58 protein-coding genes and 5 pseudogenes (1 of these 63 cut by a window edge) are annotated in these 54,382 nt (G+C 65.0%); 29 read left to right on the top strand and 34 right to left on the bottom strand.

What is annotated here, in order from left to right; genetic code table 11:
• Positions 1–56 precede the first annotated feature (56 nt).
• The gene (locus AE618_RS21530; protein WP_156330407.1) at positions 57–701 is read left to right on the top strand and encodes an ATP-binding protein; all 645 of its coding nucleotides are present in this window, start codon (positions 57–59) and stop codon (positions 699–701) included.
• Between the two features lie 286 nt (positions 702–987).
• Here the strand turns inward: AE618_RS21530 and AE618_RS21535 are convergent, their stop codons facing one another.
• The 3 genes from AE618_RS21535 to AE618_RS21545 are packed head-to-tail and all read right to left on the bottom strand — an operon-like array spanning position 988 to position 4,381.
• Positions 988–1,917, bottom strand: a complete 930-nt coding sequence (locus AE618_RS21535; protein ID WP_054211138.1) for a plasmid partitioning protein RepB C-terminal domain-containing protein — start codon at positions 1,915–1,917, stop codon at positions 988–990.
• Positions 1,914–2,816, bottom strand: a complete 903-nt coding sequence (locus tag AE618_RS21540; RefSeq protein WP_054211139.1) for a plasmid partitioning protein RepB C-terminal domain-containing protein — start codon at positions 2,814–2,816, stop codon at positions 1,914–1,916. Before AE618_RS21540 ends, AE618_RS21535 begins: the two co-directional genes overlap by 4 nt.
• The gene (locus AE618_RS21545) at positions 2,813–4,381 is read right to left on the bottom strand and encodes a recombinase family protein (RefSeq protein WP_054211140.1); all 1,569 of its coding nucleotides are present in this window, start codon (positions 4,379–4,381) and stop codon (positions 2,813–2,815) included. Before AE618_RS21545 ends, AE618_RS21540 begins: the two co-directional genes overlap by 4 nt.
• 74 nt (positions 4,382–4,455) lie before the next feature.
• Between AE618_RS21545 and AE618_RS21550 the strand changes: the two genes are divergently transcribed.
• From AE618_RS21550 to AE618_RS29180, 8 genes and pseudogenes are all read left to right on the top strand, one after another.
• Positions 4,456–4,833 carry a hypothetical protein gene (locus AE618_RS21550; protein ID WP_054211141.1) on the top strand — a complete coding sequence of 126 codons (378 nt, stop codon included), beginning with the start codon at positions 4,456–4,458 and terminating at the stop codon, positions 4,831–4,833.
• Between the two features lie 265 nt (positions 4,834–5,098).
• Complete coding sequence (locus tag AE618_RS21555; RefSeq protein WP_082365458.1) at positions 5,099–6,187, top strand: alpha/beta hydrolase; 1,089 nt, start codon at positions 5,099–5,101, stop codon at positions 6,185–6,187.
• Positions 6,188–6,240: 53 nt separating this feature from the next.
• Entirely contained in the window at positions 6,241–7,314 is a 1,074-nt protein-coding gene (locus AE618_RS21560; RefSeq protein ID WP_054211142.1) for an alpha/beta hydrolase, read from the top strand.
• Positions 7,315–7,401: 87 nt separating this feature from the next.
• The gene (locus AE618_RS21565; RefSeq protein ID WP_054211143.1) at positions 7,402–7,770 is read left to right on the top strand and encodes a carboxymuconolactone decarboxylase family protein; all 369 of its coding nucleotides are present in this window, start codon (positions 7,402–7,404) and stop codon (positions 7,768–7,770) included.
• An 8-nt stretch (positions 7,771–7,778) separates the two neighbouring features.
• Positions 7,779–8,249, top strand: a complete 471-nt coding sequence (locus AE618_RS21570) for a (R)-mandelonitrile lyase (protein ID WP_054211144.1) — start codon at positions 7,779–7,781, stop codon at positions 8,247–8,249.
• Between the two features lie 13 nt (positions 8,250–8,262).
• Entirely contained in the window at positions 8,263–8,745 is a 483-nt protein-coding gene (locus AE618_RS21575; protein WP_054211145.1) for a cytochrome P460 family protein, read from the top strand.
• Between the two features lie 17 nt (positions 8,746–8,762).
• Positions 8,763–9,488 (top strand): DUF4405 domain-containing protein, encoded by a 726-nt coding sequence (locus AE618_RS21580; protein ID WP_054211146.1) that lies wholly within the window; start codon positions 8,763–8,765, stop codon positions 9,486–9,488.
• 6 nt (positions 9,489–9,494) lie between these two features.
• Positions 9,495–10,151, top strand: a pseudogene (locus tag AE618_RS29180) (alpha/beta hydrolase); the annotation flags it as partial.
• Between the two features lie 352 nt (positions 10,152–10,503).
• Here the strand turns inward: AE618_RS29180 and AE618_RS21590 are convergent.
• Positions 10,504–11,397: a LysR family transcriptional regulator gene (locus AE618_RS21590; protein WP_054211147.1), complete on the bottom strand. Its 894-nt coding sequence runs from the start codon at positions 11,395–11,397 to the stop codon at positions 10,504–10,506.
• Between the two features lie 107 nt (positions 11,398–11,504).
• On the opposite strand from AE618_RS21590, the gene AE618_RS21595 reads away from it, so the two are divergent.
• The 5 genes and pseudogenes from AE618_RS21595 to AE618_RS21615 all read left to right on the top strand — a co-directional run bounded on the left by AE618_RS21595 (position 11,505) and on the right by AE618_RS21615 (position 17,272).
• Positions 11,505–12,095 carry a flavodoxin gene (locus AE618_RS21595; RefSeq protein WP_054211148.1) on the top strand — a complete coding sequence of 197 codons (591 nt, stop codon included), beginning with the start codon at positions 11,505–11,507 and terminating at the stop codon, positions 12,093–12,095.
• Positions 12,096–12,152: 57 nt separating this feature from the next.
• Complete coding sequence (locus AE618_RS21600) at positions 12,153–13,148, top strand: aldo/keto reductase (RefSeq protein WP_054211187.1); 996 nt, start codon at positions 12,153–12,155, stop codon at positions 13,146–13,148.
• A gap of 447 nt (positions 13,149–13,595) precedes the next feature.
• Positions 13,596–15,491 (top strand): sensor domain-containing diguanylate cyclase, encoded by a 1,896-nt coding sequence (locus tag AE618_RS21605; protein ID WP_054211149.1) that lies wholly within the window; start codon positions 13,596–13,598, stop codon positions 15,489–15,491.
• Between the two features lie 151 nt (positions 15,492–15,642).
• Positions 15,643–15,849 carry a transposase gene (locus AE618_RS28580; protein ID WP_054211150.1) on the top strand — a complete coding sequence of 69 codons (207 nt, stop codon included), beginning with the start codon at positions 15,643–15,645 and terminating at the stop codon, positions 15,847–15,849.
• A gap of 428 nt (positions 15,850–16,277) precedes the next feature.
• Positions 16,278–17,272, top strand: a pseudogene (locus AE618_RS21615) (sensor histidine kinase).
• Here AE618_RS21615 and AE618_RS21620 read toward each other — a convergent pair.
• Complete coding sequence (locus AE618_RS21620) at positions 17,269–17,628, bottom strand: response regulator (RefSeq protein ID WP_054211151.1); 360 nt, start codon at positions 17,626–17,628, stop codon at positions 17,269–17,271. The pseudogene AE618_RS21615 and the gene AE618_RS21620 overlap by 4 nt on opposite strands.
• Before the next feature lie 318 nt (positions 17,629–17,946).
• On the opposite strand from AE618_RS21620, the gene AE618_RS21625 reads away from it, so the two are divergent.
• Positions 17,947–18,204 (top strand): hypothetical protein, encoded by a 258-nt coding sequence (locus AE618_RS21625; protein WP_054211152.1) that lies wholly within the window; start codon positions 17,947–17,949, stop codon positions 18,202–18,204.
• Between the two features lie 363 nt (positions 18,205–18,567).
• Here the strand turns inward: AE618_RS21625 and AE618_RS21630 are convergent, their stop codons facing one another.
• The 5 genes from AE618_RS21630 to AE618_RS21640 all read right to left on the bottom strand — a co-directional run bounded on the left by AE618_RS21630 (position 18,568) and on the right by AE618_RS21640 (position 20,995).
• On the bottom strand, positions 18,568–18,765 hold the full coding sequence (locus AE618_RS21630) for a hypothetical protein (protein ID WP_054211153.1): 198 nt from the start codon (positions 18,763–18,765) through the stop codon (positions 18,568–18,570).
• A gap of 58 nt (positions 18,766–18,823) precedes the next feature.
• Positions 18,824–19,189 carry a YkvA family protein gene (locus AE618_RS21635; protein WP_054211154.1) on the bottom strand — a complete coding sequence of 122 codons (366 nt, stop codon included), beginning with the start codon at positions 19,187–19,189 and terminating at the stop codon, positions 18,824–18,826.
• 22 nt (positions 19,190–19,211) lie between these two features.
• The gene (locus AE618_RS29085; protein ID WP_082365468.1) at positions 19,212–19,337 is read right to left on the bottom strand and encodes a hypothetical protein; all 126 of its coding nucleotides are present in this window, start codon (positions 19,335–19,337) and stop codon (positions 19,212–19,214) included.
• Between the two features lie 73 nt (positions 19,338–19,410).
• The gene (locus tag AE618_RS29090) at positions 19,411–19,536 is read right to left on the bottom strand and encodes a hypothetical protein (RefSeq protein WP_282568524.1); all 126 of its coding nucleotides are present in this window, start codon (positions 19,534–19,536) and stop codon (positions 19,411–19,413) included.
• Between the two features lie 7 nt (positions 19,537–19,543).
• Positions 19,544–20,995 (bottom strand): metal-dependent hydrolase family protein, encoded by a 1,452-nt coding sequence (locus AE618_RS21640; protein ID WP_082365461.1) that lies wholly within the window; start codon positions 20,993–20,995, stop codon positions 19,544–19,546.
• Between the two features lie 167 nt (positions 20,996–21,162).
• Here AE618_RS21640 and AE618_RS21645 point away from each other — a divergent pair, with 167 nt between their 5' ends.
• Together AE618_RS21645 and AE618_RS27520 are read left to right on the top strand one after the other, a co-directional pair.
• On the top strand, positions 21,163–21,939 hold the full coding sequence (locus tag AE618_RS21645; protein WP_082365462.1) for a TniB family NTP-binding protein: 777 nt from the start codon (positions 21,163–21,165) through the stop codon (positions 21,937–21,939).
• Positions 21,920–22,165, top strand: a pseudogene (locus AE618_RS27520) (transposase); the annotation flags it as partial. The gene AE618_RS21645 and the pseudogene AE618_RS27520, both read left to right, overlap by 20 nt.
• Before the next feature lie 10 nt (positions 22,166–22,175).
• Here the strand turns inward: AE618_RS27520 and AE618_RS21650 are convergent.
• The 3 genes from AE618_RS21650 to AE618_RS21660 all read right to left on the bottom strand — a co-directional run bounded on the left by AE618_RS21650 (position 22,176) and on the right by AE618_RS21660 (position 23,869).
• Positions 22,176–22,844 carry an NADAR family protein gene (locus AE618_RS21650; protein ID WP_054211155.1) on the bottom strand — a complete coding sequence of 223 codons (669 nt, stop codon included), beginning with the start codon at positions 22,842–22,844 and terminating at the stop codon, positions 22,176–22,178.
• A gap of 139 nt (positions 22,845–22,983) precedes the next feature.
• The gene (locus AE618_RS21655) at positions 22,984–23,496 is read right to left on the bottom strand and encodes an NADAR family protein (protein ID WP_054211156.1); all 513 of its coding nucleotides are present in this window, start codon (positions 23,494–23,496) and stop codon (positions 22,984–22,986) included.
• A gap of 34 nt (positions 23,497–23,530) precedes the next feature.
• The gene (locus tag AE618_RS21660; protein ID WP_054211157.1) at positions 23,531–23,869 is read right to left on the bottom strand and encodes a hypothetical protein; all 339 of its coding nucleotides are present in this window, start codon (positions 23,867–23,869) and stop codon (positions 23,531–23,533) included.
• 247 nt (positions 23,870–24,116) lie between these two features.
• Between AE618_RS21660 and AE618_RS21665 the strand changes: the two genes are divergently transcribed.
• Positions 24,117–24,509, top strand: coding sequence for a hypothetical protein (locus tag AE618_RS21665; protein ID WP_156330411.1), 393 nt, complete (start codon positions 24,117–24,119; stop codon positions 24,507–24,509).
• A gap of 126 nt (positions 24,510–24,635) precedes the next feature.
• Here AE618_RS21665 and AE618_RS21670 read toward each other — a convergent pair whose 3' ends face one another.
• The 3 genes from AE618_RS21670 to AE618_RS21680 all read right to left on the bottom strand — a co-directional run bounded on the left by AE618_RS21670 (position 24,636) and on the right by AE618_RS21680 (position 27,647).
• Complete coding sequence (locus AE618_RS21670; protein ID WP_156330412.1) at positions 24,636–25,721, bottom strand: hypothetical protein; 1,086 nt, start codon at positions 25,719–25,721, stop codon at positions 24,636–24,638.
• 174 nt (positions 25,722–25,895) lie between these two features.
• A complete protein-coding gene (locus tag AE618_RS21675; protein WP_054211160.1) occupies positions 25,896–26,660 on the bottom strand; it encodes a hypothetical protein in 765 nt (254 codons plus the stop codon).
• Positions 26,661–26,747: 87 nt separating this feature from the next.
• Complete coding sequence (locus AE618_RS21680) at positions 26,748–27,647, bottom strand: hypothetical protein (protein WP_054211161.1); 900 nt, start codon at positions 27,645–27,647, stop codon at positions 26,748–26,750.
• Between the two features lie 270 nt (positions 27,648–27,917).
• Between AE618_RS21680 and AE618_RS21685 the strand changes: the two genes are divergently transcribed.
• Entirely contained in the window at positions 27,918–28,367 is a 450-nt protein-coding gene (locus tag AE618_RS21685) for a hypothetical protein (protein WP_156330413.1), read from the top strand.
• A 31-nt stretch (positions 28,368–28,398) separates the two neighbouring features.
• Here the strand turns inward: AE618_RS21685 and AE618_RS21690 are convergent, their stop codons facing one another.
• From AE618_RS21690 to AE618_RS21700, 3 genes are all read right to left on the bottom strand, one after another.
• On the bottom strand, positions 28,399–31,218 hold the full coding sequence (locus AE618_RS21690; protein ID WP_054211163.1) for a caspase family protein: 2,820 nt from the start codon (positions 31,216–31,218) through the stop codon (positions 28,399–28,401).
• 75 nt (positions 31,219–31,293) lie between these two features.
• A complete protein-coding gene (locus AE618_RS21695; protein WP_054211164.1) occupies positions 31,294–31,635 on the bottom strand; it encodes a hypothetical protein in 342 nt (113 codons plus the stop codon).
• 242 nt (positions 31,636–31,877) lie between these two features.
• On the bottom strand, positions 31,878–32,543 hold the full coding sequence (locus AE618_RS21700; RefSeq protein ID WP_156330414.1) for a hypothetical protein: 666 nt from the start codon (positions 32,541–32,543) through the stop codon (positions 31,878–31,880).
• A 146-nt stretch (positions 32,544–32,689) separates the two neighbouring features.
• On the opposite strand from AE618_RS21700, the gene AE618_RS21705 reads away from it, so the two are divergent.
• Positions 32,690–33,223: a M23 family metallopeptidase gene (locus AE618_RS21705; protein WP_082365464.1), complete on the top strand. Its 534-nt coding sequence runs from the start codon at positions 32,690–32,692 to the stop codon at positions 33,221–33,223.
• 65 nt (positions 33,224–33,288) lie between these two features.
• Entirely contained in the window at positions 33,289–33,738 is a 450-nt protein-coding gene (locus tag AE618_RS21710) for a hypothetical protein (RefSeq protein WP_054211167.1), read from the top strand.
• 15 nt (positions 33,739–33,753) lie between these two features.
• On the opposite strand, the gene AE618_RS21715 is transcribed toward AE618_RS21710, so the two are convergent.
• From AE618_RS21715 to AE618_RS21730, 4 genes are all read right to left on the bottom strand, one after another.
• The gene (locus tag AE618_RS21715) at positions 33,754–35,319 is read right to left on the bottom strand and encodes a hypothetical protein (RefSeq protein ID WP_054211168.1); all 1,566 of its coding nucleotides are present in this window, start codon (positions 35,317–35,319) and stop codon (positions 33,754–33,756) included.
• A 257-nt stretch (positions 35,320–35,576) separates the two neighbouring features.
• On the bottom strand, positions 35,577–36,269 hold the full coding sequence (locus AE618_RS21720) for a thioredoxin family protein (RefSeq protein ID WP_054211169.1): 693 nt from the start codon (positions 36,267–36,269) through the stop codon (positions 35,577–35,579).
• 111 nt (positions 36,270–36,380) lie between these two features.
• Entirely contained in the window at positions 36,381–36,938 is a 558-nt protein-coding gene (locus tag AE618_RS21725; RefSeq protein ID WP_156330415.1) for a hypothetical protein, read from the bottom strand.
• Between the two features lie 248 nt (positions 36,939–37,186).
• A complete protein-coding gene (locus AE618_RS21730; protein WP_156330416.1) occupies positions 37,187–37,492 on the bottom strand; it encodes a hypothetical protein in 306 nt (101 codons plus the stop codon).
• 634 nt (positions 37,493–38,126) lie between these two features.
• Here AE618_RS21730 and AE618_RS21735 point away from each other — a divergent pair.
• Positions 38,127–38,474: pseudogene (locus tag AE618_RS21735) on the top strand (IS110 family transposase); the annotation flags it as partial.
• Positions 38,475–38,717: 243 nt separating this feature from the next.
• On the opposite strand, the gene AE618_RS21740 reads toward AE618_RS21735, so the two are convergent.
• From AE618_RS21740 to AE618_RS21760, 5 genes are all read right to left on the bottom strand, one after another.
• Positions 38,718–41,903 (bottom strand): efflux RND transporter permease subunit, encoded by a 3,186-nt coding sequence (locus AE618_RS21740; protein ID WP_054211173.1) that lies wholly within the window; start codon positions 41,901–41,903, stop codon positions 38,718–38,720.
• Positions 41,900–43,348 carry an efflux RND transporter periplasmic adaptor subunit gene (locus AE618_RS21745; RefSeq protein WP_082365465.1) on the bottom strand — a complete coding sequence of 483 codons (1,449 nt, stop codon included), beginning with the start codon at positions 43,346–43,348 and terminating at the stop codon, positions 41,900–41,902. The genes AE618_RS21740 and AE618_RS21745 overlap by 4 nt, the downstream gene beginning before the upstream one ends.
• On the bottom strand, positions 43,345–44,613 hold the full coding sequence (locus tag AE618_RS21750) for a TolC family protein (protein ID WP_054211175.1): 1,269 nt from the start codon (positions 44,611–44,613) through the stop codon (positions 43,345–43,347). The genes AE618_RS21745 and AE618_RS21750 overlap by 4 nt, the downstream gene beginning before the upstream one ends.
• Positions 44,610–45,014: a FixH family protein gene (locus AE618_RS21755; RefSeq protein WP_054211176.1), complete on the bottom strand. Its 405-nt coding sequence runs from the start codon at positions 45,012–45,014 to the stop codon at positions 44,610–44,612. The genes AE618_RS21750 and AE618_RS21755 overlap by 4 nt, the downstream gene beginning before the upstream one ends.
• A 123-nt stretch (positions 45,015–45,137) precedes the next feature.
• Positions 45,138–45,518: a hypothetical protein gene (locus tag AE618_RS21760; protein ID WP_054211177.1), complete on the bottom strand. Its 381-nt coding sequence runs from the start codon at positions 45,516–45,518 to the stop codon at positions 45,138–45,140.
• 199 nt (positions 45,519–45,717) lie between these two features.
• Between AE618_RS21760 and AE618_RS29290 the strand changes: the two genes are divergently transcribed.
• Entirely contained in the window at positions 45,718–45,831 is a 114-nt protein-coding gene (locus AE618_RS29290) for a metal-sensing transcriptional repressor (protein ID WP_372690613.1), read from the top strand.
• A 288-nt stretch (positions 45,832–46,119) separates the two neighbouring features.
• Positions 46,120–46,284, top strand: coding sequence for a YkvA family protein (locus tag AE618_RS21765; protein WP_248310973.1), 165 nt, complete (start codon positions 46,120–46,122; stop codon positions 46,282–46,284).
• 183 nt (positions 46,285–46,467) lie between these two features.
• On the opposite strand, the gene AE618_RS21770 is transcribed toward AE618_RS21765, so the two are convergent.
• Positions 46,468–46,875 (bottom strand): MerR family transcriptional regulator, encoded by a 408-nt coding sequence (locus tag AE618_RS21770; RefSeq protein WP_054211178.1) that lies wholly within the window; start codon positions 46,873–46,875, stop codon positions 46,468–46,470.
• A gap of 65 nt (positions 46,876–46,940) precedes the next feature.
• Here AE618_RS21770 and AE618_RS21775 point away from each other — a divergent pair, with 65 nt between their 5' ends.
• Positions 46,941–47,357, top strand: a complete 417-nt coding sequence (locus AE618_RS21775; RefSeq protein ID WP_054211179.1) for a mercuric transporter MerT family protein — start codon at positions 46,941–46,943, stop codon at positions 47,355–47,357.
• A 5-nt stretch (positions 47,358–47,362) separates the two neighbouring features.
• Positions 47,363–47,590, top strand: a complete 228-nt coding sequence (locus tag AE618_RS28900) for a GDCCVxC domain-containing (seleno)protein (RefSeq protein WP_082365470.1) — start codon at positions 47,363–47,365, stop codon at positions 47,588–47,590.
• A 25-nt stretch (positions 47,591–47,615) separates the two neighbouring features.
• Here the strand turns inward: AE618_RS28900 and AE618_RS29295 are convergent, their stop codons facing one another.
• Positions 47,616–47,972: a Crp/Fnr family transcriptional regulator gene (locus AE618_RS29295; RefSeq protein ID WP_082365466.1), complete on the bottom strand. Its 357-nt coding sequence runs from the start codon at positions 47,970–47,972 to the stop codon at positions 47,616–47,618.
• 116 nt (positions 47,973–48,088) lie between these two features.
• On the opposite strand from AE618_RS29295, the gene AE618_RS21785 reads away from it, so the two are divergent.
• Entirely contained in the window at positions 48,089–48,580 is a 492-nt protein-coding gene (locus AE618_RS21785) for a hypothetical protein (RefSeq protein ID WP_156330417.1), read from the top strand.
• A gap of 79 nt (positions 48,581–48,659) precedes the next feature.
• On the opposite strand, the gene copM is transcribed toward AE618_RS21785, so the two are convergent.
• From copM to AE618_RS21805, 4 genes are read right to left on the bottom strand one after another with little or no spacing between them, the layout of a single operon-like run.
• Positions 48,660–49,154, bottom strand: a complete 495-nt coding sequence (gene copM, locus AE618_RS21790) for a CopM family metallochaperone (RefSeq protein WP_248310976.1) — start codon at positions 49,152–49,154, stop codon at positions 48,660–48,662.
• Positions 49,117–49,491 carry a hypothetical protein gene (locus AE618_RS21795; protein ID WP_054211183.1) on the bottom strand — a complete coding sequence of 125 codons (375 nt, stop codon included), beginning with the start codon at positions 49,489–49,491 and terminating at the stop codon, positions 49,117–49,119. The genes copM and AE618_RS21795 overlap by 38 nt, the downstream gene beginning before the upstream one ends.
• 18 nt (positions 49,492–49,509) lie before the next feature.
• Positions 49,510–52,635 (bottom strand): efflux RND transporter permease subunit, encoded by a 3,126-nt coding sequence (locus tag AE618_RS21800; protein WP_054211184.1) that lies wholly within the window; start codon positions 52,633–52,635, stop codon positions 49,510–49,512.
• Between the two features lie 11 nt (positions 52,636–52,646).
• Positions 52,647–53,006 carry a hypothetical protein gene (locus AE618_RS21805; protein ID WP_156330418.1) on the bottom strand — a complete coding sequence of 120 codons (360 nt, stop codon included), beginning with the start codon at positions 53,004–53,006 and terminating at the stop codon, positions 52,647–52,649.
• On the opposite strand from AE618_RS21805, the pseudogene AE618_RS21810 reads away from it, so the two are divergent.
• Both AE618_RS21810 and AE618_RS28585 read left to right on the top strand, forming a co-directional pair.
• Positions 52,996–53,571 (top strand): annotated as a pseudogene (locus tag AE618_RS21810) (transposase); the annotation flags it as partial. The gene AE618_RS21805 and the pseudogene AE618_RS21810 overlap by 11 nt on opposite strands.
• A 68-nt stretch (positions 53,572–53,639) precedes the next feature.
• Positions 53,640–54,382: part of an RHS repeat-associated core domain-containing protein coding region (locus tag AE618_RS28585; RefSeq protein WP_282568525.1), annotated on the top strand (this coding region is incomplete at its 3' end). Its footprint extends 857 nt past the window's final position; the window shows 743 of its 1,600 annotated nt.

Consider the following 54,382-nt stretch of genomic DNA (forward strand, 5'->3'; position numbering starts at 1 on the left):
CTCGCTCGAGCGAGCGGCGGCGACGCGATTGGCACCGCGCCTATCTGCGGTCGGTGATGGAACGGGATGCGCGCGAGATATCCTCGGCCGAGCGGCTCGACCGCCTTCCCGACCTTTTCGGGCTGCTCGCGGCGCGGGCTGGCCAGCTCCTCAACTGGTCGGCGTTGGGCAACGATGCGCGGCTCGACGGAAAGACCGTCGAGCGATATGTCCGTCTGCTCGAGCAGCTCTATCTTGTGCGCCGCGTCCCGGCATGGTCCGGCAATCAGACGCAGCGACTCGTCTCGACGCCAAAGCTTCACTTTGTCGATTCCGGCCTGCTTGCGACGACGCTGAACCTCGCGACCGCTCAGCTCGCGTTGGATCGCTCGCCATTGGGCTCAGCCCTCGAAAGCTTTGTCTTCGGCGAATTGGCGAAGGCTACCGCAGTGGCCGACGACGAGCTGATGATGTCTCACTATCGCGACAAGGATCAGGTCGAGGTCGATTTCGTCATCGAGAACGGCGCCGGTCTTGTCCTGGGGATCGAAGTGAAAGCGTCGTCGAGCGTGCAGGCGTCGGATTTTCGAGGGCTGCGGCGATTGAAGGACCGTGTCGGATCGCGTTTTGCGCAAGGGATTGTGCTCTACGATGGAAAGCATGTGCTGCCTTTCGGGGAAAAACTCAGCGCGGCACCGATATCGGTGCTTTGGGCCGAATGAGACGCTCATGCCGACGCCTCTCCCGTCCCGCGTCAGGGATGGACGCCCGGATGGGTGAAGACCCGCAGGGGCTTCAGCTTCGCCGACAGCCCGGCCCGCAGGGAGACGCCTTGTGAGCTACTCAATTCAGCAGGGTAGCCGCCCGCCTACTTTGAAAATGAACCTGTTTGTCAATTTTGGTTTGACATCAGGGCGACGGCCAAAAGCGGCTCTCGCAATCACTTTTTAATTCATGGCACAACATCAACGACGATGTTCAAAGAAAATTGAAGCTGAAGCAGCTGTTTCAAGCAATATTGTCAGATTTTATGGGAGATTTGGCCTGAACCAGCGTGGACGTTGCCTCGGCGATTGCCTCGAACTCCTGGAGAAACGACGGCCGATGCTGCGTCAGATAGCGCACCACCCGCGCGTTCCCAAGCAGCCTGGCGACATAGGCCTTGACGACCGTGAGCTGAAGGTGTTCGCGGCCGTAGGTATCCTGGATCGAGGTGATCGCCTCTTGCAAGTTGGCGAGCTCCCGCTCCATGCGGGCCATGGCCTCTGGGGTCACGCCCTTGACCTTCTTCGCCTTATCGCCATCCAGGAGCTGGGCCTGCGGCGTTCCCGCTAGGATGGCCGAAACATAGCTCACCGTGTAGTTGTTGGCGTTCACCAGCAGCTCCGCAGCCTCGATCTGGCGCAGCGGCCGCATCTTCTTCAAGATTTCGAAGACGGCCATCGGGCACTGTTTGTCCTTCAGCAGCGACACCGCCTCCGCGCAAATGCCGTGCAGCAGGTTCGTGCGGCGCCGCAGGCTCGACAGGTTGATGCTGAGGGCCTTTGCAAGCTTCTGCTCCGGCACGCCGCGGCCTATGGCGCGCACGACCATGTTGTGCTCCTGCACCGCTGAGAGCTTGCTGATACGCTTGTTGTAGGTGAAGGCCTCGTCGTCCGTGGAGACGAGGCACTCGACCTCCGAGACGCCCATGTCTTTCAGAATCTCGATGCGGATGTGGCCGTCGAGGATCAGGTACAGCCCGTCGCCGGTCCGGCACACCACCGGCGGCTCCACGAGGCCGACCTCGTGGATGGAGGCGGCGATCTGCTGGTACTTCGTGCTCGCCTTTACGTTGTGACGGAGCGCCTTGACAGGCAAGAGCGTGACGGTGGGCAGCCTGACGCACTCGTCCTCAAAGCCCTGGACCAGGTCGAAGGCGATCGCTCCCGCGCTCATTGCATCGTCCTCACGTGGGATAGCCGGTCGGCCAGCTCGCGCGGCATGTCGGCGAGTCCCTCCGCCCTGAGCAGGTTCACGAAGTTCTCGTCGTCGCTGAGCGACCGCATCGCCTCCACGATGAACAGGAGTCGCGTCTGCGTGATGTCGGCCTTCTTGACCAGCAAGCGCTGACGGTCGGCCTCCTGGCGGTAGACGCGGATCAGCGCCTCCGTTGAGGTCGGCTTCCTCGGCGGCAGCGCACGCCCATATGGCGTCTCGCCCATCTTGGGACCCATCCGCCGACGCTGGTCCAATAGTCGACGCAGCTTGAACAGCTTGACGCCCGTGATCTTCCCCTCGGTGTAGGCCTGGGCAAGCAGGTCCTGCAGCCCGCCGTCGTCGGCGCGCGATATCTCCACGGCGACGCTGATCGGGATCGTGCCGTTCTCGACCGCGACGAGAAGGCGCTGCTCGCCCTTCGCCAGGAGGCTCGAGATCATGTTGACCCACTCGTAGCTAACGCCGATCTTCGCCGCGATCTGGTGGTCCGTGTACCCGCGCTTCGCCATGCCGCGGACGTCCTCCAAGAGATCGATCGCGCGATGCTGCCTTCTCGCGCAGTTCTCGACGAGGCTCATGACCAGGCAATCCGTCTCCGGGGCGTCGATGACGATCGCCGGAATGTGCGTCTGCCCGAGCTTGGCGCAGGCCTCCAGACGGCCCTGGCCGCAGACGAGCCCGTATGCAGGCAGGCCATCCTCTCCGATCGCTTGGTTCACGGTGACCGGACGCTTCAGCCCGACGCGGCGGATGCTCTCGACCATCTCCTCGAAGTTGCGCTTGTTGCGCACCCTCGGGTTCAGCACCGTGATGCGGTCTATCGGGATCATCTCGACGTTCTTCGCGTCTTCGCTCATGCCGCCTCCATGATGCTGGCGCGCGCCGACAGCGCGTAGAGGAAATCAAGGCTCTCGAACCGGTAGCCGTCGAGCGAGAGCCCGTTGCTCTCGGCGAGGCGCAGGCGAGGCTCTGTCATGTCGATCCGCGGTAGCAGGTAGTAATCACGCGTTGCGCGGTTGCCCTGCGCCATGCGGACGGCGACCGTGATGTCGGGGACGAGGTCTGCGTCGAAGCGGATTTTCCAGCGCGGATGCCCGGCCTGCGTCTCGACGCAGCGCGCGATCACGACCGAGGCCGTGAATTCCTCGTTGACGGCCAGCAGGTCGGTTTCCCCGTCGATGGCGACCCTGCCACCGGACGCGCGGATCCCGGCGACGACTTCGGCGACGACCTCCGGGTGCCGGCGGCGCAGCTCGCGGTTGTCCTCGATGTAGCGATAGTCGCGTTCCGGCCTATAGCCGACGAGTTCGTAGGCGCGCAGCAGGCTGCCGAAGCGGGTGGCGAAGACGCTGCTGGACGGCATCGCCTCCCGCTCGTCGATGACCAGGCTCGACAGGGCTCCGACCTCGGAGAGAAGATCTCGCAAAAGCGCCAGGAGCTCGTCGTCGCTGAGCTTGCGCGAGCGCTCCTCGATGATGGCAAGCGCAGCCGCTTGCATCTGCATCTCGACGATCGGCGCGAACGCGCCCGGCGCCCGGACCCATTGCCCGGGCGCGTTGACCACCCGCCGCTGCTTCAGCCGGAAGGAAACCCGATTGAAGACGTTGTCGCCGACGTATTTCGCATTCGTCAGGACCTCGTGCACCGTCGCCCTGTTCCAGGGCCTGCCAAGGTCGGTGACGACGCCTTCGGCGTTCAAGACGTCGGCGATCCCACGCTCGCTGAGCCCCTCGATCACGAACATCCTGTACATACGCCGGACGGCCTCAACCTCGTCCGACGGGCCCGGGACAAGGATGACCCGATCGGTCTGCAGGCTCTTGCGGTCGCCGAGCGACAGCTCGAACTTCCGGTTGCCGCGCTCGTCCAACAGCATCCGGCGCAGGCCGAAGCCGGCCATGCCGCCCTGCCTGAAGCCCTTCTTGATCAGGCGGGACTGACCGGCATGGACCTTGTCGGACAGCTCGCGGCTATACTCGCCGGCCATCATGCGCTTCATCGACTTGACAACGTTCGAGATCGTGCTGCCGTCGTTCTCGAACTGCTCCGCGCAGTAATGAACGCTGACGCCCGCCCGCGCGCAGAGGTACTCGTAGAACGCCGCCTCGTCGGCGTTCTGGAACCGGCCCCATCGGCTGACGTCGTAGGCGATGACGACCTCGAAGTCGGCCCGACCGGATTGGATGTCGATCATCAGGCTCTGATGACCAGGCCGATTATCGGCCCTCAGGCCGCTCTTGCCGGCATCCTCGTAGGTCCGCACGACCTCGAAGCCGCGACGCTCGGCGTAGGCCCTGATCGCCGCAAGCTGGTTCTCCGGAGAGAACTCCTGGAGGTCGGTCGACATCCGGACGTAGGCCACGGCGCGCACCCGCCCCTGGAGCCCGACGCCTGCAATGCGATCACCGACGCGATCCCCCATAAGACCTCAACCATCGCTCCCGCAAACTCTGCCGCCCGCGAGCGGCGGGCGCATTCAAGGGGCTGGAGGTCGGAATGTCTTTTCCCGAGACGGGCAAGGTTTTTCCAAATGGCAGAGCAGGCGACGAGAAGTTCGCCAAGCTCGTCGCGAACGTCCTATGTCGCGCACTCGGCGAGAGGTCATCCGCCATCAAGGTGGTGGCACGCTGGACGGGCGCCGGAGAGCGCACCGTCAAGAACTGGTTCGTCGCCAAGAACGCGCCGTCCGGCGATCATTTCCTGGAACTCGTCCGACACTGCCCGGACATGCTCGACGAGTTCCTCGCGGCGGCAGGTCAGAAGGAGCGGCTGGCTGGCGTCAGCGTGCGGGCGGCGCGCCTTGCCCTCGTCACGTCGATCCTTGCGCTCGACAAGCTTATGGAGACTGAGGACGGGGACGCCAAGTTGCGCTGAACCAATCTCAGATAAGACAGCGCGTTAGGTGTTTCATCCCGAGAGCACGTCCGACCATCTCATCCTCATGCAGTCTACCCGAAACCGCACACGCAATATGCGCCAATAGCCGCCGTTGAGCGAGTTGCGTTAAGCCGACGTTCGTTTGAACTGCGGAACGAGCTATTTATTAGATCCGCTAATTGGTCCTAGTGGATCAGGACGCCTAATCGAAGATTGCCTCAGCCGCTAGGTTGTTCGGACGCTGATAGCGACCGAGGGACCGATGCCTGTAACCACCAACCGCACCCCACGACTGGCGCTGATAATCGGCGCTGCCTTGCTGGCCTCTCTACCGGCGCTGGCGCAGCAGGCCAGCCGTGCCGAGCCCCTCGCGATTCAGGATCAGGGCAGCTTCGCCGTCGGCGGGACCGTGGTGCGCACCCCCGGGACCTACGAGAACAACAAGCCGACCGCTGCGGGACAGTCGCTTCACGGCGATCACCTCTACGCCTTCTATCAGGTTCCCCGCAGCCCCAAGGCACTCCCCATCGTCATGTTGCACGGCGCCTTCCAGTCGGCGCGGAGTTGGGAGACCACCTCGGACGGGCGCGAGGGCTTCCAGACCCTGTTCCTGCGCCGCGGTTTCCCGGTTTATCTCGTCGACCAGCCGCGTCGCGGGCGTGCCGGCAACAGTACGGTCGGGATGGCGGTCGAACCCACCCCCTATGACCAGCTCTTTTTCGATCAGTTCCGGCTCGGCAAATGGCCGAACTACTTCGACGGCGTCCAGTTCGATCGCAAGCCTGAGACGCTGGACCAGTTCTTCCGCTCAGTGACGCCAAACACCGGGCCATACGATGCCGGCGTCATTTCCAACGCGATGGCGGCGCTGTTCGCCAGGACTGGTCCGGCGATCCTGTTCACGCATTCCCAGGGCGGCGGCCCCGGCTGGTTAACGGCGATCAAGAACGAAAACGTCAAGGCGATCGTGGCCTTTGAACCGGGCAGCGGCTTTATCTTCCCGGAAGGCGAACTGCCGCCGGCGATGCCGAGCGCAGCCGGCACCCTGTCGCCCGAGGCCGTGCCGTCGGCGGATTTCCAGAAGCTCACCCGCATTCCGATCGTCATCTATTACGGCGACAATTTTCCTGTCGAGCCGACGACGGAGCGTGGGCAGGACAACTGGCGGGTGCGGCTGGCGATGGCCAAGCTCTGGGTCGCCGCCATCAACAAGCATGGCGGTGACGCGCGCCTCGTGCATCTCCCCCAGATCGGCATCAAGGGCAACACGCACTTCCCGTTCTCGGACCTGAACAATGTCGAGATCGCCAACCTGGTCTCGAAATTCCTGGCCGAGAAGAAGCTGGACTGACGCTGGCCCGTGGCGCCCGGCAGTCCCGATTCTCGATTTGAAAGGCGATCACCATGAACCGCAGAACCATCCTCAAGGCCGCCGCCGTAACGGCAGCGGCAGGGTTCTTTGCACGCAAGGCCAATGCCGCAGACTACAAGCAGAACGCGTTTGGCCTCGCCTATGAGGGCGCCATCACCAAAAACGAGCCCGGCAAGGTCAACATCCACCCGGTGGACTACAAGCTGGGCGGGCTGGATATCGCCGCCAACGTTTACACCCCGGCCGGCTACGCCGCAGACAAGAGCTATCCGGCGATCGTCGTCGCCCACCCGAACGGCGGCGTGAAGGAACAGGTCGCGGGGCTCTATGCCCAGCGGCTGGCCGGCGATGGCTATATCGCGATCACGGCTGATGCCGCCTATCAGGGCGGCAGCGGCGGCCAGCCCCGCAACGTCGACAAGCCTCAGTTCCGGACCGAAGACGTCCATGGTATGGCCGACTTCATCACCCGCTTCGCAGGCGTCGATGCCGGGCGCGTCGGCCTGCTCGGCATCTGCGGCGGCGGTGGCTATGCCCTCGCCGCAGCGAAGGTCGACAAGCGGTTCAGGTCGATCGCGACGCTCAGCATGTTCAATTCGGGACGTGTCCGCCGCAACGGCTTCGCCGATTCGCAGCTGAAGACCGTTCAGGAGCGCCTGCAGCAGGTGTCGCAGGCTCGTGCCCAGGAGGCGGCCGGTGGCGCGATCCTCTACTCGGGCGACGCCAACCTGAGCGATGCCCAGATCGCGAAGCTGCCCTTCGAGATGTACCGGCAGGGTTACGAGTACTACTGGAAGTCGCACGCGCACCCGAACTCGACGTTCAAATATACGACCAGCAGCCTGCTGGATCTGATGCGCTGGGATGCGACCGAGCAGATGGAGCTGATCGACCAGCCGCTCCTGATGATTGCCGGTAGCAAGGCCGACAGCCTCTACATGACCAGGGACGCCTTCCCCAAGGCGCCCGGCACCAGGGACAAGGAGCTCTTCGAGATCGAAGGCGCCACCCACATCGAGACCTATTGGGTGCCCCAATACGTCGATGTCGCCATGGCCAAGCTGGCTCCGTTCTTCGCCCGCACCCTCGTCGCCGGTCGCACCTGACCTGTCAGCCACGATCCAGAATCGAAGGAGTCTCTCATGCGATCAATCCGCAATGCATCTGTCGCTGTCCTGCTGCTAGGAGCCCCCATGCCGGCGTTCGCCCAAGCCCAGACGCCCACCGCGGCTCAGCCGGCAACGGCGAAGCCGCCGTCCCGCGCCCAGCAGCTCATGGGCGACATTGCCCCCAAGATGGCGGAGCTGACCGACAACGTCCTGTTCGGCGACATCTGGGAGCGTCCCGGCCTTGCCAAGCGCGACCGCAGCCTGATCACGGTCGCGGCCCTGATCGCCTTGAACCGCCCCGAGCAGCTGCGCTCGCACATGGCGCTCGCGCGCACCAATGGCGTCAAGGAGGAGGAGATCGTCGAGGCGATCACGCAGCTCGCTTTCTACGCCGGCTGGCCCAACGCCATCGCCGCGATCAACGTTGCCCGCGACGTCTTCAAACCGAAGTGAGAATCGTGATGTCAGCCAAGATCCTCGCCGTCGTCGCAGGGCTGATGCCGGCGGCGGAAGCTATCGCCCAGACGTCGCAGCCCGTCACGGTCCAGCGTGCCGGCTCCCAGCCGCCAAGCGTGGGCGCAGCGCAGAACTTCACCGGCGCGGTCCGTGTCGACGGCCGTTTCCAGGGCAGCGCGCCGGCACGGATCAGCGGCGGCACCGTCACCTTCGAGCCTGGCGCGCGGACGGCCTGGCACACCCATCCGCTCGGCCAGACCCTGATCGTTACCGCCGGCGTCGGTCTCGTGCAGCACTGGGGCGGGCCGATCCAGGAGATCAAGCCGGGCGACACTGTCTGGATTCCGCCGGGCGTAAAGCACTGGCATGGCGCCTCAGTGGCGAGCGGCATGACCCATGTCGCGATCTCCGAGGCGCTCGACGGCAAGACCGTGGACTGGCTGGAGCATGTCTCCGACGAACAGTACAAGCGCTAGGAACGACGCGTTCATGAGAATCCCCAAGCTCCCGCTCGCCGTGGCAGGCCTGTCGATGGCCGCAGTCCTCACGGTGGGCTGGCAGGTCCATGCCGAGGCGACGCGGGCGACGTTCCCCGCGCTCGACAAGCTGGTGCATTACACCACCGTCAAGCGCGGCGACGTCACCGAGCACATCATGACCACGCCGGCGGCGATCGATGCAGTGAAGAACCGCCAGCCGATCCCGGCGGGCACGCATTTCGTGCTGGTCGACTACCGCGAGGGCAAGGTCTTCCGCTACTTCGTGATGGAGAAGGGCCAGGGCTGGGGCGCCGACTATGACGAACGCCGCCGCACCGGCGACTGGCAGTTCCAGTGGTTCTGGCCCGACAAGACGATCAACACGGCCGAGAACACCGCCCGCTGCCAATCCTGCCACCAGAGCCAGTCGGGCGCTGAGTATCTCTTCACCGGCTCGCGCATTCCCCGCTTCAACGGCACGCCGATCGAATAGGCGCAGGAGGTCGCGACGTGAACCGCCTGTTCCTCTCAAGGCTCTGGCTCGACGGTCTGACGGCCGGCCTGTTGCTGCTCGGCTTCGCCTATTGGTGGCTCGGCAATCTCGTCCATGAGGTTGCGGGCACGGCGATGTTCCTGCTGCTCATCGCGCACAACGTCTTCAACCGGCGCTGGTGGGGCTGCATCGCGAAGACACGGCGGGAGCCGCGCAGCCTGTTCAATGTCGGGGTGACCTTCACCCTGCTCGGGGCCATGCTCGCCTTGCTGGTCACGAGTGTGCTGATCTCGAACGCCCTGTCGCCGTTCCTGCCGCCCTGGGGCGGCTTCACCGTGCGCCAGATCCACACGCTCGCTGCCTACTGGGTCCTGATCATCGTCGCGATCCATCTCGGCTTGCGCTGGCCGATGCTGATGGGCGTCGCGCGCAACCTGTTCGGGATCACGACACCGTCCGCGCTGCGGACGCTCGCGCTGCGCGTCGTCGCGCTGGCGATCGCGCTACACGGCGTCTGGAGCTGCACGGTCCTTGGCCTCGGCGGCAAGCTCTCCATGCAGATGACGCTGGACTGGTGGAACTTCGAGGAATCGGTGGCCGGCTTCTTCGCCCACTGCGCTGCGATCGCCGGGCTGGTGATGGTCGTGACCTATTACGGCCTGAAGCTGGTCCAGCAAGCACGGCAATCGACAAGCCGGACGAAACCGGCTGACGAGCGTCCGCAATCGGCGGCGCAGGGATAAGACACGATGGATGACCGGCGAAAACGTCGCCTCCGGCCCGGCTCGCTCGCATCCCGGCGGGACTGCCTCGCCCTGCCGCTTCTCGTGATCGGGGCCCGGGGCGCCGTGGCACAGCAGCGTCCGAGCGCTGACAAGGCTCATGGTCGCCTCACGGCCCACAGCACGATCGGAGACCTGCTCTCTCACCCGGCGTTTTCAGGCTTCGCCCGCCGCATCCTGCCCTGGGACGACCGGGACTACGATCTCCAGGCCAGGCTCGACACAATCGGGCCCCTGCTGCCCTATCACAGCCATGTCGACATCCCCTCGACGGTCGCTGCGCTGAACCGCCTGATCGAGGATGCCGAACAGGGCCGCCAGGTCTTCTTCGAGATCTATTCCGAGGCAGAGAGGCGATCCGAGCCGGCCAAGGCACATGCCGGTCTGTTCTTCCTGCGCGGCAAGCCGAACGCACCCTTCGCCATCATCGCGCCCGGCGGCGGTTTCGCCTATGTCGGCTCGGTGCATGAGGGCTTCCCGTATGGTGCCGCGATCAGCGACGCGGGGCTGAACGCCTTCGTGATCAAGTATCGCGCCGGCAAGGGCGGCACCGTGGCGACACAGGATCTCGCCGCCGCGATCGGCTTCGTCATCCGCAATGCCGCAATGCTGGGCGTGGACACGCGCGGCTATTCGCTCTGGGGCAGCTCGGCTGGCGCCCGCATGGCAGCCGCCATCGGCAGCCATGGCGTCGCGGCCTATAGTGGCCCCGAACGCCCGAAACCTGCGACGGTGGTGATGGCCTATACGGCGCATTCCGACCACGCGGCCGCCGAGCCGCCGACCTTCGCGCTTGTCGGAGACCAGGATGGCATCGCGCCCCCCGCCGCGATGCAACAGCGCGTCGCCGCCCTGCGCCGCCTCGGACCGAGGTGGACTATCGCGAGTATCCCGGCGTCGGCCATGGTTTCGGCCTCGGCATCGGGACGAGCGCCGAAGGCTGGATCGGCAAGGCAATCCGCTTCTGGACGCGGCATCAGTCCCGGTAGCGTAGCGCGTCGATCAGCACCGACAACGCGGACGAGGAGTGCCGGCGGCTGGGATAATAGAGGTGATAGCCCGGAAACGGCGCGCACCAATCCTCGAGCACCCGCACCAGCCGGCCGTCTCGAACATGCGGCATGGCATGGTCTTCCGGCATATAGGCGAGGCCGAGCCCGTCCAGGGCCGAGTTCAGCCGCATGGCGAGGTTGTTAAAGACGAGCTGCCCGTCAGAGCGGACCTTGATCTCGTGGCCGTCCTTCTCCAGTCCCCAGGGGAAGAGGCCGCCATGGGTCGGCATCCGGGTCGCGATGCAGTTATGGGCGGTCAGATCCTGCGGTGTCGCGGGCACGCCATGCCGCTCGAAGTAGGCAGGTGAGCCAACCACGGCCATGCGCATCTCCGGGCCGATTCGCACCGCGATCATGTCCTTGGCGACCTGCTCGCCCATGCGCACGCCGGCGTCGTAGCCCGCCGCGACGATGTCGACGAGGCCGTAGTCGACGATGATCTCGACCTTGATGTCGGGGTGATCCGGCAGGAACCGCTTGAGCGCCGGCTGGAGTACCGAGATCGCCGGGTGCTCGCCGGCCGTGATCCGGATCGTGCCGGCAGCCTTGCCGCGCAACTCGCCGAGCGCGGCGATCTCCGCTTCGATCTCCTCGAAGCGCGGACCCACAGTCTCCAGCAGTCTCAGGCCCGCCTCGGTAGGGGCGACGCTGCGGGTTGTGCGGGTCAGCAGGCGGAGCTTGAGGCGCTCTTCCAGCCCCTTGATCGTCTGGCTCAGCGCCGATTGCGACACGCCGAGCTTGGCGCCAGCTTTGGTGAAGCTGCGCTCCCGCGCCACCATCGCGAAGGCGGCGAGATCGTTGAAGTTCGGATGCGCCATTGATTAGACTGCCTTATGGGCCCTTGCCGACTACAGCGCCTAATCAACACAACGCGCAGGCGTTAGATACCCCTCATCGAATGACCCGGCGGATCGTGAGGCGGCCTATGACGACATCCCATGAACTGGCTAGCCCTTCGCGCAGGGCGATCCTAGCGGCGCCGCTCGTCCTTCCCGCGGTCGTGGGCGGCACATCATCCGGCTCGGCGCTAGCACGGCCCGGACCTGCGAGCGATACGCTCGTTGCCTTCTATTCGCGGACGGGAAACACGCGCGTTATCGCCGGCCAGATCCGGCGCGCCCGCGGCGCGGACCTATTTGAGATCCGCACGGTCGAGCCCTATCCCGAGGATTACGAACGGACGGTCGAGCAGGCACGGCGCGAAACGGAGGCCAGCTTCGAACCTGCTCTTGCGACTGATGCCCTCGACATCGCCCGTTACCGCACGATCTACCTCGGCTTCCCGATCTGGGGACAGACGGCGCCACCGGCGATCCGCTCCTTCCTCAAGGCCCATGCGTGGGCCGGCAAGACGATCCGGCCCTTCGTCACCCATGGCGGCTATGGCCTGGGCACGAGCATGGCCGTGCTGGCGTCCCACTCCAGAGGCGCCCTGCGCGCGCCGCCCTTCGCCATCGAGGCCGACCAGGAACGCCGGACGCTGTCCCGCGTCACCGACTGGCTCGGCGCCGCCTGACCGTCGCGGTCCCGCCACAACCGCATCAAACACCACATTCTGATGGAGATCACCATGATGACCACACGCAAACTCGGGGCGTCCGGCCTTGAAGTCTCGGCGCTCGGGCTCGGCTGCATGGGCATGACCGGCCTCTACGGTCCGCCTGCAGACAGGCAGGCGATGATCGAGTTGATCCGCGCCGCGCATCAGCGCGGCGTCATCCTGTTCGATACGGCCGAAGCCTACGGCCCCTTCGCCAATGAGGAACTCGTCGGCGAGGCGCTCGCGCCCATCCGCGACGAGGTCGTGATCGCCACCAAGTTCGGCTTCGACATCGAGCTGGAGACGGGCGAGCGCCGAGGCGGCACCAACAGCCGGCCCGAACACATCAAGCGTGTCGCCGATGCCTGCCTTAGGCGCCTGGGCACCGATCGCATCGACATCTTCTACCAGCACCGCGTCGATCCGCTGGTGCCGATCGAGGACGTCGCGGGCGCGGTGAAGGAGCTGATCGCCGCCGGCAAGGTCAAGCATTTCGGGCTGTCGGAAGCGGGCGTCGCCACGATCCGCCGCGCCCATGCCGTCCAGCCCGTCAGCGTCGTCCAGAGCGAGTACTCGCTGTTCTGGCGCGGCCCGGAAGTCGAGCTCCTGCCGACCCTGGAAGAGCTTCAGATCGGCTTCGTGCCCTTCAGCCCTCTCGGCGCCGGTTTCCTCACCGGGAAGATCGACGAGCACACGACCTTCGACACCGGTGATTTCCGGAATGTGGTGCCGCGCTTCTCGGTGGAGGCCCGGAAGGCGAACATGGCGCTCGTTGGCGTCATCAAGAGCGTGGCCGACCGCAAGGGCGCGGCCCCGGCGCAGGTCGCGCTGGCATGGCTGCTCGCCCAGAAGCCGTGGATCGTGCCGATCCCCGGCACCACCAAGCTGAGCCGTGTCGAAGAAAACCTTGGCGCCGTCGACCTCCAACTTTCCCAGTCCGACTTGGCGTACATCGACGCCGAGGCATCCAAGGTCGAAATCCAGGGCGAACGACTGCCGGAGGCTGCGCTCAAAATGACGGGCCTCTGAGCCTGTCAGGCTGACGTTCTCGTCCTTAATCGTGCGGTTCATCCGCCCGACTTGGCCATTGGCCCAGGGGTACTTCGGTTTAGTGGTCCGATGGTCGATATCGGCTTTGGCGCAGGCGAGTTCGAAAGCGTGGGCGGAACAGCTCTCCGTTCGCTATCGCTTCCTTGATCATTGCACCGCCGAACTACCGGCGCCCGGCGTGGAGAACTGGCTGCCTTTGGCGGTCAGCACGTTGTGGATTTTGTAGGGCACCGCTTCTCTCAGCCGTCTGAGAAAGTCGGCAGCCGTCCGCTGCTTGGATTCTCATCGTTCCGCATCGGCGATGAGCGCTACCCAATGCTGATGTGATCCATCGAGACTATCGTCGAAGCGAAGGCGGTTCAAGCGAGCGCATCAGATTTCGTTAATGAGCCGGTGACAGTGTCGCCAGGTCAACGAGAAACGGCAATGGCTGTCCAAACCGCGCTATCCACCCGCAAGTCCCGACTGCCTCTGATGGTCGGGGTATTCGTGGCCCTTGCGTGCTGCACAATTTCGGCTGTCAGTATTTGGCGCGAGTTGAGTGCGCGTACAGCAGACCTGCGCAGCGCCGAGGTCGACGTGGCCAATATGGCCCGATCCCTCATGCAGCACGCGGAGGACTCAATCGAGCTATCGGAGGCCATTCTGCTCGGCCTGGTTGCCCGGATCGAGAATGCCGGGACGAGCGAGCCGGCCGTTCAACTGATGCAGGCCTTCTTGGAGGCGCGTGGCGCGACGCTGGGACGGATCAGGGGCCTGTTTGTTTATGACTACAACGGAAACTGGCTGGCGACGACAGAGAAGGTGCAGACGCGCAGCCTAAACAACAGCGACCGAACCTATTTCCAACATCACCGCGCGAACGATGACCGTAAAACCTATGTTGGAGATCCGGTACGTAGCCGCTCGGGCGGCCAGTGGATCATCACTGTCTCAAGGCGATTCAACAAACCGGACGGCAGTTTCGGCGGCGTGGTGCTGGCAACGCTGGACGCAGCCTACTTCACGCGCTTCTACAATCAGTATGATTTGGGGCCGAACGGATCGGTCGCGCTTTTGAACACGCGAGGTGTCCTGCTGGCGCGAAGCCGGGACGATGGCCAGCTCGTCGGGCGAGATATGTCGGACACAGCTCTGTTTCGGCAGCGATTGAACGAAGCGCGAAGCGCACTCTATTACTTCGTCTCACCGATCGATGGGCTCCAGCGCATCAGCGCCTATCGAGCAAGCGAAAGGTATCCGCTGGTTCTTCTGGCAACCGAAGCTGAGATGGACGTGCTCGCGCGTTGGCGGAGCGGCGTGGCCATCCGCACCGGTGTTACATTGTCACTCGTATTCGCTCTTGCCATTGTCGGCTTCTATCTCGTTCGGCAATTTGCAGCGCGCCAGCGCATGGCCGCCGCGATGGCTGCTCAGGAGGCAGACTTCCGGCTCCTTGCGGAAACATCCAGCGATATGGTCACCCGCATTGGGCTCGATGAACTTCTGCGATACGTCTCGCCCTCAGCGGGAAGAATTGTCGGTTGGGATGCTTCGCAACTTGAGGGGACGCCAGCCTTGGCAGGTGTTCACGCCGAGGACATTGCGCGCGTTCGCGCCCTCGTCTCCGATCTTCGAACCGGGGCACAGATCGAGGGCCGGGTGGCCTACCGCACACGTCATCGGGAACGGGGCGAGGTCTGGCTTGAGTCATGTCTGCGCGTCACGCGCGATAGCGCCACAGGCTCGGTCGACAGTGTTGTGGCCGTGTCGCGGGATATGACCGAGCACAAGGATCTGCAGGATCGGTTAGCCGACCTTGCTGCCACCGACGCGCTGACGAGGTTGGCGAACCGACGCACGTTCGACGAGCGTTTCAGCGCCGAATGGGAAAACGCTGGGGCCAGCAAAAGCTGTCTTTCGATCGTCATGGTCGATGTCGATCACTTCAAGTCGTATAATGACAGCTATGGCCACGACACAGGCGACAGTTGCCTTCAGTCCGTCGCTCGGGCGCTGAAGTCGGTTGTGCACCGCCCCCATGACCTCGTCGCACGATACGGCGGAGAGGAGTTCGTCGTCCTCCTTCCGAATACCGATCCAGCCGGGTGCGCTGCGGTAGCGCAGCAGTTGCACGACGCCATTGCCGCGCTGCGCGTTCCTCACATCGGCAACCCCTCTATTGGGCGGGTGAGCATCAGTCTCGGAGGCGCAACTGCTATTCCCGGTCAGGGGGCCACAATGGCAGCCATGGTGAAGGCTGCCGACGCCGCTCTGTATGTCGCTAAGCGTGCAGGGCGGAACCAGTTCTATATGGCGCCGCGCCTCGGCCTGGCTGCCTGAGAAGAACATTACGACGCATCGTTACTAATTGCTCATGCGCCCTGTAAGGGATCAGCGGAACCGTGGTCGCGCTCGCGATGCGAAGGCTCGGACCCACCAATGGTTGGCTTCGCCGGTTCGGCGTGACTCATGGCTTCCGGGAAGAAGCACGATGAATCGGGAAAGCTTCTGGCGCAAGGGCGCGCAATTTGCGCGGGTCGAGCCGCATCTGCCGACGGAAACGCATGGCAAGCCGCGTGTTGACGACCGCTGGCTGATCAACGGCATCGTCCAATGTTTTGAAGTAAGGCGGCGCTGCATCGATGTGCCTGTCGACAATATACCGCGCAAGACTCTCTACAACCGCTATGTCCGCTGACGCTTCGATCTCTCGCGGGCTGTCCGCCTTTCCGCTAACGCCCGCCGGCGAACGCCATCGAGCCCATCTGACAGGCATGGTGGAAAGACCCATCACCTTCCAAATCAATCCGCGTCACCTCATCCCGGGACCAAACATTTAGTCCTCTGCACCGTCAACGGCTTGGTGCCGCCGCGATGGAAACGTCATGGCATCGACACCGGACGAGATCGCCAGGATCGTAGCAGGCGCGCACGTCGTGCTGCGCGCGTTGGGCGACCGGCATCCGCCGGTCTCCGTGGACGTAGGCTAGGTGCCCGGTGCCTGAGGCGCCGGGCGGCGACTAGCACGGCGTGGAGGCCGTCGTGATCACGGGAAAGACATTGGGCTCGCCGGGTATATTCGATAGTGAGGAACCCTGCTCCATTCCCGATCCCAGGAAATCTGCCGTGACCAACAGCAATCCACTGTCGTGGAGCGCCGATAGCCTCCGTCTCGCGATCAGCGCGGCCGGCGTGGCCCTTTGGTCGTGGAACGTGACGAACGATCACTTCTCAATGGATGGGAACGGTTTCGCGCTGTGGAACCTGCCGCAAAGTGAGACGGTCACCTTTGAGGATCTGTCTGCCCACATCCATCCTTCGGACCGCGAGCGGGTCCGGTCGGCCTTCGTCGCGACGCGGGCCATCGTCGGTGCCTACGAGATCGATTTCCGGATCGTCGTCGCCGGCGAGATCCGCTGGATCTCCGCGCGCGGCATCGGCGACGACACCGCGGTCCATATGGGATTGGCCTATGGCATCTTCCTAGATGTGACCGGCCGCAAGCAGGCCGAGGAGGGCCATGAGCTTCTTGCCGGCGAGATGAGCCACCGCGTCAAGAACCTGCTGGCCATCGCCATGGGCCTGACGCAGCTGACGTCGCGGCGACGACGACCGCCAAGGAGATGGCCGTTGAGCTGATCGCCAGGCTGGCCGCCCTGGGGCGGGCTCACGACCTGGTTCGGCCACTTCCCGGCCATCAGGGGACCGCGGCCTTGCTCGGCGACCTGGTGGCGGTCCTGCTGTCGCCCTATGAGGACACGGGTGCCTTCAGCGGCCGCATTCGCGTCGCCGTCCCCCGGATGGGTGTTGGCGAGGCCACGGCCACAACTCTCGCCTTGGTGTTCCACGAACTGGCGACCAACTCCCTCAAGTACGGGGCGCTGTCCGCAGATACCGGGCAGCTCGACATTTCCGGAAACAACGAAGGCGACGACATCCGGATTATCTGGACCGAACGCGGCGGGCCCACCGTGAAGGACGGCGAGCGCCCGGCGGGATACGGCAGCCGACTGGTTGAGCGGAGCGTCGCCGGCCAGCTTGGCGGATCGATCGACTACAACTGGTCCCCGGAGGGCCTGATCGTCACGCTGCGGGTGAAGGCTTACAAGCTTTCCGACTAGGCGGCCTTGGCGAGGACGTTGAGGATATCCTCCTCGCGATATGGCTTCGGCAGGAAGACCGTGTCGGAGGGCATTTCCTCCACACTGGGCGAGACGCGCCCCGACGCCAGGATCAGGATGACAGGCGGCCAGCGCTCGCGGACGGCATGCATCAGCTTCAGGCCGTCCATGGAACCCGCCGGCAATTCTATGTCGGAGAAGACCACGCGGATTTCTGGGCGCGTTTCGAGCAGCTTGATGGCCTCGTCGGCTTCAGCGGCCTCGATGACGTCGTAGCCGGCGTCTTCGATCATCGCGACCGTGCTCATGCGAATGAAGGGCTCATCCTCCACGGCTAGAACGAGCATCTTGGGCATCGCGAGCTATCACGGCTCCAACACGATCTAACTTAAATGGAATGGAATGGTTGCATTAGAGTGCAGGCAAATCGCTAACGCGTCGTTCAGCCACCTGGCAGCGACAAAGCGAGAGGAATGCGGTGAGCCGCCGCTGGCATAGGCCGTAGTCGACGAAATCACCTTAATCGTAATCGGTCTTTTGACAGGGACGGTCGCATCAAGCCCGGATAAACGCCCAGCCGCTTCCGTACTGACGATTGCGACAGGTGCGGCAATTTGGCATACTGGCGTCATCTCGATGTGCGAAATGGCGCGGCAGTGGGGTAGGGGGCTATCATGCCATTTCGTTCTTTGACCGCCGATCCGGTCGACCTTCAGAAGCTGGCGGACGCGTTCGACGAGGCTTGGATCGCCGTCAACCAGCCCTCGCCGATCGAGGCGTCTGCGAGGGCTGCGGAGCGCGAGCGACTGAGCCACATCATCATGTACACCTGGCAAGCGAATCCGGAGGCGGACCTGGTACAGACCGCCATATGCGCCTTCCACGACGGCTCGGCCGGCACCGGTAGCGCTAAGCGACAATCAGCAGGATGATGGTAACGCGGCCCGGTGTGGGGGCTGAGTTCGTCAGGCGTGGCATCGGTAACATACGCGTAGGTCCCCGATTGCTCCCCCGCTTCGCGACGGCGCGGGCTCGACAGGTATTGACCATCGCGTCTCGTAACGACTTCGCGCTGGAGGTAGGCACGATCAAGTCGCGTGCTGTCCAGAATGGTGTGGCGATTTCCTCGGCGAGACAAAGGCAGGTCTGCATCCGTCGGAGGGACGCTTGTTCAACCTCTGCCTCGACGCAGGGATGCACGACATCGTTGAAGGACGGTACCCGCGAGGCAACGAGATATGCCCCCCCGAAGCCTGCGACCAGCAGCATCGAGCAGCCGGCTGCTATGGCTCTGATCACAACGTGGCGCTCGGCATCTCGGCTACATCGTGCACCACCAAGCGCGTGATCTCACCCGGCCCCCCGTATTTGAAATCCATGTCGTTGGCCTTCCGGCGCGCTTCGTCTTCGTCTTCGTCCTCGGCTTCCACCACGACAGACCCGGATCGCTGGATATCCATTTTCACCGTAAAGCTCTTGACCGGCTTTTCCATTGGTTCCCCCTCGCGCGGCGTACGGCAAGCGGGCGATGACGCAGAGTCAGCGACTGGATTAGCGGCTATTAGCCGCCCAGCCGATAAGCCAGTTGACCGTCATCGCGGCGGCCGCAAGCCAGACGATCGCGACGAAGGCCAATCCGACCCGGCTGACCGGTCGCTCAAGTCGAATATCGGCGGCTTCACGGAACTCCACCATGAGAGGGAGTGGGATCAGCCGGACGGCCAGCAGAATGCCGGCCGGCACGATCAGCAGGTCGTCCAGATAGTCAAGCACCGGAATGAAATCCGGGATAAGGTCGATTGGCGACAGCGCGTATGCTGCGACGGCCCCCGCCGTGACCTTAGCAAGTATCGGCGTACGGCCGTCCCGCGCGGCGATCCATAGTGCGACTACGTCCCGCTTTATGCGCGGGCCCATGTTTTGATGGCGTCCAAGCCCATTATGCCCTTCGTGGCGCGAACATGAATATGGCGCTGCCGACCAAACAGACCGCCGCCCCGACGACGTCCCAGCGGTCCGACCTATGGCCTTTGAAGCCCCAGAGCCAGAGGATCGCGGCGACAATGTAGACGCGTTACTTGCTGACATTGGGACCTTGCCCATTAGCCGACGTCCGCGCTGCGCAGATGGCATTCATACTACACATCCGCCAGTAGCCACTTGAGCGAAATGGCTTTCGGGAAACCCGGCGCGGTCCAGAAACGCGAATCGATGATCATCAGCTCTATCGTTTGGGCTGCGACGCCACTCTCGCCGGCGCGCATGAAACTCTCATGCCAGAGTATTTTTGTGGATGTTCCCGGCCTTCATGATCACCTTGAAATTCTTGCCGGGGTCGCCGAGGAGCGAGAGGTCGGTAGTCGGGTCGCCGTCGACCAGCAGTATATCGGCCGATGCGCCTGCCTCGATCACGCCCAGCTTGCCGGGATAGGGGTTACGCGGTCCAGACATCGCAAGGAGCTGGGCATTGTCATGGGTCACGAGCTTGAGCGCCTCGGCAGGGGTGAACCATTGCAATAGCTTGACGATGTCGGTGCTCTGATTTTTCGTCGCGGCGGGGTTGAGCAGGATGTCCGAACCGAAGGCGAGCTTGACCTTGTGCTTTTTCGCCCATCTGAAGGCGTTGTCGGTCCCCGTTACGACTTGGGCCTTCTTCTCCCGAACGGCTTGGGCTGCGGTCGGCGGTGCCTCGTCGAGCGCTTGCAAGCTCAGCCAGATACCCTTGGCGCCAAGCAGCTTCATCGTCGCCTCGTCGAGAAGCTGGCCATGTTCAACGCACTTCACGCCGGCCTCGACCGCCCGGCGGACCGCACGCGGCGTGTAGGCGTGCACCGTCACATAGGTGTTCCAGTCGCTTGCGGCGTCGACCGCAGCCTTCAGCTCGTCGAACGTATACTGTGCCACGTCCAGCGGATCATAGGCCGAGGCCGCACCGCCTCCGGCCATGACTTTGATCTGCGACGCTCCCGATCGAAGGTTCTCACGTGTCGCCGTTAGGACCTCGTCACGCCCGTCTGCAATGAAGCCAGCGCCGAGCATTTCGCCCGTCGAGGCCTTGCCGCCAAAGCGGCGTGACAACTCGCTCGGAGCACGGAAATCGCCGTGGCCGGACGTCTGAGAGATCATGGCTCCACTGGCATAGATCCGCGGCCCGATCGTCTTGCCCTGGTCGATCGAACGCTTCACGGCAAACATCGGCCCGCCCATGTCTCGCACCGAAGTGAACCCGCGCAACAGGACCTGCCTGGCCTCCTCCAATGCTCGTTCGTTCAAGCTCTCGAACGTGGCTGCCGGGTCCAGCAGCTGCTGCTCGGTGCTAGCACTCATGAAGATATGGACGTGGTTGTCGATCAAGCCAGGCATCAACGTACGGCCGCCACAGTCGATCACGGTCGACCCAGGCGGCTCGGTCATCCGACCCGTTCTAAGAGCAACGATGCGGCCGCTCTCGACGAGCACGCTAGAGCCTTTGCGAACGGTCAGCGACGACCCTGTAAAAACGTTGGCATTTGTAAACAAAGTTATGGGTGATGCTGAGATCGCCTGTGCGTTGGACTCAGAAGCCAGGGCAACGCCCGAAGCGAGCGCTCCCAGCCCTGACAGGAAGCCGCGACGCGACAGATTGAAGTTGATACGCAACAACGCATTCCGCAACTCCGGCGAGCAACAGCGGCAATCGGCCTGAGGGACCAGATGCTGATACTTGCTGCCAGCACGAAACATGGGGCGCTCGCTACGTCGATGGATATCAAGCTAACTGTAGGGCACGTTTGCCAGTTCGTCATCTGACAGTATGGGCCCGTTGCATGCGGATGAGGCCGAAACGGCGATCGACTGTCACTTTCCATTTAAATCCTGTGCCCTCGGTTGAGGATATGGATTGACGCAGCATGACATTCACATTCCGCCACCTGACATCGAGCGCGGCGGCGCTTCTTGCCGATCATGATGAGCGGCGCATCCGCGCCATCCGGTCGCGTCGGTGGGTTCTTTATCCTCGCGCCAAGCAGGCGCTCGATCGCCTGCATGGACTTCTCGACCAGCCGCGTGGCACGCGAATGCCATCCATCGCCATCTATGGTGACAGCGGCATGGGCAAGACCATGATCATGAAGCAATTCCGGGACGAACACCCGCCAAGCTTCAACACCGTAACCGGCGTGCTGACGACGCCAGTTCTTGCAATGGAGATGACGAGCCGACCAGGCGAACGGCGGTTTTACGCCGAACTGCTGACGCTATTGGGGGCTCCATCGCGGCCGCGCGCGGACATCTCCCAGATGGAGCAGGCAGCCATGCGGATCATGGAGGCCATCGGCGTCCAAGTTCTCGTGATCGACGAGGTCCACAACCTTCTGGCCGGCAGCTACCGCGAGCAGCGCATCGTGCTCAACACGCTTCGCTTCCTGAGCAACCGACTGCAAATCTCCCTCGTCTGCTTCGGGGTCAATGAAGCACGCGAGGCGATCAGCGGCGACGTGCAGTTGGCGCGGCGTTTCGAGCAGCTGACCTTGAGCCGGTGGGCAGCGAACGAGCAATTTGAAGCTTTGATCGGCTCGATCCTGCGCAACATGCCACTTCGCCACCCTTCCGTGCTAACGCCAAACGCACTGCGCCGCATTCTCCAGATCACGGATGGCATTACAGCTCGACCCTTGGATCGATGACGTCATCAGCACAGGCCTCGCTGCTGTCTCGTGTTTCGCCCGAGTTCTGCGCCGTGATCGCGACGCAATCCGGAATGCGATCCAACTGCCCTGGAGCAATGGTCAGGCGGAGGGGCAGATCAACCGGCTGAAGACCATCAAACGCGCCATGTATGGCCGCGCAGGTCCAGAACTTATCAGGGCTCGCATGTTTCCGCTCCACCACGCCGAACATCACAGAAAGTGAGGCAGAACCCCTAACGTGTTTCCCCGCCCAGCCCATTCTGAGGCTTTGAGCAGACTTCTTTCTCCGCCTTGCGGAGTCCCGCCCGCACTCGCATCCAGATATCGGCCATGAGCGCCCCGGGAATCGTCGTGCTGTCGCGTCTCGTGCGGTGCATGAGCTGCCGGTCGCCCGTCGCCAGCAAAGTGTCCCTGGCCAGAGCGTTTTGGCTGAACTTCGCGCGACAGGCTTCGAGCATGAGCCGGCGGTGCGCTGCGGTGCCGGAGACGACGATTTGGTCGTTCAAGGTAAAGCTGGCGGGTTCGCTGCGGCCGCGCGTGGCCATCTTGGCATCTTTGCCCCAGAGTTTGGCGACGCGGAGCCGATCGGCGTCGGTGTCGAATTTGAGGCTCTGCCAGAAGCCCTCGATGCTGGCATAGGCCTGCCCCCACAACACGAAGGGCGTTTCGGCGAGGTTGCTGATCGGCTGCCAGCGATCGGCGTGATCGAAGACGACGTTGATGGGTTCGCGGCAAGCCTGGTCCTTCGGGCCGAGATCATGCAGGGAAATCCCTTTTGCGCCTCCGCCGAGCACGTTCAGAACATGATCGGCCATGGCCAGTTGCCAATCGAAAAGCTCGCGCTTCTCGTCATCGGTCTCCGGCACGAGAGCCAGAAGGCCCGTCTTCAGGATGACCCGCATGTGGCGTGCACTCCTCGGCATTTCAGTGAAACCAGATCCGCGCCGGCCGGCGGATGGGAGAGAACAGCCGGCGGCGGATTCACGGCGCAGCCATTCCATCGGAGCGCAACGTGCCGGGATGCCGACCCGTCGCCGCCCATCAGGAGGACCGCCGCCTGAGATGCTCGCGAACCTCCATCAGCACGCGGCCGGCCCAGTTGGGACCGCCACCATCCTTGCCGATGCCCCAGAAGCCGTCGCTTTCGGAATCCTCGATCAGCTCGGCATCGCCAGTCGCCAGCAGCCGGGCCGCCAGGTCGGGGTACCGTGCATATTTGGCGTGATCGCCTCGCTTCATGATCTCAAGCTTGGCGTCCTCCCAATCCGCGCGCGGGCGCTGGCCGTTCTGCGCGAACCACGAGCCGCTCGCGAGCCGGGCCTTGGCATCCGGCGGCGCCGATAGGCGTTTCACATGTCCCGGGTGCTGCGCCGCGCGAATGGCCGCGCGGTAGGCATGACTTGGCGATTTCTGGGCTTGGTAGAAATGCTCGACCGTCGGCCAGATTTCTCCGTCGATCTCGATCGGGCTCGAATGGAAATGCGACAGGAAACCGAACGCCTCGCGGTCGCGGCGGTAGTACAGGATGCGGTTGTCCGCAGGAATCGCGATCATGTCTGGCTTCCGCCCTTAGATAGGGAACTGGACGTTATATCCGATGCAGTCGGCACCTATCGAAACGAGGCACGGCTTGTTGCGGCACAAACGAGCGCGAAAACAGGGTGACGATGCACAGCCCGTCCCTGAGTTCGGCGGACGCGTTTACCGGCAGTCCCGGAGAGGCGAGCGCGGCCTTCTCCGCCTGACTCGCGTCGTCTGCCGCACGCGGCCTATGCCGATCCCAGACTTGGCGGCAGCTCTCGCCGGGCGCCGGCATCAGGCGATAGATCCGCTCCGTGCGATAGGTGTTGCCCGCCTCCACCGGGGCGACCCCGCTCAGGACCAGCAGCCCGAGCACCGCGAGAGCGAAACATGATCGATGGCGCATCGCGGGGCCTCCTCGGCGGGTTCAGCTTCGCGACCTTGCCATCGGCGCGCGAACACGTGCATTGCCGGAGCTTGCATCGCCTTGCAGATCCTCGGCGCACCTGCCCACGCGCGCGTGACGGGACATGCGGATCTGCTGGGGCAACTCCGCGCAAGCCTCCGCAATCGCCCCGAGAGCGGGTGGTGACTATCGTCCCGGCATCGCAACTGGATCGGGAGACGCGGTCATGTTTCGCAGGATTTCGACCTTGGCCATCGTCCTCACGCTCTCGGCGGGGACGGTCCGCGGGGAAAACTTCAGCAGTTCGGGCTACAACGTGCCAGCGGCGATCGACATCCTCGTCTCCGCCGATGTCGCGAAGATCGCGCGATCGGACGTGGCGGTGAAAGAGCTGTTCATGGCCTACAGCGTCGGCTTCGCTATGGTGCTGACGTCGAAATGGTCGGAGGACTGGCCGACCGGCAGCGACACCGTCATGATATCGAAGATGCGCGATTTCGCGCTGGGCGGCTCGACGGAGGCGCGCGTCATTCTGGTCAAGGGCACTCGCGATGCCGAAATCTTCATCGCCCGCAATGGACGGCAGTCCGCCGCCGCCCGCCGCGTGCTCACCGTCCTGAAGTCGCTGACGATCGCCTGACCGGCTCATCCCGCCCGGAGAGAACGGCACCGAGCCTGACGCTGGGACCGCCCCAAAGGGCGGTCCCTTCTCGTATCGACGCTGCATGACCGGCGATCCCATCGACCTCTCCGCGATGCGCACGCCTCAGGGTCTAGCCGCATGCCAGCCATTCGCCGCGACGGACTCGTCTCGGACGCCGTAATAGCTGACGAGCGCATCGAGCTCGCGCAGCCGCAGCTTGTAGGCGGCGTCGAGGCAACCCTCGACCGCGGTCTGGCCATAGACCCGACCATAGGTGTGGAAATCGACGATCACGCGCCCGCTGGGCTCCATGCGCTGCGGGGGCGTCGTCGCCAGCCGTTCGCAATTGTCCCGGTAGCTCGTCCAACGGGACTGCTCCGCGTTGAGCGCTTTCATGTCGATCCGTGCGCCCAGCTCCTTCAAGGCCTTGGTGATGCCGACATCGGAGCGTCCGAAGCCGAGATCATTGCAAACGATCTTCTTCACCGTCGAGGGTGTGGCGGCGGCCGAGCAGTCGATCGTCGACAGCTCCTCCGCCTTAAAAGCCTGCTGCGGCCGCGACGCGATCGTGATGACCTTCCAGTTTCGCAATTCGGTATCGGTGACGAGCTTCATGCCCTCCGAACCGAACTGGAGCGCAGCGTCGGCCATCTCGCTGCTGCCGAGCATCTCACGCACATAGATCGTGAAATTGGAGGACAGCCATTGCGTCTGCTCCATCAGTCGACGGCCCTGGTCCGGAAGCACTGTCGGCGCTCCTTGGCCGGGCGAGATCGAGTGTATCCCGTATATGCCCGAAACGCTGCGCGACACGCCCCCGATGAACGCCATCGAGCAGGCTGAATGACATTCGGCGCCGGCGGGCACGACAGTGTCGAAACCGCGTTGGCGCATGAAAATGCCGAGCCTGATGCCTCCCACCGCGCTGCCGCCATTCGAGTTGAGCCGGACACGGATGCGCGTGCCGTGGCTGAACACGCGGTCCACGATGTCGAGGCTTCCGGTCGCGCCTTTGGGTTTTTCGATCAGCGCCAGCAGCCGTTCCGCATCGTCGGCGACGACCGGCCCCTCGGCTCTGTAGACCACTGCCTTGTCGAGGAGGTCGATGCTTTGCGTCCATTCCATCGCGCCGGTTGGCATGGCGGCGGACGCCATGGCGGTCGCGAGCAGGATCGAAAAGAGGTGTCCGGGTTTCCAGGATCTTGTCATAGGCGGTACCCCATTTTGTTGGATCTGCCGGGCTGACTTGACGAGACGTCGCAAGATCATGAAGGGCGTCTCGCTCCAACACGGTCGTGCCCGGAATTCAGCGCTCGGAGGCACCTCCGCACCATTGCCGGCGCTTGCCAGGCCTTGGGAGGGTTCCACTTCCAAGATTTGCGTTCACGGCGCCGTCTCGCCTTGCACGACGGCGACAAAGCTGCAGACTGAACCGTCAGGGCTGCAGACAAAGGTCGGGGTTGATTCGGAAGGTGAAGCCGCGCAGGCCCACACGGCCTGATAGGTCATCTCCTCGTAAAGCCGCATTGCCCGGGCCTGCACGTGGCGCAGCGCGTCGATCCTGTCCTGGAACGGCGCATAAATGCGGACCTGCTCGGCGCGCCTCAACCGGTTCGCCTCATCGACTGTCATCTCCCCGACAGACCCGAGACGAGCATCGAGCGCTTGAAGCTTGGCGCCGGCGGCGGCCATGAAGGGCGCGAGCGCGGCGCTGGCAGGTTCCATCATCGCATCGACGGCGGCTTGCGCCTCGTCGACAAGGGAGCGGAAGGCGATGTCGGGCGCGGTCTCAGCCGGTTCGCCCGATCCGCCGAGGACGCCGCGCATGAAGAGATTCAGATCGTCGAAGTCATGGAAGCCGGCACGCCGCTCCAGCAGATTGCCGTTGCGGAAGAACAGCAGTTCGGGAAAGCGCTCGACGGCATGACATTCGAGAAAGCCGGGAGCGGTCGCAGGCTCGGCGAGCCGCAGCGCGACGGAGAGCCGTAAGGCCAGGTGCCGAACGATCGGCCTCATCAGAGTGCAGGGCACACAATCGTCCATCGCAGCGAGAACGAACAGGTCCGCGCCGTTCCCGATCAGCCCCGCGAGCGCCTCCTCGGAGCGCTGCGGATAGTCGGTCTCACCGAGGGGCTGCGCTGCGGTCATCGAAGTCTCCATCGCATGCAGGCGTCAAATCGGCTTTTGATGTCGCACAGGCTTTCCCGAACACCGCATTTCCCGTTTCGGGCTGCTTTAGACGCGAACCTCGTACTCGGCTCCGCTCGCGGTAACAGCCTCCGGCTTGCGGCGCTGGAGACGGCGCAGATTGGTCAGGAAGCGGCTGGTCTGCGCCTCGTCGAGCGCGTCCGGATCGGCCGAGGCGCCGCGCGGGTCGAGAGCGGCCCGGGCCGTTTCGTCCCAGAGCAGGACGCTGGTGGCGAGGAAGCGACCGGGCGTCGGATTGATCGGGGCGGCCTGCGGCATCAGGAGAAGTTCGCCCTCGACGAAAGCGGGGCGCGAGGGTGACGGAAGCCAGGACAACGTTTCGCTCCAGTTGAAATCCCATGAATGTTGGCCAAGCGGCCGGGGGTCGCGCGCCAGGAAGGTGTAGGCCATGGCCGGCTGGCGATCGATGCCGCGCACCGCGAGCCGGCCCTTGTGCTTGCCGGCCTCGAAGATGATCGGCCCCTCGCCGCCCGACGGCAGGAACCCGCCCATGCTGCGGGTCATCGAGAACCGTTCGACCACGAGACGGGCCGATCCCGGCTGGCCGAAAGCAGGCGCGAGGTCCGATAGCAGGGCCTGCTGGGCCCGGTCGCGCGAATCCGCATCCGAAGTCTCCACGATCGCCTCCAGCCTGCGGATGAAGGCATGCAGTGGCAGTGTCAGGTCCCCGGGCTTGAGCCCGGCATCGAGCGCCGGCAATCCGCGGCCGCGCCGGCTGGTATCCAGCCGCTTGTTGATGATGCTGGCCAGTTCGACGGCGATCTCCGGCGAGCAGCCATAGTCGCCATAGATCAGCTTGGAGAATTTCGGCGCGCCCTCGCGCCCTTCGCCGAAGATCTGAGCTCCGATCTGGGCATCCGACAGCGGCATGCCGATGAGTTCGCGGAAAGCACGCCACTTCAGATAAAGGTTCGGTATCGCGCTCATGGCTATCAGCAACCCGCACACGGGATCGTGGCCGCAGCTTGGAGCCGCCTTGCCGCTGCTGTCCAGCGGCAAGATGCTGTCGTGCAACCTCCGACAAGCACCCGCATGACGGCGCAATGGCGTTCGCGAGCCTGTCGTGGCTTCTCGGCTGACGGTGCGGCCGGTGCCGCACGTCAGATGGGAGATCGTGCCGTGCGACATTCAAACACCGTTCTCGCCGCTGCTCTCCTGCTCCTTGGCGCCGTAGTGCCGGCCTCGGCCGGCCCCGACATGGGCGACGAGGCGACCCGGCAAGCCAACCGTCTCTTCCTGACCACTCGCGCCGCCTGCGGCGCCGACCATGTGCTGGCCATCGACGTGACGCTTGGGCAACCTTCGGGCTTTGCGCCGGTGCTTGGCGAGACGGTCGCGCCGCGGACGGGACATACCCTGTACCTCGCGATGAGCGGCGTGACCTCGACGCCTCCTAAGGCGATCGGTGTCGGCACGCAATGGCAAGGCCGGATCAGCTTCATGGCCGAGAGCGCGCGGATCATATCCATCGGCAGCGACGGCAGGCGCGGTGCTTGGACGCCGATGTCGGGTGGAGAAATCTATGCGGTCGATCTCGCCTACCGGCAGGGCTGGACGGCACGGGTCAGCGAGCTGGCGTTCCTGACCAATCTCGGCCGCTTCGCCAAAGCGCGCCGGCCGACCTGCTCGGAAATTCCGGCGGGTTAGCGCGGAGGCTGCAGCCCGCCGGGGCCAAGGATCACGGTCGCAGCGGGGCGGCGCTGGCCGCATCCAGCGGCAACTGCGCTTTCACCGCCGCAAGCAGGTCCTCCGGCAGATAGAAATCCACGCGTTCGCCTCCGACGAATGCCGCCCTGCGATCCCTGATATCGAGCGACCGGACGAGGGACACGCGCTGCCGTTCGAGCGCAGCTTTCGCCGCCTGGTCCGCAAGGCATGCGTCGATCGCGGGCGGGCGTCCGGCAAGATCGGCAATCGCCGCCGCCAGGGCCTGCTGGCGCAGGGCTGAACCGGCGGCGGCGATCCAGGCCTCACGCCGTTCCACAAGGCGCATGAACATCGCCAGACGTGCCTCGGGGGCGGCGCAGACCGCGACCAGCGCCGCCTCCGCATCGGCTGAGTCGATATCATCCCAGACGGGCAGGATGGCGATGCGGAGTTGCCCACGCGCCACGAGGTCGTCGAAGGGGGCCAATTCGGCGGTCAATGAGCAGAATGGGCAGGACGGAGAGAGGGCGAGCGACAACGTCACGGGCGCCTCCGGACGTCCCCTGGCGATGCCCATGGCGGGCTCCACGGCAAGCGCCAGCGCCCGCTCGACTCCGATGCGGCGGCTCTCTTCACGCGCGGCTGCGGCGATATTGGGATAGGGCAGCCGCGCCTCGATCTGCTTGACCAGCATCTCGGCCCGGGCCGGATCGCGCTGGTCCATCGGACCATAGCGCAAGAGCGCCGCAAGCGACATCATTGCACGTGGATCGGCGGCGACCTCCGGCCGCTCCAGCAACCGGCGCGCGTCCACCGGCCGGGCGGCCAGGCGCACATACCCATCCGGCTCGGCGAAACCGCGAGCCCAGACCGCTCCCAGCCGAATGATAGCGTCGGCATCGCCCAGAGCGCTGCCGCGTTCTAGCCAATGGATCGCCCGGTCAAGATCGGGCTCGCGGCGAGTACTGCCTAACAAATAGAGATCGACCAGTTCCATGATCGCCGGGATGTAACGGCCCTCGGCCGCCCGAGTAACGAGTGCGATTGTTTCATCATCATCGGTCTCGCCGGCCGTCCTGCGCAACTGCGCACGCCAGTACAGCCCTCGCGGGTCGTCCTTCGCCATGACGACTGCATAGAGACGATCGCGCTCGGTCTTGGCCAGGGCATAGGCGGGATCGTGCCGCGTCCGGTCGAGGACATCGGCCGCTGCCGGCGCGTAACCTGCAAAGGCCGCGCGGCGCAGCCAGAAGCGTTCGCGTTCGGGCGACGCCAGATCGATCCAGGTCGCGTCGCGACCGCTGAAGATGCGAGCGGCGAGATCGGCCGTCTGGCCGCTCTGATCGTTGTCGTCCAGGCGGCGCAAGGCCGCCTCGATAGCGTCGGCGGCGGCGGCGGCGCTCAGTTCGAGACCGACGGCCCGCTGGTCGTTGTCGAGCACCGCGATCAGAAGTGTCGCCAGCAACACGCCCTGCTCGCGGGCCGCCTCGACATCGCGTCGAAGCGTCACGATGCTTCTATCGGCGATGAGCCGGTGCCCGCCCACGATATAGGGCGCGATGCCGCCGCGCGGCAGGTCGGTACGTACGACGCGCGCGGCCAGAGCCTGGGCCTCCGAAGCTCTGGCTGTTCTTTGCGGACCGCTCAGACCCCGCGCCTTGATCGCGATCCGCAGCGCCGTGAGGTAGAGCGCCTTGGGATCGCCTTGCGCGAGACCGGCCGCGACCTGCTTCGCGGGCGCCTGGGCGGCGACCTTCCCGACCAGGCTGTTGTCGTCGAGGGTCAGGCACCAGTCGCGCCGCGTCAGGCCATAGCGGTCGGCGGGCCCGTCCCAGGACGGCTCGCAGGCAAAATCATAGCCGGCGCGGTCGAGCAGGCCGGCGCGCAACAGCCATGTCGTCCTCGTCTCCGGATAGGCTCCGAACCAGAAGGTCGCGGCCGTTGCTGCGACCATCGCCACTGCAGCCCCCATTGTCCGCAGCAGGATCTGGCGGCGTCCGAGGCGATAGGGTGGCCGTTTGCTCCAGTCCCGTAGCCGCGCTTCGTCCTGCGCGGTCAGGACGAGTGGCGGCAGCACGCCCTCGCGATAGACGGCGACCGTCTGCTCGCCATTGGTCGCCAGGCTGACCTTGGCCGCGACGTCGTCGATGGCGTCCTGAATCCTACGGCCGGGCATCAGGAGGCTGGGCAATTCATCGGCGAGGGCCTGCGCGAAGGGGCTGTTCTCCTGGGCTCCGTCGCTCGACATGGCTTGCGCCGCCGTCGAGTAGACCAGTTGGGCCGGGCGCGGCAGCCGCGCACGCGCCAGACCTTCGGTGGGGCTACCCGTCTCGTCGTCTTGGCCCTGCAGCGCATTGCGGCAGGCGTCGAGCAGGATGACGGTTGCCTTGCGCGCGCGGCGAGCCAGTTCTGCGACCACGGCATCGAGCGCCAGCGCCCTGGCGGCGAGGTAGCGCGGAGACGGCAACTGTGCGTCGACCGGTATCAGGAAGTTGACGCCGTCCTGCTGGACGCCATGGCCGGCGAAATACAGGACGGCGACGGACTCCGGACCGACTGTGTCGAGCGCTTCGCCGAAGGCGAGCACCGCATCCTGCATCTGCGCCAGGCCGGCATTCTCGATACGCGTGACGGTGAAGCCGAGCCCCTCCAGCGCCCAGGCGATCAGACGTACGTCTCGCACGGGGTTGTCGATGGCGTCCTGCCATTTGTAGCGGGAGTTGCCGATCAGCAGCGCAAGGCGGGACTCGGTCGCGGCGCCCGGCGGCTCCGGTGCCGACGGCGCGCTGCCGGGTCGATGCTCGACCCGAGCCTCGTCGCTCTGCAGCCAGAACCGGCGATAGCGCGTCACTGAGCGGACCTTTCCTGCGCCCACAGCCTATAGCATCGGCCCGAAAAGCGGGATGCGCTTTTCGGGCCGGATATCCTAGCGGAAGCGCCCCATCCGGTCGCCGCGAACCCGGCCATCGCCGCCCTGCATATGTCCGTTCGCCCTTGCCGCCTTCCGGAGGTCCTCCTCGATGATCACTCTGTCCGCAAGCCTCGGATCGCCCAAATCCATCTCGATGATCAGGTCTCCCAGGCTTCCGATTCGCGACGAGAAGGCGAGGTCGTGGGAGCGATAGGCGATCTGCTGGTGGGCGACTTCGATGGATCGCCGGAGGAGGGCCCGGAGGGCGAGGCCGGCGACCGTGTCGAGGGCTGGGCCGAGAAGCCGCCGAACCGCGGCGGACGGATGAACGACAATGGGGAAGGGATTTCGCTGCATAGTGGCCTCCTTGCCAAACCGCGACCGAAAGCACGCCGGAATGGCGTGTCGGTGCGGGGGTGGAGGGGCGGGCAATCAGCGCATGTGGCTGGTGTAGAAATCAGCGACGGCGAAGTCAAACGCCAGAGCGCCGTTTTCGCAAGCGCGGACAAGGTCGGGCAACAGGACTCAAGGCGCCGCGATCGGACGGATCAGCCGTCGTGGGAAGGCCATGGATCCAGCGATCCGCGCCCCGCACGCGCTTACTCGCCGCGCTCCCGACCGGAAATCGGAGCCGGCATCGAGCCGGCGCCGATCCTCGCCTTGAAATAGAACCGCCATGGCAGATAGGCCAGAAGGCCGGCCAGGCCCAGGAACGGCACGATGCTGGCGGCAATGAGCACGAGAAACAGCAGCAGCGAAACACCGAGCGCCATCTTGTTGATCGACCAAGAGAAGGCGAAGGGCAGGCTCTGGCCCAGGTCCCAGGGATTGGTCGGGGCGGCGCCGGTTGGGAACCAGCTGGGGATCGCCCAAATGCCCTTCACAATCGCCCAGTCGGCCATTGCCGTCGGCTTCACGGTCTCGACGCAGAGGTAGAAAATGCCGAATGCGGCTGCCAGGGCCAAAGCGAGAACGGCGAGCCAAAGCAGGATGTCGCTTGTCTTGGTCACGCGCGCGCCGGGGCTGATCGGTTCGAGCGGAACAGGGTGATCGTTCATGGCAGCAAACCTCCATTGTCGACCCGGGTCGATGAGGCCGTCGAATGCCGGGGTGCGAGGCGGCATCTTCGACGAACATTCCAGCGCGTAGCAAGCGGCAATTGCAACCGCGCCGACGCTTTCGATCCGCTCTCCATACCGGTCGGCCGGGCCGCCCGCGCTGGCGCGCTGTTGCGCTCGGTTGCGCCGACTTGCCCCGCGCGGCATCGGAAGGGCGCAGGGACCGCGCAACCGGATAGCCGGGTTCGCAGGCGCGTCCGAAGGGCGCGGCCCGAAACATCGGGCAACACGCCGCAATGCTACCGGCCTGAGACTTGTGCGACCTCGTCATCCGGTTGTCAGGAGGGTCGGGAATGAGGCCACGAACGTTACTTGCAGCAGAAGCTGTCACGTTTGCGTTCTCGCTCGCCGCCGCGGACATGTCGCCATCCTTCGCGGTGCCGCGACATCCCTGCGCTTCGGGCGAGCACGGTCGGCTGGTCGATCCGACATTCGGCGAGACGGCCTCCCGCTTCGGGTTTCGACGCAACCCGGTCACCGGAACAGCCACATGGCACACGGGCATCGACTATCTGGTCGAGCCGGGTGCCTTGCTGCACGCTGCCGGATTGGGCCGCATCTCGAAAGTTGGGGGCGACGCTCCCGGCGCCTTGTTCATCGCCGTGAACTACGGACGCGGGATCGAGATCGTGTACGCGCATCTCGGCCGCATCGACCATGTCGTGGGCCGCTGCGTCCGTCGTGGGGATGTTTTGGGCGAGGCCGGGCGGCAGCACCCGCTCCGGGGCGGCCAAATCCTTCACATCGAGATCCGCAGGAACGGTGTTCCGGTCGATCCGTCTGGGATCCTCCAGCCGTTCCAGCCGCACGCCAAACCGCCGACATGAGCCAGAACACCCTCAACGTCTGCGCAAGGCTTTCAGCCTCCAGCGGAACGGCGATTGCGCGATGGTTGCTCGCCCTGCTCGCCGCCTCGACGGCCGCCGCGGCGATCCTGCGGCTGCAAACCTTCCTCTATGCATTGTGGGAGGCGCACAGGCGTGATGTCGGGACCGCCTATGCGATGCTGGTCGACACCTCCAGATGGGCCGAGGCGGCATCGTCGCTGGTTCCGCTGTCGCTAGGCATCCTTGTGCTGTCACTGCCCTTTGCGATCATCGGCTCAGGTTTTCCAGAGGCGCGCGGCCGGGACCCACGCATCGGCCGCTACGCTGTTCTCGGCGGAATCTGCCCTCTTGTCTGGATCTCGATTGCGGCTGCGATCCTGCAATCGTCTGAGCCGGAGATCTTTCCAGGCATCGCAGCCTGGAAGATCGCAGCGAGACCCGAGCTCGGATTCTTCGTGATTGCGGGCGTATCTGGTGGGTACTATTTCGGGCGGCTTCGTAGAGCGTTCCGGTAGTCTATCGGGTGAGGCCTATCCGCCCAGGCGATAACGGACGAATGGCGCAATTCCATCGACGCCAACCCGCGCCGTGACCACCCACGACCGGTCTGGAGCGATCGATACGAGGAGGCAGCCGGCACCGCCCGAAACCGTGCCGCCGATGGCGATCGCCACCCCGTTGGCTCCGGCCTGGACATGCTCGCTGTTCAGTCCGATCGCGACACCCTCTTCCCCGGCCAAGGCAACGTCGCCACCCCGCGAAATCGCGGCGCCCGCGAGGCCCGCGGTGACGCGCTTGAACTTGCCCCTTCCGATCGCGACGCCCCAGTCCCCGGCATGCGCCTCGCCATATCGCTTGCCGTCGCTGACGGCGACGCCGTTGTCGCTCGCTTTCGCGATGCCGGCGTTGAAGGCCAGGGCAAGGCCTCCACGTCCTGCATTCGCCGCGCCGCCGCTCGATATGGCGACACCGTCAGCGTCGGCACAGGCGTTTTGTCCGGCCGGTGCAATCGCCCAGCCCGCATGCCCTGCGAGGGCTGCCCCGTCGCCCGGCGCGACAGCGATGCCCCCGTTACCGGCCGCACGAAACGAACGGGACGCCAGCAAAGCACAGTTGCCGCCAAGAGCCGAAAGCTGGCCGATGGCTGCCTCGCGCGCGCCGTAGAAGAGGATGGTTCCGGTGGCGAACTTCACGACGCCATGCACCGCGCGCCCCTCGATCATGGGGACATCGACGGGTGCCTGCACACGCACCAGCAGCCAGATCACCGCATGATTGAGCCTCACGGCGTCAGCGTCGCCTTCTCCCCAGGACAGGCCGAAAATGCCAAGCGGCGAGGTCGGATCGGCGCTCCATTGCGCGGCTTGAAGCGCGACGCCGCCGCTTTCGAGGATCTCGCTGTCATTGGGCTCGACCACGTCCTCGCTGCACAGCACGAGGATGTCATGGCCTCGGCGGAGGTCACCCAACCAATCGTCCAGCCGCCAGTGCTCCAGTTCGGATTCGGCGGCGGCCATCGGCGTCGGCAGGCTGTCGCTCCGCTCTTCCAGGGCGCCGTCGCGCCAGCGATAGCGACAACCCGGCCGGCGCGCGGTCGGTCCGGAGACATGAAACGCGAAGCCGCCTGGCCGATCCGATGTCGCCCGACGCCGCAGGACGATCACGCTGTCCTCGCCGGCTTCGAGTTCGGTTTCGCCGTCGATGGCATCCAGCACCACCCCGATGGTGCGAGATTCCATCCGCAGCCGCTGCACCGATCGCAGAGCGACCGCGATGCCACCGTGTCCGACATCGATATTCCCGGCATGGCTGGTCGCGACGGCAACGCCCCAAGCCCCGGCGCTCGCAGCCGAGCCAACCCCGTGTGCGATAGCGATCCCGTTCTCGCCCGCCGTCGCCGTTCCGTTTTGCCCCGCGATCGCCAGCCCGGAGTTGTCGGGGGCAACGGCGGCGCCGTACGGTCCGGCGATCGCGACGCCATCGCCCAGCGCGGTCGCCTTGCCATGGCGGCCGGCCTTCGCGAAACCGCCATGGCCCGCGGAGGCGACGCCATGATCTCCGGCCTCCGAAATGTCCGGGTGCGACAGGGTCGTCATGAGACGCCCAGCCGACGCGACAACCCGCCTGGGGCGATCCACTCGTCCTTGCAAGGGAGCTTCGGTTCCAGACGGCCCGGCTCGGGCTCGGGAGGCAGAACGGGCGGCGGCGGCGCCGCAATAGGCTTGCCGATCGGTGTCGGGATGTCCTTTGGCGGAACGTCTGTCTGCCTATTGGGATCGTCGGTCATGACAATGCTCCCGCATGATGAGTGGCATATCGTCGGGGGTTCAACGGCCGGGTGCCGGTATCCGACTCAGCGTGACGTTCCGGCCTGGACGCGCCGGGGCGACGATGTTTCGAGCGCAGCATGCGGGCCTGTCGCGCCGCAAGCTTCCGGCCTCGGCAGCCCGATGGCAGCTGGCTGCGCACCCGTTCCGCTACCCGATGGAATTTTTAATCCTGATTTCGACAAGGAAGCGAGCAGCGTCGCTTCCGACGCAACCCCGGCGATCATCGCGATCGGACTGATGGTGCCGGATTTCACGCTGACCACGGCGGTCGTGGGGTACCCCTCCACTTTCAGAAGGCGGCGGAGTTGCCTCTGGTCCTCGTTGCGCGGCCCCGTGCTCTCGGCAGCCACATCGGTCAGGATCATGAAATGTGCCTGACCGGCCAGAGTATTGAAGCCATCGCACCGCAGCACATGCGCGAGGAAGATCCTGCACCAGCTGCAAGGCTCGGACATGAAGACGAAGACGAGCGGCTTGCCGTCGGCGTTCGCCTGCGTGAGAGCGCCGGTTATGTCGTCGAAGCGCCACCCGATGCGCTTCCCAGATATCGCCTCTTCGCGTTTCGGCAGAACGAGCACGGCGTTTTCCTGCGCGGTGGATGCTGCCTGCGGGATCAGGAGACCGCTGCCAATGGCAAAGACAAGCAGCGCAAGCCGGTGAAGGGCGGCGGGCCTCACCAAGTGCTTGCCCCAGTCGAGGTGCTTGCTCCGGTTCATGTCGCTCTCCTTCTCCGAGATCGCTCGGCAAGCCGTTGCCACGAGTGGGACGATATCACCGCAATTGCGGGCAGGAAGGAATTGCCGGCCGTTGGTTCACCATGCGGCCGGTTAGGAGCCCGGAACGAGGATCACCGAGTGGACGGCGACGATCAAGAAAGTTAGCACGACGCCGATGACGCCGATGACCAGGGTGAAACGGCGCCCACCGCGCATGGCGATCGACAAGCCGAGCGGCAACAGAACGGCAGCGGCGAGGCAACTGTCTTGCATGTGCAGCAGTTGCTCCGCCGTGAGCGAGAAGCGCCCGGGCGGCAGGAAGCCGAGCGGACTCAGAAGCCAGGCTGCGAGCGGAGGCAGCAGCAACACCGGAATGAAGCGCAGCCGCCTCTTTGCCTCCCCATCGTGGAAAGGAAAGTGCTCGACAGCATTGAGCGCGGTCAGCAGCAGAAAAGCCAGAATTACCGGGATTGTCGGGATCGGCGCCAGCTGAATATAGCTTAGCGGCCAAAGAACCGAGAGAATGATTGGCAGCCAAATCAACCATCTGCGCTTGGGGCGAGGCGGCGGCAGCGGAATGCGAGCGATCGGGCCATACCGCAGCGTCTCAGACGGCAGCGGAGGAGGATCGGCTTCGGGACGCGCTTGGATTGGCGAAGGCGGTAGCATGCGGTTGACCTTGCGATGTGTTGGTCTTCGCCGCCATTGCGGTCATTTTCCGGGCCTTGCTTCCATCCGGCGTACAACGCGGCCGATTGAATTCGGCCGGGTGAGTTTTTGCCGGAACGAATCTGTCGCCAATCCCATGCGAACGTTCCGTTACACTCATTCCGCCGTGCGGGACGTTTGATCCGGCGCGGGAATGGCGCGGCGCAAGGATTGGCAATTTAAAATCGACTGCCCGTGCAGATGGCGTCTCATGGCGCGGCGGGAAACCGGAAAAAAGATGCCGCCGCATCCGCCACCTGCGCGTCGAAATGGCTGCGGCAATATTCGACAAGATCAACCACGATGCCGTCCGGCCCGTGGAAGGCTCGATGATCTGCGCCTGTGCCGGATTCGACCCGGCCGGTGAGATAGCCGAGCGACCACTGCACGGCGTCGCGGCCCTTCGGCGTCCTGCTTGCGGCCAGCGTCGTCAGGTTTCGGCAGGACAAGGCACCGGCACCGCTGAGTCGACCCTTTCCAGCCGCGCCGCCGGAGACAGCGAGAAGCGACGCCAAGACGATGCAGGCCGCCGAGCGCCCGATCGAGGCGGTGGACATGCGACACGCCGATCGCATCATCGCGGGACCACCTTTGCCAGCGTTCGACACAGGCCGTCGATCAGCGGCAACGTCACGATGTGACCCGGAACGGCATCAGGCAGGACAAGATCGGGCCGTTTGAAGCCCGATCTACGCAACTCGCCCGCAAGCAGGGTCTTGAGTCCAGGCAGTTCGCGCCGGCAAGCCGGCATGCTCGGAAAACGCATCATTACGATCTGTCCGGGCGTCGTCCTATATGCAGCGCGGCGTAAGCCGGAACTCCGGCGGCCGATGCGGGCATGCTCACGAACGAGGTCAGCGCCAACAGGATGGGAGGGGCGTATTTCATCGTCTGCTCCAAGTCGGATAGGCGTGTCGAGGACAGCCAGTTGGGCCTATCGAGCTGCCAGGGTCCGGATGCCAGGTCCATTGCCCGCCCTTGTGCACACTTGCCGTCTCACGAAGCGGCCAGGCGACGACGCCGCGACAATCTGGCTCAGGACGGAGGGAGACCAGGCACGATTCGTGAACTGATGGGGTGGATGCCCCCTCCGTCCGGCATCGTAAGGTGCCAGCGAGCGCCATCGGGGCGCCTTCGAAGGAGGAGCGCATCTCCGACGTCCATGTTCTGGCGATTGATCTCGCCAAACGAAGCTTCCAGGTCTGCGGGACGGCTCGAGGCGGGGCGGTTCTATTCAACCGCACGGTGTCGCGCGCCAAGCTAGTGCACATGCTGGCGGTGCAGGCCCCATGCATCGTGGCGATGGAGGCCTGTGCGACAAGCCATTACTGGGGCCGCGTGGCGCAGGGCAATGGCCATGATGTCCGGCTGATCCCGCCGATCTACGTGAAGCCTTTCGTCAAGCGGCAGAAGAACGATGCAGCTGACGCGGCTGCGATCGCAGAAGCTGTGTTGCGGCCCAACATCCACTACGTCGCCGTGAAGAGCGCGGGGCAATGCCTCGAACCTCCATGCTTGGCGATCTGACCGCATGTCGGGACGGAGCAGCCGAGCGCAGCCGGTTTGTCTTTCAACAGCCCGTCGTTCGGAGGCCGGAACATGGCGCTCGATGAGGTGGCTCTCGACGACGACCGTACGTCCTTGTGCGAGGTCAGTTTCCATCGCGAAACCCGTCTCGCAAGGCGGTTGGTGGGAGCGGCCGCGTGACGGGCGCGCGGCCGGTCCCCTGTTCTTGCGCACTCACGCTATGGCCGGCTTACCTTCGAGGGCATCGTGCGCCCCTGTCTCACAGTCGCTCTCATCGACGCTCGATTTATTCGGTAACCGGTAGCCTTTAACTACCGCGTAGATCGCGGGGATCACGACCAACGTCAGCACGGTTGAGGAAACCATGCCGCCGATCATCGGGACCGCAATGCGCTGCATCACCTCCGAGCCCGCTCCGGTGCTCCAGAGGATCGGGATCAGGCCGCCCATGATGGCAACGACGGTCATCATCTTGGGGCGGACGCGTTCGACTGCGCCGAGCATGATCGCCTCCTGCAGATCGGCACAGGTGAAGGCGCGCCGTTCGCGGGAGCATTTGGCCTTCACCTCATCCAACGCGTGGTCGAGATAGATCAGCATGATCACGCCGGTCTCGGCAGCTACGCCGGCGAGCGCGATAAAGCCGACCACGACGGCGACCGAGAGGTTGAAGCCGAGCCACCACATTAGCCAGAGGCCGCCGACGAGCGCGAAGGGCAGCGAGAGCATCACGATTAGCGTCTCGGTCAGCCGCCGGAAGTTGAGATAGAGCAGCAGGAAGATGATCAGCAACGTCACCGGCACGACGACGGCGAGCTTGGCCTTGGCACGCTCGAGATACTCGAACTGGCCGCTCCAGGTCACATAGGAGCCGGGCGGGAACTGGATGCTGGCAGCGACTGCCGCCTTGGCGTCCGCGACATAGCTGCCGAGATCGCGGTCGCGGATGTCCACGAAGATATAGATCGCAAGCTGGCCGTTTTCGGTGCGGATCGTGGTCGGGCCGCGCGCCAGCTTGATCGATGCGACCTCGCCGAGCGGCACGGTGCCGCCACCGGGCATCCCGACCAGAACCTCGCGCGCGATCGACTGCGGGTCGCTGCGATAGTCGCGGGGATAGCGGATGTTAACACCGTAACGCTCGCGGCCCTCGACAGTCGTCGTTACGGTCTCACCGCCGAGCGCAGTTGAAACCGAATCCTGGACGTCGATGATCATCAGCCCGTAGCGCGCGAGCGCGTCGCGATCGGGCGTGACGTCGAGATAATAGCCGCCGATGACGCGCTCGGCATAGGCGCTGGCCGTGCCGGGCACCGCCTTGACCACGGCCTCGATCTGGCGGGCGAGCTTTTCCATCTCGACAAGGTCGGTGCCCAGCACCTTGATTCCGATCGGCGTGCGGATGCCGGTCGCCAGCATGTCGGTGCGCGCCTTGATCGGCATGGTCCAGGCATTGGAGATGCCGGGGAACTGGAGCGCCTTGTCGAGCTCCGCGATCAGCCCGTCGACGCTCAGGCCGGCGCGCCATTCGCTCTTGTGCTTCAGGTTGATCACGGTCTCGAACATCTCAGTCGGGGCCGGGTCGGTCGCCGTCTCGGCGCGGCCGGCCTTGCCATAGACAGAGGTCACTTCGGGGAAGGTCTTGATGATCCGGTTCTGGACCTGGAGCAGTTCGGCAGCCTTCGTCACCGACAGCCCCGGCAGGGTCGTCGGCATGTACATCAGCGTGCCCTCGTTCAGGCTCGGCATGAACTCAGAACCGAGCTGACGCGCCGGCCAGATCGAAGCGGCGAGCGCGGCGAAAGCGAGCAGGATCGTCACGGTCTTGGCCCGGAGCACCAGATTGATCAGCGGGCGATAGGTCCGGATCAGCAGCCGGTTGACCGGATTTTTATGCTCGGGAACGATTTTTCCGCGCACGAAGATGACCATCAGCGCCGGCACCAGCGTCACTGACAGGATCGCGGCCGCGGCCATCGCAAAGGTCTTGGTGAAGGCGAGCGGACTGAACAGCCGGCCCTCCTGCGCTTCCATGGTGAAGATCGGCAGGAAGGAGACGGTGATGATCAGGAGGCTGAAGAACAGCGCTGGACCGACCTCGCTGGCCGCCTCGATCAGCGACTCGATCCGGGGCTTGCCGGGCGGGGCGCGTTCGAGATGCTTGTGGGCGTTCTCGATCATCACGATGGCGGCGTCGATCATGGCGCCGATCGCGATAGCGATGCCGCCGAGGCTCATGATGTTGGAGCCGAGGCCGAGCAGCTTCATCATCCCGAAAGCCATCAGGATGCCGACCGGCAGCATCAGGATCGCGACCAGCGCGCTGCGCACATGCAGCAGAAAGGCGAAGCAGACCAGCGCGACAATGATGCTTTCCTCGATCAGCGTCGATTTCAACGTCGCGATGGCGTCGTTGATCAGGTTGGAGCGGTCATAGACCGGGATGATCTCGAGCCCCTTGGGCAGGCTCGCGGCCATCTCGGAGAGCCGCGCCTTGACGTTCTCGATCACGCTGAGCGCATTCTGGCCGAAGCGCTGCAGGGCGATGCCGCTGGCGACTTCGCCCTCGCCGTTGAGCTCGGTGATGCCGCGGCGTTCGTCGGGGCCTAATTCGATCCGCGCCACGTCCTTGAGCAGCACCGGCGTGCCGTTGTTGACCTTGAGCACGACATTGGAAAGATCGGCGACGCTTTTCAGATAGCCGCGGCCGCGGATGATGAACTCGAACTCCGAGAGCTCGACCGTGCGGCCGCCGACATCGGCATTGCTGCCGCGGATGACGTCGCGCACCTTCGACAAAGGGATGTCGAGCGAGCGCAGCCGGTTGGGATCGACCACGACATTGTACTGCTTGACGAAGCCGCCGACGCTGGCGACCTCGGCGACGCCCTCGGCCTTGGCGATGCCGAAGCGGATGTTCCAGTCCTGCAGCGAGCGCAGCTCGGCGAGCGACTTGTCCTTGGCCTGCAGCGCGTATTGATAGACCCAGCCGACGCCTGTGGCGTCGGGTCCAAGCGTCGGCGTCACGCCGGCGGGCAGCTTGCGGGCCGCGCCGTTGAGGTATTCGAGTACGCGCGAACGGGCCCAGTAGGTGTCCGTGCCGTCCTCGAAGATGATGTATATGAAGGAGACGCCGAAGAACGAGAAGCCGCGCACGACCTTCGACTTCGGCACCGTCAACATGGCGGTCGTCAGCGGGTAGGTGACCTGGTCCTCGATCACCTGCGGCGCCTGGCCCTTGTATTCGGTGTAGACGATAACCTGCGTGTCCGAGAGATCGGGGATCGCGTCGAGCGGCAGGGTCTTGAGGGCATAGGCGCCCGACGCCACGGCGAAGACCGTGCCGATGAAGACCAGCATCAGGTTGCGCGACGACCATGCGATGAGCTTGCCGATCATGGCTGCTTCTCTCCGCTATCGAGGCCCTGGAGCGCGGCCTTGAGGTTGCTTTCGGCATCGATCAGGAAGTTGGCCGAGACCACGACCTTGTCCTCGGCTGTGATGCCCTCCAGGAGTTCGACACGACCGGATCCGCGCCGCCCGATCTTAACCTTGCGTGGCTCGAAACGGCCTTCGCCTTTGTCGATCAGGACGATCTGACGTGCGCCGCTGTCGATCACGGAATTATCGGCGACGGTCAGGACCGGCCTTTCGGAGCCCGTCGCGATCTGCGCCTCGACATACATGTCCGGCATCAGCGCGCCGTCGGGATTGGCGAGTTCGACGCGGACGCGACCGGTGCGCGTCTCCTTGTTGATCTGCGGATAAACCAGCGCGATCTTGCCAGCGAAGGTCTTGCCTTGCATGCCGCGCGGGGAAACTCTGACCAGCTGACCGACAGCCACCATCGACAAATCGCGTTCGGCGAGGTCAATCAGTGCCCACATCACCGAGATGTCGGCGACCCGGAACAGGACCTCACCGGGCGCGGCGCGCATGCCGTTGACCGCCATGCGCTCTAGGATGACGCCGTCCTGCGGGGCCGGCCAAGTCAGTGCTGCGGGCACCTCGCGCGTCCGTTCAATCACGCTCATAGCCGATTCGGGCACCGCGAGATTCTCTAGCCTCCTTCGTGCGCCGGTCAGCGCCTGAGTCGTGATCGCGCCGCCGGTGGCGCGGCCGTTCAGCACCGACAGGTATTCGGCTGCGGCGCTCGACAGTGCGGGACCATATATCTTCATCAAGGGTTGGCCCTTGCGCACGACCCCGCCCGTCGTGACGTCCTCGACCGCGTCGACGAAGCCCTCGAAGCGCAAAGCCACGACCGAGACGCGGCGTTCGTCGAGTTGGATGGTGCCCGGCGCGCGCAGCGGCATGGTGAGCGGGGCGAACTCGACTGGCTCGGAGCGCACGCCGACCTTCTGCAGCTTTCCGGCGCTCACCTTGACGGTGTTCCCGTCTTCCTCTTCGCCGTCGAACACGGGCAGGTAGTCCATCCCCATCGAATCCTTTTTCGGCGTGGGCGACGTATCCGGCAGCCCCATTGGATTGCGGTAGAACTTGATGCGCTTCGGCCCGGCCGCGGCGGCCTGTTCAGGAGCTGCCGGCAGCTTTTCAAACTGGATGTCTTCGCTGGCGCGCACCGGAAGGTAGTCCTTGCCGGCAGCCGTCTTGGCGGGGACGGCAGAGAAGGCGGCAAGCCCGTCGGGGTCGCGATAGTAGATGACCGGGCCGATCGGTGTGGGCTCGGCCACAGCGCCGACAGCGGGGCTCTTGGTGAGGGACGCCATAGCGCCGGACAGCCAGGACGGCCGCGGCATGTCGGAGCGGCCAAGAACCACGCCGACCGCCGCGGCTCCAGCGAGCGCGAGGATCAGCACCAGGAATCGAAACAGGTTTCTCATAGGGTTCCTCCCGCCATGCGTTCCAGCTCGGCGTATCGAGTTTGCTCTTCGACCTTCAGCTTCAGCAGCTCGAGATGGATGGTCAGCAGCCGCCGCTCAGCTTCGAGAACGAGCGCGAGATCGGTCGAACCGGCCGAGAAGCCGTTTCGTGCGACAGCAACCGACTCGCGCGCCGGCGGCAATTGCCGAGCATCGAGGGTGCGAATCGCCTTGCGGGCCGCTTCCAGCCCGAACCAGATCGCAGCGACATCGCCGTCGAGCCGCAGCCGGGCTGCGTCGTTGCGGGCATGGGCACCGCCGAGCCGGCTCGCGGCCGCCTGCTGCTCGGCGTCCTTGGCCGCGTATTGCAGAGGCACCTTGAAGCCGAGCAGGAACTCGCCGGTATCGGCGCCGCCGCCGGGCCGCTGCACATAGAGCGCGCCGAGCGTGACATTGGGATAGTAGTTCAGATCCTTTAGGGTCTTTGCCCCTTTTGCCGCGCCGACCTCGCTGGCAGTTGCGGCGAGCACGGGATTGGCGCCGCGTGCCCGCGCCTGCGCGCCGGCCAACGTCAGGCTCGGCTTGAGGCGCCGGAAACCTGCCGGCTGGTCGAAAGGCGCCAGCGGCGGCCGGCCGATAAGAGCGTTCAGCCGCGCCGCGATCGATTTGACCTCGCCCTCGCGTCGAATGACATCGACTTCGGCGGTTGCGGCCTCAATGCGCCCCTTGATCACGTCCTGCTGATCGACTGCAGTCGCGCCATAGCGCGACTGCAACAGGCCGAGCAGTTCGTCGACCCGGCGCCTGAGCTGCCGCGAAAGATCGAGCGCCTCGTATGCGGCTTGATACTCGGCATGCACCATCTTGACCCGCGCGATCAGGTCGGCCGTGACGGCGCGGGCCTTGTGGCTGGCGCCGTCGGCCTCAGCGGTCGCGATCGCACGTTCAAGGTCGGTCTTGCCCCAGAGCTTCAGCTCCTGCTGCACGCCGAACCGGCGTTCGCCGATTCCGCGTTGCGCATTGGCGCCCCAAGCCTCGAACTTGACAGACGGATCCGGCTGCGCTCCGGCCGCGCCGACAGCCTGGCGCGCCGCATCGGCGTCGAAAGCCGCCGCGACAAGTTCAGGACTCAATCGTCGAGCAAGCGCGATGACGCTCTCCACCGTCGCGCCTGCCAGCGCGGCTCTCGACGACCCGCGTTCGGTCGCGCTGGCCGAAGGCAGCCATGGCAGAACCGTGACTGCTCCGAGCAGCGCGAGCCGGGTGGTTCGGCCCGCGCCCTTCACGGCAGCGCCTTGAAGACCAGACGACTTTCGAGCGAGTCGGCCTCGCCCTGGACCTTGGCGCCGAGCGACAGTCGCCAGCCACCCTCCATGATCAAGTTGACCTTGAAGCGATAGACGCCCGGCTCCGTGCTCGGCATCGGCTCGATCAAGGTCTTCATCGTCTCCATGCCGTCGGGCTCCATGTCGAGCCGCGTCGCGAAGATCACAGCGTCGGGCACGGGCTTGCCGTCCGACTTGCGGATCAGGCGGACGGCAACAATGCCCTCGCCTTTTTTTGTCTCCTTCTCAACGAGCTGGAAGTCGTAGTCCTTGATGTCGGCATGAGCGCCGGTCGCGCCCATGCTCAAGGCAAGCACGACCAACGCCGCCGGGCGGGCGCACAAAAGCGTCTTGAAAAACATAACGTGTCTCCAGATTCCATGAGTCCGCGCCATTCGATTGGCCAGCGGATTGCGGTACGAGCCGACGGCAGCGCATCGTCCGGATCGACCGGACGGTCTGCGCGGCGTCAGCCGGTCATGGAATCAGGAACGGGGAGGTCGCGCGGGGGGACTTGGCTGGAATTCCGACCGAGCGAGATCGTCGAACCCGACGAGAATCTGCAGGGTCTCGTAGACGACAACTTCCGTCCACACGTCGCTGGGAGCGACGAAGACGCTGGCAACGGCGCAGTAGGCGGCGAACGGACATGGCGCGCGCGCCTCCCTGTCGCCGCCGTCATCCGTCGCCGAACCGGACTGCATCATCATGGCGCAATCGGAGGCGCGCGGCATCGCCATCGCCGCAGGCGTCCAGCCGGCAACGACCAGTCCCACGATCAAGGCGGCGCGCAAGGCAAGCCACAGGGCCACACGGATAATCATGATCTCAATCATGCCTTGCATACTCTGCAGCGACAAGGGCATCGCCGTGATCCTAATGGGAACGTGATCCGAGCCTCGCTGTGAATGGCGCAGTTTGAGGGTCGGTCGCTTGCGGTCTCCCGGCAGACGCGGTGATCGGCCCGGCGCTCGCGCCGTTTGGGCATCTGACGTCGAGATGGGTGAGAAGAGCAGCTTGCGCTCAGAATTCACGTGAAGCGGCTATCCTATAAGGCGGTATAGTATGTCTCATCCCAAGGCGAACAAGGACCAGATCATCGCCCGGGTTCGGCGGATCGCGGGACACATGGCCGCGATCGAGCGGGCTCGCGACATTGATGCGAACTGCCCGGCCTAGCCGCGCCAGCAGCACCGCCTTGCCGAGGGGTTGCCGAGGCGGCTCGAAAAGCTCGGCAAGCGCCGAGCCAAGAGACGGCTATGCTTTGCAGTTGTCGGTTCCTGCTGCAAAGGTCCAAAAGTAGGTTACCCCGACTCACGATGCTGCTATCGAACGGCCGAGCGCGCTGATCGCCATCGCTTTGACATTTTCCGTCGATGCCATAGCTGGCGACTGCGACGGTTTTGGCGCGCCGGATCAAACGTAACGTTATCGCGCTCTGGATCGCCGCGCGATCTCCGGACGCCGGTGCTGGCGAAGATCGCTTCTGCGGCCGTTGCCCTCTACGCGCTTTCGCCGTTTGATTTCTTTCCCGGCTTCATACCGGTCCTGGGCTACGTCGATGATCAGTTAATCGTTCCGCTCGGTATCGTGCTTGCGGTCCAGCCGATCCCGACGTCCTCAATGGCCTAATTCCGCGCCGCGGCATCCTGCCCAGTCAACCCACCGTCAGCCCGGCAGGTCTGGCAATTGGTATGACCATTTGGATCGCCGTCTGCGCCGACCTCGATCCGGAGGTCTGGCTCGCTGCAGTTCGGGGCCGAATCTCGCTGACCTTATTTTACAACTACGCTGTTCCCCACAGAATTCAACTCTTCACAATTCAAGCATGTCGAGCACAGGGCATGATGCGAGCGGTTCACTGGTGCAACTTGCGACGGAGGCGGCGAGGATGCTCTCGAGCCTCGTCAGGTCTGCTAGCTTGCGACGCACCTCGGTGAGGTGCATCGCCGCGATGTCCTTGACCTCCGCGCAGGAGCCCTGGCGGGGATCGTTCAGGATCAGGAGGGCGCGAACCTCTTCGAGGCTGAACCCCAACTCGCGGCCTCGGCGAATGAAGGCCAGCCGCCTGACATGGACGTCATCGTAGACGCGATGGCCGCCCGGCGTGCGGGGCGGTGCAGGCATCAGCCCGATCGTCTCGTAGTAGCGGATCGTCTCGAGATTGACGCCCGCGGCTTTCGCAAGCTGTCCGGCGGCAAGGGCTCGCGCCTTCGTGAGCATAGCTGGCTTGATCCCGTAGTGGCTACGGGAGGCAAAGTGCCATGGATTGAAACGGAGCACCACTCATGACCAGCGCTGAACTCGGAAAGTCGAGCACTACCAAGCCTCTCCCTGCGCCATCGACGGGCGTCTTGGCGGGGACGGGCCTCGTCGTCGGAGCCGGAGCTCTGATCGCATCCTCTTGCTGTGTGTTGCCGATGGCGCTCGCAGGGCTTGGGGTGACGGGCGCGGTCTTCAGCGGCCTTGCGTTCCTGGCCGATATCCGGCCGTTTCTCATCGCCGGCGCAGCAGTCATGCTGGCCCTCGGCTGGGCATTTTTCTTCTGGCGACGGCGCAGGGCGAGATGTGACGGCGATACCTGCGCCAAGCCAGAGCGATCTGGCCGCACGATGGGGCTGCTCGGCTTCGGCTCTCTGGTCGTCGGGCTGGCGCTGGTGTGGGGCCCTTACGTCGAGCCAGCCCTGCTCAGGCTGGCGCGGTGATCCTCATGCAACTTGAATCGACCCTGACCTGTCCGCGCTGCGCCTATCGGGCGACCGAGATGATGCCGACAGACGCCTGCTGGTTCTTTTACGAATGTAAGAGCTGCGGCGTGCTGCTGAGACCGCTGGAAGGCGATTGCTGCGTGTTCTGCTCATATGGCACAGTGCCCTGTCCGCCGATACAGGCCGCCGATGGAACTTCGTCAGCGGTGACCTGCTGTGGACCAGGATAAGAAGCGCGTCTGGCTTTGCGCTTGGTCAGGCTCTCGTCGAGCGCCATCGCCATTGCCTCCGACATCCTCGAGAAATCCTGACCTCGCCGGCGCCGGGCGTGCGCCCAACGCCCCGCGCGAGCTCCGGGCGACGTTCGATCAGATCATTGACCCGAGCCACCGCGACGCCTTGGACGCGAGCGACGCCCCTTGCCACCGCGTCGCAATGGTAGGCATCGGCGAAGAGAGAAGCCTCGGCGATGAGGTCGCTGGGTCGGGTACGCTGGATAGTCAGGTCCGCACCATGCGGGAGTGGACGGACAAGCGCGATTATGCCGTCCGCGACGCGATAGAGCCGTCGAACCGCATCGCCGCTACGAAAAAATGTCTCGCCTGCATCCAGCCGGCGGTCGCGACCTCATTCGGCCCAGAGTTCATCCAATGCCAACATAATCTCGATCATGTGACCTAACGGGTATCGCAGGCAAGGATGCCGTCATGACGGACCGGAGATATGGCATGAGCTCGATGCCGATCCTTGCCCTCGTCGCCCTGGTACTTGCGGCTGTGCCGGCAGCCGCCCAGGGTCACGCCGGAGGCCAATATGGCGGCGCGGCACCGGCTCCCTACGCGGGTATGGAGAAGCGCGCCATCAAGGCTCTGTCTCCGCAGCAGGTGTCGGATCTGGAAGCCGGGGACGGTATGGGCCTGGCCCTACCGGCCGAGCTGAACGGGTACCCCGGCCCCCTTCACGTGCTAGAACTTGCCAACGCGCTCGGCCTCACGGCCGAGCAGTGGAGCCGCACCCAAGCGCTGCTGGATGCCATGCGTGCGGAGACGATCCCGATCCGATCGAGGATCGTTCGGGAGGAGGCCGCGCTCGATCGCCTCTTCGCCGACAGGACGGTTACGCCGGCGTCGCTTGTGGAGGCGACGCGGCTGATCGCGACGAAACAGGGCGACCTGCGAGCCGCCCACCTGCGCTACCACCTGATGACGGCCAGCTGCTGACGCCCGACCAGGTCGCCGGCTATAACCGGCCGCGCGGCTACTGCGCCGCGCCCTAGCCAATCAACCCAGCCTGGGCGGCTTACTTCGGGGCGTTCTTTGCGAGCCACTCACGCATCTCGGCGATCTCGCGCTCTTGATCCTTGATGATCTGAGCGGCGAGCGCCTTCGAGGTATCGTCCTTGGCATGACCCAGGGCCACCTTAGCCATATCGATCGCGCCCTGGTGATGAGGGATCATCTTGGTGCGGAAGTCGACGTCTGGATTGCCAGTGTAGGGCACGGCCATGTCGTGCATCATCTTCATATCGGCGGCCTTGAAGTCCCTGGTCGAGGCCGCGTCGCCGGCTGCCGGCATCATCGTCTTCATCATGGCCTGCATGGAATCCATGTTCATCATGCCCATGGGCGCGGCACCGGCCGCGGGAGCTGCGCCATGCCCCTGATGGGACGATTGCGCGAAGGCAGGCCCGGCAAGGGCGAGGAGGATCAGCGTGGTGGGGGTCGAGAGTTTCATCGGTTCGGTTCCTTCTTCGGGGTCAGTCGTGCGCGAAGCGCGCTTGCAGCGCGTGGCCATCGGCGAGCGTGGCGGAGACAACGACGCGTGCGCCCTTGCCGAGGGATTGGGCGAGGCTGCCGACGAGCTTGTTGGGTTCGACGGGCGACAGCGCGACGGTCGCGGTCTTGCCGGCATCCTGGACGATGGCGCGGGCCGACTTCGTTCCCGCGGAGGCGAGCGGCTTGTCGGCGGCGTCGGTGAGGTAGAGGACGAACTCGGTCCCCTTCGCCACCATCTCGACGTGGTGGCCCGCGACGTCGACCACGGGCCCGCCGTTGGGCCCCTTCGAGACCTCATGGGCCCCGGCGGTCGACGCGACGCCGACGATGGCCAGGACGGCAATCGATTTGAGCATGTTGGTTCTCCTTTTCTCTCAGTAGGTTTCGGCAGGCGTCAGTTGCCCGCCTTCCGAGGCGCGGCCAGCCGCGATGCGTTCCAATGGCTTGCGGCCGAAGGCGAGGAAGAGGAGCGGCGTCAGCATGGTGTCGATGATCGTCGCCGAGATCAGACCGCCGAAGATGGTGACGGCGACCGGATGGAGGATCTCGCGGCCGGGCTGGTCGGCGCCGTAGAGCAGCGGGACCAGCGCGAGTCCCGCCGACAGCGCCGTCATCAGCACCGGCGTCAGCCGTTCCAGGCTTCCGCGGATGACGAGGTCGCGCCCGAAGCTCTCTCCTTCGTGGAGGGCCAGGTTGATGTAGTGCGAGACCTTGAGGATCCCGTTGCGGGCAGAGATGCCGGCGAGCGTGATGAAGCCGACCATCGACGCCACCGACAACGGCTGGCCGGCGAGGTGCAGCGCGACGACGCTGCCGATGAGCGCCAGCGGGATGTTGCCCATGATGATCAGCGCCAGCACCGCCGACTGGTAGCGGGTGAACAGCACGACGAAGATCAGCGCCAGCGACACCAGGCTGAGCAGCCCGATCCGCAGCGTTGCCTCCTCCTGTGCCTGGAAGGTGCCCTCCATGCGGGTGACATAGCCCTGCGGCAGCGGCGTCTGCGCGACGACCCCGCGGATGTCAGCGATGATCGCCGTCATATCGCGTTGCCCGTCGCCATTGCCGTAGACCGCTATCCGGCGCTGGCCGTTCTCGCGCTGGATCTGGTTGGGGCCGTCCGTCTCGGAGACCGAGGCGATCATGCGCAACGGCACGTGGCCGGACGGCGTCGCGATGAGGAGGTCCTCCAAGCCGTTAGTCGAACGATCCTGGTCGGACAGGCGCAGCACGACGTCGTAGCGGCGGTTGCCCTCTACGATCTGCGAGACCGTGCGACCGTTGGAGAGGGTCTCCAGCGCCTGCGTAACGCTCGCCGGGGTCAGGCCATAGAGCGCCGCCTTCTCATGGTCGACGTCAATGCGCAGCTGCGGGATGCGGACCTGCCGCTCGACCTGGAGATCGACCAGCCCGGGCACGGAGGCCAGGCGCTCGCGCAGCGTCTCGGCCAAGCTGCGGATCGTGTCGAGGTCCTCGCCATAGACCTTGAGCGCGATCTGGGCCCGCACGCCTGAGAGCATGTGGTCGAGTCGGTGGCCGATGGGTTGGCCGATGTTGACCGAGACGGGCAGGACGCTCAGCGCGGCCCGGATGTCGGCGTAGATCGCCTCCTTGGGTCGGTCGGAGCGATGGAGGTCGATATCGACCTCCGAGGAATGGACGCCCTCCGCGTGCTCGTCGAGTTCGGCCCTCCCGGTCCGGCGCCCGATCGACTTCACTTCGGGCACCTTGAGCGCCAGCTGTTCGGCGATGAGCCCTAGGCGATGGCTTTCGGCAAGTGAGATGCCGGGATTGTATTGCAGCGAGACGACGAGCGTGCCCTCGTTGAAGGGCGGCAGGAAGGTTCGCGGCAGCAGCGTCGCCCCGTACACGGCCAACGCCACGCCGATGCCCACGACCGACAGGATCAGGCCACGCGCCCCGAAGGCCCATCGCAGCAGCGCCGCGTTGCCGCGCTTGAGGTGGCGTACGACGAACGAGTCCCTCTCATGCCCGCCGGCCGTCCCCGAGAGCAGGTAATACGCCATCACCGGCGTGAGCGTGATCGACACGACCAGCGACGCCAGAATCGAGACGATGTAGGCGACCCCGAGCGGCGCGAAGAGCCGTCCCTCGATGCCTGACAGGGCGAAGAGGGGGATGAAGACCAGGATGATGATGGCGGTCGCGTAGACGATGCCGGACCGCACCTCCTGCGAGGCGGCCGCGATCACCGCCAGCACCGGCTCGGGTGCCGCGCTTTCCCGGTTCTGCTTCAGGCGCCGCAGGATGTTCTCCACGTCCACGACCGCGTCGTCGACCAGTTCGCCGATCGCGATGGCCAGCCCGCCCAGCGTCATCGTGTTGATCGTCAGGCCCAGGAACTTGAAGACCAGGACCGTCGTCAGGATCGAGACCGGGATCGCGGTCAGCGAGATCAGGGTCGCGCGGACGTTCATCAGGAACAGCAGCAGGATGACGGCGACCACGCCCGCCGCCTCCAGCAGCACCCGCTCGACGTTGGCGATCGAGGTCTCGATGAAGGTGGCCTGCCGGAACTGGACGTTGGTCGCCGAGATGCCGGCGGGCAGCGTCTTCTGGATCTCGGCCAGCGACGCCTCGACCTGCCTGGTCAACGACACGGTGTCGGCGTCCGGCTGCTTCTGGATGCCGATGATCACCGCCGGCTTGCCCTGGTAGCCCGCGTCCCCGCGCTTGACCCGCGCGGCGAACTCCACGGCCGCGACCTGGTGCAGCAGGACCGGCTGGCCCTGCCGCTGCACGACGACCGTGTTGCGCAGGTCCTCCAGCCGTCGCGTCAGCCCGACGTTGCGGATGAGGTACTCCCGGCCCTGCTGGTCGACGAACCCGCCGCCGGTGTTGGTGCCGAAGCGCGTGACCGCCGCCTCGACCTGCTCGAGCGTGACGTCCAGCGCCTGCAGAGCCGCGACGTCCGGCGTGATCCGGTACTGCCGGACCTCGCCGCCGATCGGGATGACCTGCGAGACGCCGGCGATGTTGAGGAGCTGCGGGCGTATGGTGAAGTCGGCGATCTCTCGGACCTCCATCGGCGAGGACCGCTCGGCCGTCACCGCCACCAGCATGATCTCTCCCATGATGGAAGAGACCGGGCCCATCTGCGGGGCGACGTTCCGCGGCAGCTGCTCGCGCACCAGCGACAGCCGCTCGGCGACGAGCTGGCGGGAGCGATAGATGTCGGTCCCCCAATCGAATTCGACATAGGTGATCGAGAGCCCGACGCCCGACACCGAGCGGACGCGCAATACGCCCGGCATGCCGTTCATCGCCGTCTCCAGCGGATAGGTGACGAGCTGCTCGGCCTCCTGGGGCGCGAGTCCCTCGGCCTCCGTCATCAGGGTGACGGTCGGCCGGTTCAGGTCGGGGAAGACGTCCACGGGCACGCGCGGCAGCACGTAGGAGCCATAGGCGACGAGGACGAGCGCGGCGGCGATGACGAAGAGCCGGTTGCGCAGGCTGGCCGAGACGAGGAGGTTGAACATCGCGGATTGCCTCAGCGGATCTGGTTGAGGTGTTCGGCGCCGCGGACCACGATCCGGTCTCCCGTTGCGATACCGGCCCGGATCACGACCCGCGTCGCGTCGAACGGCTCGGTGCGGACCGGCTTGGCCTCGAATCGCTCGGGATCGGTGTGACGCCAGACCAGCGCCTCGCCGTTGCCGCCGCGCACGACCGCGTCGCGCGGAACGATGATGCCGCTGACGCCAGCTCCGTTCTGGGCCGTCACCCGGACGGGCTGCCCGATAGCGAGCGTCGCGGGCGCGTCCTCGATCGAGAACTGCACAAGCGTCGCCTGCTGCTGCAGCGCTCGACCGAAGCCGCGGAAGGACAGCGGGATGGGCTTCCTGCGCAAGCTGGCGCGGCGCGGCCTGCGCGGCGTCAAGCTCGTCGTCTCAGACAGCCATGAGGGCATCAAAGCGGCGGTCTCGAAGGTTCTCACCGCGACCTGGCAGCGCTGCCGCGCCCACTTCATGCGCAATGCCCTCGCCCATGCCGGCCGATCAGGACGCCGCGTCGTCTCGGCTTTCATCGCCACCGCCTTCGCACAGGACGATGCCGCCGCCGCCAGCCAGCAATGGCGCAGGGTCGCCGATCAACTCCGGCCGACGGTCCTCAAGCTCGCCGCCCTGATGGACACGGCCGAGACGGACGTGCTGGCCTACATGACATTCCCGACGCAGCGCCGCGCCAAGCTTCACAGCACCAACCCGCTGGAGCGCCTCAACGGCGAGATCAAGCGCCGAACCGAGGTCGTCGGCATCTTCCCCAACGAGGCCGCCATCACCCGCCTCGTCGGCGCCATCCTGCTTGAACAGAACGATGAATGGGCCGTCCAACGCGCCCGCTACATCACGCTGGAAAGCATCGCGCCGATCAGCGATGATCCCATCGTCAGCCTGCCAGCCGTGGCCGCCTGACCGATGCCTCCGGCACGACGGCCTGGGTCTATGACGCGCGCGGCAATGTCCTCTCGGAAACCCGCGTCATGGCGGGCAAAACCTATGTGGTCTCCTATGTCTATGATCTCGCAGACAAGGTCACGAAGATCACCTATCCCTCCGGGCGCATCGTCGATGTCGCCAGAGACTCGACGGGTCGGGTCGGCGGGATCACGACGAAGCAGAACGCCGCTGCGGCCTCTGCGGTGCTGGCCTCGGGCGTGGCCTACCAGCCATTCGGGGATCTGCAGTCGCTGACCTATGGCAACGGGTTGTCGCTCTGGCGCACCTTCACGGCCGATGACGAGCTCAACCAGCTCCTCGTCACCAACGTCCCGACCGGGGTCTCGTTGATCAAGCGCTTCCACGATCGCCAGGACAATGGCCTCAACCTGACCAAGATCGACGCCTATGACGACGTCTCGCCGCCGCCGCACCAAACCTTCTGGTACTCGCCCTCGCGCAAGCTGCAGAACGCGACGGGCGTCTGGGGCGATCTGACCTATTATTACGGCCCCGGCGGCAACCGCACCTATGAGATCCTGACGCAGGGTGCGACAACCTCGACCAAGGTGACGAACTACGAGGCGGCCTCGAACCGGATCGCGGCAGTGACCACGGATGGAACGACGACGCGGACCTTCGGCCATGACAATGCCGGCAACGTCATCACCGACACGCGCGGCAGCACGGTGTGGAGCTTCACGCACAATGCGGCGGGGCGCCTGTCGCAGGCGAGCGTGGGCGGCTCGGTCAGGGGCGCCTACACCTATGACGGCATGGAGCGCCT

It is taken from the genome of Allobosea vaviloviae (genome assembly GCF_001298265.1).
Taxonomy (GTDB): domain Bacteria; phylum Pseudomonadota; class Alphaproteobacteria; order Rhizobiales; family Beijerinckiaceae; genus Allobosea; species Allobosea vaviloviae_B.

What these genes read in the sequence shown, in the direction of transcription:
- AE618_RS21530 (WP_156330407.1), top strand. Translation starts at nt 57, where the DNA reads ATGGAACGGGATGCGCGCGAGATATCCTCGGCCGAGCGGCTCGACCGC.
- AE618_RS21535 (WP_054211138.1), bottom strand. Translation starts at nt 1,917, where the DNA reads ATGAGCGCGGGAGCGATCGCCTTCGACCTGGTCCAGGGCTTTGAGGAC.
- AE618_RS21540 (WP_054211139.1), bottom strand. Translation starts at nt 2,816, where the DNA reads ATGAGCGAAGACGCGAAGAACGTCGAGATGATCCCGATAGACCGCATC.
- AE618_RS21545 (WP_054211140.1), bottom strand. Translation starts at nt 4,381, where the DNA reads ATGGGGGATCGCGTCGGTGATCGCATTGCAGGCGTCGGGCTCCAGGGG.
- AE618_RS21550 (WP_054211141.1), top strand. Translation starts at nt 4,456, where the DNA reads ATGTCTTTTCCCGAGACGGGCAAGGTTTTTCCAAATGGCAGAGCAGGC.
- AE618_RS21555 (WP_082365458.1), top strand. Translation starts at nt 5,099, where the DNA reads ATGCCTGTAACCACCAACCGCACCCCACGACTGGCGCTGATAATCGGC.
- AE618_RS21560 (WP_054211142.1), top strand. Translation starts at nt 6,241, where the DNA reads ATGAACCGCAGAACCATCCTCAAGGCCGCCGCCGTAACGGCAGCGGCA.
- AE618_RS21565 (WP_054211143.1), top strand. Translation starts at nt 7,402, where the DNA reads ATGCCGGCGTTCGCCCAAGCCCAGACGCCCACCGCGGCTCAGCCGGCA.
- AE618_RS21570 (WP_054211144.1), top strand. Translation starts at nt 7,779, where the DNA reads ATGTCAGCCAAGATCCTCGCCGTCGTCGCAGGGCTGATGCCGGCGGCG.
- AE618_RS21575 (WP_054211145.1), top strand. Translation starts at nt 8,263, where the DNA reads ATGAGAATCCCCAAGCTCCCGCTCGCCGTGGCAGGCCTGTCGATGGCC.
- AE618_RS21590 (WP_054211147.1), bottom strand. Translation starts at nt 11,397, where the DNA reads ATGGCGCATCCGAACTTCAACGATCTCGCCGCCTTCGCGATGGTGGCG.
- AE618_RS21595 (WP_054211148.1), top strand. Translation starts at nt 11,505, where the DNA reads ATGACGACATCCCATGAACTGGCTAGCCCTTCGCGCAGGGCGATCCTA.
- AE618_RS21600 (WP_054211187.1), top strand. Translation starts at nt 12,153, where the DNA reads ATGACCACACGCAAACTCGGGGCGTCCGGCCTTGAAGTCTCGGCGCTC.
- AE618_RS21605 (WP_054211149.1), top strand. Translation starts at nt 13,596, where the DNA reads ATGGCTGTCCAAACCGCGCTATCCACCCGCAAGTCCCGACTGCCTCTG.
- AE618_RS28580 (WP_054211150.1), top strand. Translation starts at nt 15,643, where the DNA reads ATGAATCGGGAAAGCTTCTGGCGCAAGGGCGCGCAATTTGCGCGGGTC.
- AE618_RS21620 (WP_054211151.1), bottom strand. Translation starts at nt 17,628, where the DNA reads ATGCCCAAGATGCTCGTTCTAGCCGTGGAGGATGAGCCCTTCATTCGC.
- AE618_RS21625 (WP_054211152.1), top strand. Translation starts at nt 17,947, where the DNA reads ATGCCATTTCGTTCTTTGACCGCCGATCCGGTCGACCTTCAGAAGCTG.
- AE618_RS21630 (WP_054211153.1), bottom strand. Translation starts at nt 18,765, where the DNA reads ATGGAAAAGCCGGTCAAGAGCTTTACGGTGAAAATGGATATCCAGCGA.
- AE618_RS21635 (WP_054211154.1), bottom strand. Translation starts at nt 19,189, where the DNA reads ATGGGCCCGCGCATAAAGCGGGACGTAGTCGCACTATGGATCGCCGCG.
- AE618_RS29090 (WP_282568524.1), bottom strand. Translation starts at nt 19,536, where the DNA reads ATGCGCGCCGGCGAGAGTGGCGTCGCAGCCCAAACGATAGAGCTGATG.
- AE618_RS21640 (WP_082365461.1), bottom strand. Translation starts at nt 20,995, where the DNA reads ATGTTTCGTGCTGGCAGCAAGTATCAGCATCTGGTCCCTCAGGCCGAT.
- AE618_RS21645 (WP_082365462.1), top strand. Translation starts at nt 21,163, where the DNA reads ATGACATTCACATTCCGCCACCTGACATCGAGCGCGGCGGCGCTTCTT.
- AE618_RS21650 (WP_054211155.1), bottom strand. Translation starts at nt 22,844, where the DNA reads ATGCGGGTCATCCTGAAGACGGGCCTTCTGGCTCTCGTGCCGGAGACC.
- AE618_RS21655 (WP_054211156.1), bottom strand. Translation starts at nt 23,496, where the DNA reads ATGATCGCGATTCCTGCGGACAACCGCATCCTGTACTACCGCCGCGAC.
- AE618_RS21660 (WP_054211157.1), bottom strand. Translation starts at nt 23,869, where the DNA reads ATGCGCCATCGATCATGTTTCGCTCTCGCGGTGCTCGGGCTGCTGGTC.
- AE618_RS21670 (WP_156330412.1), bottom strand. Translation starts at nt 25,721, where the DNA reads ATGACAAGATCCTGGAAACCCGGACACCTCTTTTCGATCCTGCTCGCG.
- AE618_RS21675 (WP_054211160.1), bottom strand. Translation starts at nt 26,660, where the DNA reads ATGACCGCAGCGCAGCCCCTCGGTGAGACCGACTATCCGCAGCGCTCC.
- AE618_RS21680 (WP_054211161.1), bottom strand. Translation starts at nt 27,647, where the DNA reads ATGAGCGCGATACCGAACCTTTATCTGAAGTGGCGTGCTTTCCGCGAA.
- AE618_RS21685 (WP_156330413.1), top strand. Translation starts at nt 27,918, where the DNA reads ATGGGCGACGAGGCGACCCGGCAAGCCAACCGTCTCTTCCTGACCACT.
- AE618_RS21695 (WP_054211164.1), bottom strand. Translation starts at nt 31,635, where the DNA reads ATGCAGCGAAATCCCTTCCCCATTGTCGTTCATCCGTCCGCCGCGGTT.
- AE618_RS21700 (WP_156330414.1), bottom strand. Translation starts at nt 32,543, where the DNA reads ATGCCGCGCGGGGCAAGTCGGCGCAACCGAGCGCAACAGCGCGCCAGC.
- AE618_RS21705 (WP_082365464.1), top strand. Translation starts at nt 32,690, where the DNA reads ATGAGGCCACGAACGTTACTTGCAGCAGAAGCTGTCACGTTTGCGTTC.
- AE618_RS21715 (WP_054211168.1), bottom strand. Translation starts at nt 35,319, where the DNA reads ATGACGACCCTGTCGCACCCGGACATTTCGGAGGCCGGAGATCATGGC.
- AE618_RS21720 (WP_054211169.1), bottom strand. Translation starts at nt 36,269, where the DNA reads ATGAACCGGAGCAAGCACCTCGACTGGGGCAAGCACTTGGTGAGGCCC.
- AE618_RS21725 (WP_156330415.1), bottom strand. Translation starts at nt 36,938, where the DNA reads ATGCTACCGCCTTCGCCAATCCAAGCGCGTCCCGAAGCCGATCCTCCT.
- AE618_RS21740 (WP_054211173.1), bottom strand. Translation starts at nt 41,903, where the DNA reads ATGATCGGCAAGCTCATCGCATGGTCGTCGCGCAACCTGATGCTGGTC.
- AE618_RS21745 (WP_082365465.1), bottom strand. Translation starts at nt 43,348, where the DNA reads ATGAGAAACCTGTTTCGATTCCTGGTGCTGATCCTCGCGCTCGCTGGA.
- AE618_RS21755 (WP_054211176.1), bottom strand. Translation starts at nt 45,014, where the DNA reads ATGTTTTTCAAGACGCTTTTGTGCGCCCGCCCGGCGGCGTTGGTCGTG.
- AE618_RS21760 (WP_054211177.1), bottom strand. Translation starts at nt 45,518, where the DNA reads ATGCCCTTGTCGCTGCAGAGTATGCAAGGCATGATTGAGATCATGATT.
- AE618_RS29290 (WP_372690613.1), top strand. Translation starts at nt 45,718, where the DNA reads ATGTCTCATCCCAAGGCGAACAAGGACCAGATCATCGCCCGGGTTCGG.
- AE618_RS21770 (WP_054211178.1), bottom strand. Translation starts at nt 46,875, where the DNA reads ATGCTCACGAAGGCGCGAGCCCTTGCCGCCGGACAGCTTGCGAAAGCC.
- AE618_RS21775 (WP_054211179.1), top strand. Translation starts at nt 46,941, where the DNA reads ATGACCAGCGCTGAACTCGGAAAGTCGAGCACTACCAAGCCTCTCCCT.
- AE618_RS28900 (WP_082365470.1), top strand. Translation starts at nt 47,363, where the DNA reads ATGCAACTTGAATCGACCCTGACCTGTCCGCGCTGCGCCTATCGGGCG.
- AE618_RS21785 (WP_156330417.1), top strand. Translation starts at nt 48,089, where the DNA reads ATGAGCTCGATGCCGATCCTTGCCCTCGTCGCCCTGGTACTTGCGGCT.
- copM (WP_248310976.1), bottom strand. Translation starts at nt 49,154, where the DNA reads ATGGCCACGCGCTGCAAGCGCGCTTCGCGCACGACTGACCCCGAAGAA.
- AE618_RS21795 (WP_054211183.1), bottom strand. Translation starts at nt 49,491, where the DNA reads ATGCTCAAATCGATTGCCGTCCTGGCCATCGTCGGCGTCGCGTCGACC.
- AE618_RS21800 (WP_054211184.1), bottom strand. Translation starts at nt 52,635, where the DNA reads ATGTTCAACCTCCTCGTCTCGGCCAGCCTGCGCAACCGGCTCTTCGTC.